At 56.3% G+C, this 57,671-nt stretch carries 44 protein-coding genes (2 of these 44 running past the window's edge); 22 read left to right on the forward strand and 22 right to left on the reverse strand.

All coding sequences use genetic code 11. The features are described 5' to 3' along the window. A protein-coding gene (locus tag CEE69_RS20810; RefSeq protein ID WP_099262540.1) for a PQQ-binding-like beta-propeller repeat protein crosses the window boundary here: on the reverse strand, positions 1-230 show its 5' portion. It extends 1,012 nt beyond the left edge of the window; only the first 230 of its 1,242 coding nucleotides appear in the window; its start codon is at positions 228-230; the stop codon falls past the left edge of the window. A gap of 131 nt (positions 231-361) precedes the next feature. Between CEE69_RS20810 and nagA the strand changes: the two genes are divergently transcribed. Further along, positions 362-1,567 (forward strand): N-acetylglucosamine-6-phosphate deacetylase, encoded by a 1,206-nt coding sequence (nagA, locus tag CEE69_RS20815; RefSeq protein WP_099262541.1) that lies wholly within the window; start codon positions 362-364, stop codon positions 1,565-1,567. 14 nt (positions 1,568-1,581) lie between these two features. Here the strand turns inward: nagA and CEE69_RS20820 are convergent, their stop codons facing one another. Further along, positions 1,582-2,295 carry a hypothetical protein gene (locus CEE69_RS20820; RefSeq protein WP_233215476.1) on the reverse strand — a complete coding sequence of 238 codons (714 nt, stop codon included), beginning with the start codon at positions 2,293-2,295 and terminating at the stop codon, positions 1,582-1,584. A 247-nt stretch (positions 2,296-2,542) separates the two neighbouring features. Here CEE69_RS20820 and CEE69_RS20825 point away from each other — a divergent pair, with 247 nt between their 5' ends. Continuing rightward, positions 2,543-3,724, forward strand: a complete 1,182-nt coding sequence (locus CEE69_RS20825; protein WP_099262602.1) for a DUF3500 domain-containing protein — start codon at positions 2,543-2,545, stop codon at positions 3,722-3,724. Between the two features lie 13 nt (positions 3,725-3,737). Here the strand turns inward: CEE69_RS20825 and CEE69_RS20830 are convergent, their stop codons facing one another. Next, on the reverse strand, positions 3,738-4,775 hold the full coding sequence (locus tag CEE69_RS20830; RefSeq protein ID WP_233215477.1) for an acyl-CoA desaturase: 1,038 nt from the start codon (positions 4,773-4,775) through the stop codon (positions 3,738-3,740). Positions 4,776-5,149: 374 nt separating this feature from the next. Between CEE69_RS20830 and CEE69_RS20835 the strand changes: the two genes are divergently transcribed. The 3 genes from CEE69_RS20835 to CEE69_RS20845 all read left to right on the forward strand — a co-directional run bounded on the left by CEE69_RS20835 (position 5,150) and on the right by CEE69_RS20845 (position 9,139). Beyond that, on the forward strand, positions 5,150-6,502 hold the full coding sequence (locus CEE69_RS20835; protein ID WP_099262543.1) for a THUMP domain-containing class I SAM-dependent RNA methyltransferase: 1,353 nt from the start codon (positions 5,150-5,152) through the stop codon (positions 6,500-6,502). 115 nt (positions 6,503-6,617) lie between these two features. Continuing rightward, positions 6,618-8,114 carry a hypothetical protein gene (locus CEE69_RS20840; RefSeq protein ID WP_233215478.1) on the forward strand — a complete coding sequence of 499 codons (1,497 nt, stop codon included), beginning with the start codon at positions 6,618-6,620 and terminating at the stop codon, positions 8,112-8,114. Continuing rightward, entirely contained in the window at positions 8,111-9,139 is a 1,029-nt protein-coding gene (locus CEE69_RS20845) for a hypothetical protein (protein ID WP_099262545.1), read from the forward strand. The genes CEE69_RS20840 and CEE69_RS20845 overlap by 4 nt, the downstream gene beginning before the upstream one ends. Positions 9,140-9,298: 159 nt before the next feature. Here the strand turns inward: CEE69_RS20845 and CEE69_RS20850 are convergent, their stop codons facing one another. From CEE69_RS20850 to CEE69_RS20905, 12 genes are all read right to left on the reverse strand, one after another. After that, positions 9,299-10,774: a TlpA disulfide reductase family protein gene (locus tag CEE69_RS20850; RefSeq protein WP_099262546.1), complete on the reverse strand. Its 1,476-nt coding sequence runs from the start codon at positions 10,772-10,774 to the stop codon at positions 9,299-9,301. Positions 10,775-10,954: 180 nt separating this feature from the next. Next, the gene (locus CEE69_RS20855) at positions 10,955-13,318 is read right to left on the reverse strand and encodes an SHD1 domain-containing protein (RefSeq protein WP_233215479.1); all 2,364 of its coding nucleotides are present in this window, start codon (positions 13,316-13,318) and stop codon (positions 10,955-10,957) included. 368 nt (positions 13,319-13,686) lie between these two features. Continuing rightward, positions 13,687-16,218 (reverse strand): DUF1592 domain-containing protein, encoded by a 2,532-nt coding sequence (locus CEE69_RS20860; protein ID WP_099262548.1) that lies wholly within the window; start codon positions 16,216-16,218, stop codon positions 13,687-13,689. A gap of 2 nt (positions 16,219-16,220) precedes the next feature. Continuing rightward, positions 16,221-17,516, reverse strand: a complete 1,296-nt coding sequence (locus CEE69_RS20865) for a DUF1552 domain-containing protein (protein WP_099262549.1) — start codon at positions 17,514-17,516, stop codon at positions 16,221-16,223. Positions 17,517-17,583: 67 nt separating this feature from the next. After that, entirely contained in the window at positions 17,584-18,747 is a 1,164-nt protein-coding gene (locus CEE69_RS20870) for a purple acid phosphatase family protein (RefSeq protein WP_099262550.1), read from the reverse strand. Positions 18,748-18,894: 147 nt separating this feature from the next. Then, positions 18,895-19,809, reverse strand: coding sequence for a hypothetical protein (locus CEE69_RS20875; protein ID WP_099262551.1), 915 nt, complete (start codon positions 19,807-19,809; stop codon positions 18,895-18,897). A 131-nt stretch (positions 19,810-19,940) separates the two neighbouring features. Continuing rightward, entirely contained in the window at positions 19,941-20,711 is a 771-nt protein-coding gene (locus CEE69_RS20880) for a rhomboid family intramembrane serine protease (RefSeq protein ID WP_099262552.1), read from the reverse strand. A gap of 6 nt (positions 20,712-20,717) precedes the next feature. Then, on the reverse strand, positions 20,718-21,287 hold the full coding sequence (locus CEE69_RS20885; RefSeq protein WP_099262553.1) for a peptide chain release factor-like protein: 570 nt from the start codon (positions 21,285-21,287) through the stop codon (positions 20,718-20,720). A gap of 99 nt (positions 21,288-21,386) precedes the next feature. Further along, positions 21,387-23,495, reverse strand: a complete 2,109-nt coding sequence (locus CEE69_RS20890) for a biotin/lipoyl-binding protein (RefSeq protein WP_099262554.1) — start codon at positions 23,493-23,495, stop codon at positions 21,387-21,389. After that, positions 23,492-24,535, reverse strand: coding sequence for an HlyD family secretion protein (locus CEE69_RS20895; protein WP_099262555.1), 1,044 nt, complete (start codon positions 24,533-24,535; stop codon positions 23,492-23,494). The genes CEE69_RS20890 and CEE69_RS20895 overlap by 4 nt, the downstream gene beginning before the upstream one ends. Next, a complete protein-coding gene (locus CEE69_RS20900) occupies positions 24,535-26,715 on the reverse strand; it encodes an HlyD family efflux transporter periplasmic adaptor subunit (protein WP_099262556.1) in 2,181 nt (726 codons plus the stop codon). The genes CEE69_RS20895 and CEE69_RS20900 overlap by 1 nt, the downstream gene beginning before the upstream one ends. 36 nt (positions 26,716-26,751) lie before the next feature. Continuing rightward, positions 26,752-27,969 (reverse strand): hypothetical protein, encoded by a 1,218-nt coding sequence (locus CEE69_RS20905; protein WP_099262603.1) that lies wholly within the window; start codon positions 27,967-27,969, stop codon positions 26,752-26,754. A 224-nt stretch (positions 27,970-28,193) separates the two neighbouring features. Here CEE69_RS20905 and CEE69_RS20910 point away from each other — a divergent pair, with 224 nt between their 5' ends. The 4 genes from CEE69_RS20910 to CEE69_RS20925 all read left to right on the forward strand — a co-directional run bounded on the left by CEE69_RS20910 (position 28,194) and on the right by CEE69_RS20925 (position 33,373). Then, positions 28,194-28,655 carry a flagellar hook assembly protein FlgD gene (locus CEE69_RS20910; RefSeq protein ID WP_099262557.1) on the forward strand — a complete coding sequence of 154 codons (462 nt, stop codon included), beginning with the start codon at positions 28,194-28,196 and terminating at the stop codon, positions 28,653-28,655. Positions 28,656-28,735: 80 nt separating this feature from the next. After that, on the forward strand, positions 28,736-31,171 hold the full coding sequence (locus tag CEE69_RS20915; protein WP_099262558.1) for a flagellar hook-basal body complex protein: 2,436 nt from the start codon (positions 28,736-28,738) through the stop codon (positions 31,169-31,171). Between the two features lie 145 nt (positions 31,172-31,316). Further along, complete coding sequence (locus CEE69_RS20920) at positions 31,317-32,213, forward strand: VanZ family protein (RefSeq protein ID WP_099262604.1); 897 nt, start codon at positions 31,317-31,319, stop codon at positions 32,211-32,213. Positions 32,214-32,320: 107 nt separating this feature from the next. Further along, positions 32,321-33,373, forward strand: coding sequence for a 3-deoxy-7-phosphoheptulonate synthase (locus tag CEE69_RS20925; protein ID WP_099262559.1), 1,053 nt, complete (start codon positions 32,321-32,323; stop codon positions 33,371-33,373). Between the two features lie 46 nt (positions 33,374-33,419). On the opposite strand, the gene CEE69_RS20930 is transcribed toward CEE69_RS20925, so the two are convergent. Continuing rightward, positions 33,420-34,118: a sensor histidine kinase gene (locus CEE69_RS20930; RefSeq protein WP_099262560.1), complete on the reverse strand. Its 699-nt coding sequence runs from the start codon at positions 34,116-34,118 to the stop codon at positions 33,420-33,422. After that, a complete protein-coding gene (locus CEE69_RS20935) occupies positions 34,115-34,489 on the reverse strand; it encodes an STAS domain-containing protein (protein WP_007324404.1) in 375 nt (124 codons plus the stop codon). The genes CEE69_RS20930 and CEE69_RS20935 overlap by 4 nt, the downstream gene beginning before the upstream one ends. Before the next feature lie 284 nt (positions 34,490-34,773). Here CEE69_RS20935 and CEE69_RS20940 point away from each other — a divergent pair, with 284 nt between their 5' ends. The 6 genes from CEE69_RS20940 (at position 34,774) to CEE69_RS20965 (ending at position 41,270) form a co-directional block, all read left to right on the forward strand. Further along, positions 34,774-36,066: a FliG C-terminal domain-containing protein gene (locus tag CEE69_RS20940; protein ID WP_099262561.1), complete on the forward strand. Its 1,293-nt coding sequence runs from the start codon at positions 34,774-34,776 to the stop codon at positions 36,064-36,066. 2 nt (positions 36,067-36,068) lie between these two features. After that, positions 36,069-36,944, forward strand: coding sequence for a FliH/SctL family protein (locus CEE69_RS20945; protein WP_099262562.1), 876 nt, complete (start codon positions 36,069-36,071; stop codon positions 36,942-36,944). After that, on the forward strand, positions 36,941-38,350 hold the full coding sequence (locus CEE69_RS20950; protein WP_099262563.1) for a FliI/YscN family ATPase: 1,410 nt from the start codon (positions 36,941-36,943) through the stop codon (positions 38,348-38,350). Before CEE69_RS20945 ends, CEE69_RS20950 begins: the two co-directional genes overlap by 4 nt. A 56-nt stretch (positions 38,351-38,406) precedes the next feature. Beyond that, positions 38,407-38,889, forward strand: a complete 483-nt coding sequence (gene fliJ, locus CEE69_RS20955; protein ID WP_099262564.1) for a flagellar export protein FliJ — start codon at positions 38,407-38,409, stop codon at positions 38,887-38,889. Next, a complete protein-coding gene (locus CEE69_RS20960) occupies positions 38,886-39,536 on the forward strand; it encodes a hypothetical protein (RefSeq protein ID WP_099262565.1) in 651 nt (216 codons plus the stop codon). The genes fliJ and CEE69_RS20960 overlap by 4 nt, the downstream gene beginning before the upstream one ends. A 105-nt stretch (positions 39,537-39,641) precedes the next feature. Then, on the forward strand, positions 39,642-41,270 hold the full coding sequence (locus CEE69_RS20965; RefSeq protein WP_233215483.1) for a flagellar hook-length control protein FliK: 1,629 nt from the start codon (positions 39,642-39,644) through the stop codon (positions 41,268-41,270). 228 nt (positions 41,271-41,498) lie between these two features. Here CEE69_RS20965 and CEE69_RS20970 read toward each other — a convergent pair whose 3' ends face one another. Continuing rightward, the gene (locus CEE69_RS20970) at positions 41,499-42,506 is read right to left on the reverse strand and encodes a DUF1573 domain-containing protein (protein WP_099262605.1); all 1,008 of its coding nucleotides are present in this window, start codon (positions 42,504-42,506) and stop codon (positions 41,499-41,501) included. Between the two features lie 331 nt (positions 42,507-42,837). Between CEE69_RS20970 and CEE69_RS20975 the strand changes: the two genes are divergently transcribed. Further along, on the forward strand, positions 42,838-44,706 hold the full coding sequence (locus CEE69_RS20975; protein ID WP_099262567.1) for a hypothetical protein: 1,869 nt from the start codon (positions 42,838-42,840) through the stop codon (positions 44,704-44,706). Here the strand turns inward: CEE69_RS20975 and CEE69_RS20980 are convergent. Further along, the gene (locus tag CEE69_RS20980; protein ID WP_099262568.1) at positions 44,696-46,171 is read right to left on the reverse strand and encodes a serine/threonine protein kinase; all 1,476 of its coding nucleotides are present in this window, start codon (positions 46,169-46,171) and stop codon (positions 44,696-44,698) included. The genes CEE69_RS20975 and CEE69_RS20980 overlap by 11 nt on opposite strands. 452 nt (positions 46,172-46,623) lie before the next feature. Here CEE69_RS20980 and CEE69_RS20985 point away from each other — a divergent pair, with 452 nt between their 5' ends. The 4 genes from CEE69_RS20985 (at position 46,624) to CEE69_RS21000 (ending at position 51,172) form a co-directional block, all read left to right on the forward strand. Beyond that, complete coding sequence (locus CEE69_RS20985; protein WP_099262569.1) at positions 46,624-47,079, forward strand: hypothetical protein; 456 nt, start codon at positions 46,624-46,626, stop codon at positions 47,077-47,079. 47 nt (positions 47,080-47,126) lie between these two features. After that, positions 47,127-48,221, forward strand: a complete 1,095-nt coding sequence (locus CEE69_RS20990; RefSeq protein WP_099262570.1) for a DUF1559 family PulG-like putative transporter — start codon at positions 47,127-47,129, stop codon at positions 48,219-48,221. Between the two features lie 244 nt (positions 48,222-48,465). After that, positions 48,466-50,196, forward strand: coding sequence for a LamG-like jellyroll fold domain-containing protein (locus tag CEE69_RS20995; protein ID WP_233215484.1), 1,731 nt, complete (start codon positions 48,466-48,468; stop codon positions 50,194-50,196). 91 nt (positions 50,197-50,287) lie between these two features. After that, positions 50,288-51,172: a DMT family transporter gene (locus tag CEE69_RS21000; protein ID WP_099262572.1), complete on the forward strand. Its 885-nt coding sequence runs from the start codon at positions 50,288-50,290 to the stop codon at positions 51,170-51,172. Positions 51,173-51,208: 36 nt separating this feature from the next. Here CEE69_RS21000 and CEE69_RS21005 read toward each other — a convergent pair whose 3' ends face one another. After that, entirely contained in the window at positions 51,209-52,225 is a 1,017-nt protein-coding gene (locus tag CEE69_RS21005; protein WP_390179992.1) for an alpha/beta hydrolase fold domain-containing protein, read from the reverse strand. Positions 52,226-52,424: 199 nt separating this feature from the next. Here CEE69_RS21005 and ribA point away from each other — a divergent pair, with 199 nt between their 5' ends. Next, positions 52,425-53,645, forward strand: coding sequence for a GTP cyclohydrolase II (ribA, locus tag CEE69_RS21010; protein ID WP_099262574.1), 1,221 nt, complete (start codon positions 52,425-52,427; stop codon positions 53,643-53,645). 35 nt (positions 53,646-53,680) lie between these two features. Then, a complete protein-coding gene (locus CEE69_RS21015) occupies positions 53,681-54,184 on the forward strand; it encodes a hypothetical protein (protein WP_158231053.1) in 504 nt (167 codons plus the stop codon). Here CEE69_RS21015 and CEE69_RS21020 read toward each other — a convergent pair. Both CEE69_RS21020 and CEE69_RS21025 read right to left on the reverse strand, forming a co-directional pair. Next, positions 54,097-55,164, reverse strand: a complete 1,068-nt coding sequence (locus CEE69_RS21020) for a hypothetical protein (RefSeq protein WP_099262576.1) — start codon at positions 55,162-55,164, stop codon at positions 54,097-54,099. The genes CEE69_RS21015 and CEE69_RS21020 overlap by 88 nt on opposite strands. A 41-nt stretch (positions 55,165-55,205) precedes the next feature. After that, positions 55,206-57,671, reverse strand: partial view of a hypothetical protein gene (locus tag CEE69_RS21025; protein ID WP_099262577.1) — the 3' portion only. Its footprint extends 792 nt past the window's final position; only the last 2,466 of its 3,258 coding nucleotides appear in the window; its start codon lies off the right edge, out of view — the gene reads right to left on this strand; it ends in the stop codon at positions 55,206-55,208.

Below are 57,671 nucleotides of genomic sequence, written 5' to 3' on the forward strand. Positions count from 1 at the left end.
GTGGTGATCGCCAAACCATCCGCGACCGTGACCGCTGACATCCCCACACCACCGGGTACTCGCCAAACAACCTCGGGGCCTTCTTCGGGAAACGCGTCGAGCAACGCAGTCTCGCTGGACGAGCCATCACGTTTTTCACCCAAAAACTGAGGCCAATCGGCGTGCGTCCAAGAACAACCAACAACCGTTGCCAGCAAGACGTGGAGACTTCGGTGAATCAAGGTTCGCATGCTGTGTCTCGGACGGAGCGATCAAAAGGAAATGCAGACCAACATGATAGCGCAATCGGTTACCTCGAGCACATCTCACTGGCGGTATACTTCTCGTCCCCACCGGCCGTCCTCCAACCCAACTGCAATTTGTGTCCCATCTTTGCTATCTCAACGGCACTGCGATCTTGCCCGACCGCTTGCTTCCCGATGCGGTCATCGTCTGCCGAGACGAACGAATCACGTACGTCGGAACCGCACGCTCTCGCGTTCCTGCTTCCGCGAAAATCATTGATGCAAAAGGCGGCTACATCTGCCCGGGCTTTGTCGACATTCACATTCATGGTGGCGGTGGTGCCGACGTGATGGATGGCAGCCCGGACGCGGTCCAAACGGTGTGCCAGTCCCATGCTCGCCACGGAACGACGACCATGTTCCCCACAACCAGCACCGGCACAGACGACCAGATTCACGCGATGCTGGCGGCGTGCGGCGAAGTCCGTGACACTTGGAACATCCAATCTGGCAGCAAGATCGCCGGCGTGCATCTTTATGGCCCCTACTTCGCGAAAGGCAAAACGGGGTGTCACGACGAGTCCGTGTGCCGGGCTCCCGAGGCGGCCGAATATCGCCGCTACTTCGAATCCGGCATCGTTGGCATCGCGACCTGCGCAGCGGAACTTCCCGGAGCAGCGGCGTTTTACCGACACGCGAACAAACGAGGTTGCCTGGTGACCTGTGGTCATTCCAATTCCAGCTGGGACGAGATGGAAGCCGCGTTCAAAAATGGCATACGACACGTCGATCACTTCTGGTGTGCGATGAGCAACGTGTCCTCGGTCCGCCAGCGACTCGGCGTACCAATGCAAGGCAGTATGTTGGAATACGTTCTGGCCAACCCCGAGATGAGCACCGAGGTCATCGCCGACGGCATGCATCTGGCACCCGAGCTACTGAGCTTTGCTTGGCGAATGAAAGGCAGCGAGCGTTTGTGCTTGGTCACCGATTGCAACCGAGCCCTCGACATGCCTCCAGGGAAATATCGATTTGGACCGGAAGCGGACGGTTCTTGGTTCACCAGCGACGGCCAAGTCGGCTGGGCGTCGCCCGGATCCTTGGCCAGTTCCGTGATGGGAATGGACCACATGGTCCGCACGATGCACAAGGTCGGAAACATTCCTCTGCAAGACGCCGTTCGCATGGCGTCGCTGACCCCGGCCGAACGAACCGGCATCGATCAACAAATCGGCAGCCTCACCGCTGGCAAACAAGCCGACATCGTCTTGTTGAGCAAGACATTGAAAGTGAAGCAGGTCCACATCAACGGCGAGCGTTTGCAAATCATGTCACGAAAATGAATTCGTCAAACGATTCACCGCCGGGACAAACGATAAGAAAATGCTCCCAACAAATCACCGGATTCCGCGGTGTGACATTCCATGCACTCGCCGCTTGCTCGAATGGCACCGAGTAAAAACATTTGAGTCGCAGTTTGCTTATCAATCAGTTCTGCTCCCGCTCGCAATCGTCCAATCGCATCAACTTCGAATTCCGTGAGCGAACGGGTTGGAACCTGATCGCTCTGCAATTGATGCATTCTGGGAAGCTCGCTCTCGTCATAGGCAACCGGCGGATCGAACTGTTGCAAGCTCACCAACTGCACGAAATCGAGTTTCCAAGAAGGGGCGTCGGTTGACACCCAATGTACCTCGGACAATTCCGACAGTTCAGGATGCTCGTCAATCTTCCTACGTGTCCCCAAAGAATCCCACAAACCATAGTTGGTTGCCGCTTGGTGATCACTGGAAACCGTTCCAGCGGCTATCTCGCCTTCGATGAATCGCACTGATCCGTCGTTCAGCAAGATGTGGGCACCACCACGGGAAATACCAAAACCTTCCGCATTGCGGAAACCCTCTGTATTCAACTGATGCAAATCATCCGGAGTGATCTCCAATGGCTGCTTGGAAGCTTCGTCCAGATCACTACGAGAGGCGGCTACCAGCAGTGATGCATCCAACTCTTGAACGTCACTTCGATCAGACAGGTCATCCGTGAAAGATTCGTTCCATGTTCGTCCACTCAACGGACCAATTGAGAAAAGAGACAACACACTGAGCAGGACGAGAAGCAACCGCATTTCGAAACCCTCTCTTGATCGAGGAATGGTTTGCAGAACTGTCGACGGGACGAATGCAGCCTCATCATAACCTCGATTGAAACCCAATTCACGAAGCATTCGCATATCGCGTTGTTACACAGTGTTTGGCCCTCCGATGTTCACGCGAAGTATAAAATCCAGAGACACAGTCACCTTGAATCCTCCATCGCATCTGAAAAACATGAATCGACCGTCACATCTCCCCCGTTGGGTCGCAGTCGCCACCGCATTGATTTTCTGCTCAAACGCTGTTTCGAGCCTCCATGCTCAGCGCCCCGGCGGACGACGGGGGGCTCCCACGGTCGACGAACCTTTCGTCGGCATCGTCACCTCGCAAGGCCCCCAGAAAGGTTTGTTCAAAATCGAGTCCACTGGTGTCTCCACCGAACCGGTTCGCATCGCAGCAGAAGCTTTCCTCGCGGGACTGACCGACCAGCAACGTGAGCGAACCGTCTTCCCGGTCGACGACACCGAATGGAGAAAATGGGACAACCGACACAGCCCCAAACGCCAAGGAATCGGCTTCGACGAGATGACCGAAGCGCAACGAACGCTTGCCTTCGAAATGCTTCAGCAAAGCCTCAGTGCCAAAGGGCTGAAGAAAACCAAAGACATCATGAAGCTGAACGGGACGCTCGGTGAACTTGCAAAACGCCCTCAGGAATACAACGAGTGGTTGTACTGGATCACGGTGATGGGAACGCCTTCCAAAACTGAACCCTGGGGATGGCAACTCGACGGGCACCACGTCGTCATCAACTACTTCGTCTTGGGTGACCAAGTCGTGATGAGCCCTGTCTTCATGGGATCAGAACCCGTCGAAGCCAAGCAAGGAAAATTCGCGGGAACGATCGTGATGCAAGACGAACAGGACAAGGGTCTGAATCTGATCCAGATGCTGACCGGCGACCAGCGTTCAGAAGCGATCATCATGAATCGCAAAGATGGCAACAACAATCTGACAGAAGCCTACAAGGACAACGTCAAACTGGACTACGCAGGTCTCATCGGATCAAAACTCGATGACTCTCAGAAACAAGCGTTGCTGCAATTGATCGAAGAGTACGTCGGCAACATGCGAGAAGGACACTCAAAGGTTCGCATGTCAGAAGTCGAAAAGCATCTCGACGAAACCTACTTTGCATGGATTGGCGGAACGACCGACCAAAGCGTTTACTACTACCGCGTCCACAGCCCAGTGATTTTGATCGAGTTCGACCACCAACGCCGCGTCGCTCCGTTTCACACTTCGAAACCGACGCGTGATCACATTCACACCGTCGTCCGAACACCCAACGGCAACGACTACGGCAAAGACATCTTGCGTCAACACTACGAATCGCATTCGCACTGAACGCGAGAATGGCTTAGCTTTCAGCTCCGCTTTTTCGCACGTGGCGAGGGCGGATGATGTGGGATGCCAAACCGAGAGCCCCGAACAATCGGATCACGTAGTAATTGGGATCGATTTCCCACCAGCGATGTTGAACCGATGCGCTGGCCGGATCCGCGTGATGGTTGTTGTGCCAGCCCTCTCCGGCGGTGAGCAAGCTGACAAACCAGTTGTTTCGGCTATCGTCGGTCGTTTGATAGTTTCGGTATCCGAACACATGGGTGATCGAATTGACCGACCACGTGATGTGCCAAACCCAAACGGTTCGTGCGATCACGCCCCACACGAACACGCTGGCTGCCATCCGGTAGGCCTCCGCGTTGTTGCCGTAGACGAGCATCGAAATCCCGACGGCCAACAAGGCGTACACAAACGCGTGTGCGAGATAGAACATTCCCGCGGGGCTGGGTAGTTTTTCGATCCATCGGTAATAAGGGTCCGACAGAATGTCTCGCGCGTACTTTTCATACATCGAAAACGTCGCCATGCGTGTCCGACTTTCGTGCACCAACCATCGCACGTGAGCCCACATGAAGCTGATGCGTGGCGAGTGTGGGTCTTCCGCGTGATCGGAATGACTGTGGTGCATGCGATGCCAAGCCACCCAGTGCGCCGGCGTTTCTTGGGCGGTGCACATGGCCAACGTCACCAGCGTTCGCTCGAACCACTTGGGCGATCGAAAACTGCGGTGCGACAACATGCGGTGGTAACCGATTGGAATCGCCATTTGCCCGAAGACAACCACACCAACGACAAACGCAGCAACCCCGACCCAAGAAAAGAAATAGGGCATCAAAACCAACAGCGTCAACAAGTGCAGGGTCACGAAAAAGATCGTGTAATCCCAACGGATCGAACGCTTGGTTGGATCGCTGTAGGAATGCTCCTGCGAAGCCTTGACGGTGGGAGCGGGAGATGCAGGTTGAGTTGGAGACTGCAAATTGACATTGGGACTTCTCTGTCCAGTCTTTCCAGACCCAGCTGGAATCGTTGCCGCCTCGGTGGTCATCATGATACCTGGGATGAGTTCGCGGCTAAGATGTTTGTTTCGATCAGAACCAGCCGTCTGCCCGATCGAGCCGCAGCATATCGTATCGAGGGTGGAAAGGAAGAACGATTCGCGTAGTCCCACAAACGCATCTCGGCAGGAGAACGCTTCGCGACGATGACACAAACTCTCCGGCTTCGGGTTTGTTGAAATGCTCGCGTCTCAATCGGCGACGATCGTGTCGGGATCCAACCACGAAACCAGCCACTTCCTTCAAACCGGCAAGTCCAAATCCGGAATGAATCGGCTATGGTGTCCCGTGTCGATGCAGCGAAACTGCGCATTTACTTTGACGACACAACCAGCCTGAGCCACCCTTCGTCCACGTCTGACCACTGATGGAAACCCAACCAAGCGAACCGATTGCATCCACCTCACCGTCCTTTGATCTGATTGTCCCCTGTGCGTTTGGATTGGAAGCCATCGTCAAACGGGAACTCAAAGGACTGGGCATCGACGCCAGCATCAGTGATTCCGGGCGGGTCTCTTTCCAAGGCTCGCACGAATCCATTTGCCGAGCCAATCTGTGGCTCCGCACAGCCGATCGAATTTTGATCCGTGTCGCTGAATTCCCCGCTGGTGATTTCGATGCGTTGTTCGACACGACTCGCGATATTCCGTGGGGAAACTTGCTTCCCGCGGACGCTGCCTTTCCCGTCACCGGACGTTCGATCAAATCGACGTTGACCAGCGTTCCGGCATGCCAACGCAGCGTTAAGAAAGCCATCGTCGAAGCGATGATGCGTGATCACAGAACCAGCGAACTGCCGGAAACAGGTCCACTCTACAAAGTCGACGTGGCGATCGTGAAGGACGTCGCGACGCTGACCATCGACACGACGGGCCGCAGCCTTCACCGCCGCGGATACCGAACGCACATCTCCGCGGCTCCTTTGAAAGAAACGTTGGCCTCGGCAATGGTTTTGCTGAGCTACTGGCGAAACGGTCGCCCCTTGATTGATCCGTTTTGCGGCAGCGGCACGATCCCGATCGAAGCCGCCCGGATTGGTCGCAACATGGCCCCAGGGCTGGAACGCGAATTTGCTTGCCAGGCTTGGCCTGATTTCTCAGCCGAACTTTGGTCGGACTCACGTGCCACCGCGGCTAGCCAAAGTCTTCCGCCGTTGGAAGAGAAAATTTTGGCCAGCGACATCGACGGTCGCGTCCTGACCGCCGCCCGAGACAACGCGATTCGCGCCGGCGTTCAAGACGACATTCACTTCCAAGCCATGCCGGTTCACGAGATCAGCAGCAAGAAAACGTTTGGCTGTGTAATTGCCAACCCGCCTTATGGCCAACGGATTGGTTCAGGCCAATCTTCACGTTTCGATGCCGAAGATCAAAGCGGCGATGGCCCTGAGGATTGGGAACTCGACGAACTGTACGAATCGTTGCCCGCCATCTTCGAGCGATTGCCGACTTGGTCGCGTTACATCTTGACCGCCTACTCCAATTTGGAGCATGCGATGGGGCGTGCCGCAGACCGTCGCAGGAAGCTTTACAATGGCCGAATCGAATGCACTTACTATCAGTACCAAGGTCCAAAACCCAGCCCGGCTGATAAACCCAACAAGACATCGCCGCCAGCAGAAACAGAAGCAAGCGAACAAACAACGCCAGCACCACCCGCGCCGGAACCACCCAAACCAAACCCCAAGTCACCTTGGCCTCAGTCACCACCCAAGTCTTGAACGCCGCTGCACGCATGATTCCCCACGGTGGTGAGCTCACAGGACCTGCCATACCGCAACTCGAAGAGTGAGAGACGTGATGTTCAGACGAACAAATCGATCGATACGAATCTGCGTGGAACACCGATTTGCAAAAGCGTCTTGCTTTGCCAAACCGATCTTGGCAACCACCGTTTGGATCGCCTCGGTGGTGTGCATTTCCGGCTTGGCGATGACGGCGGAAACCGACAAAATTTTCCGCGCCGGTGCGTTCGCGATCGACATCACTCCTGAGAAATTCCCGGTCAGCTCCTCGGGCAGCATGACTCACCGAGTGGCGAAACAAGCCCACGATCCGCTGCATGCTCGTTGCTTGGTGCTCGACAACGGCCAAACGAGCATCGCGTTGGTCACGTGCGACAGTTGCATGATTCCGAGAGAGATCTATGACTCGGCCAAGCAAATCGCGTCCGAAGCCACCGGTATCGCGACCGATCACATTCTTTGCTCAGCAACACACACTCACACTGCGGTCTCGGTCGGACACACGTTCCAAAGTTTGGTGGAAGAGGACTACATCCCATTTTTGGTGGAGCGAATCGCGGAAGGGATCATCCAAGCCCATTCGCAATTGGAACCAGCACGAATCGGATGGGCGGTGGGCAACAATCCCAACCAAGTTTTCAATCGCAGATGGTTTCTGCGTCCCGGCGTCGAAATTGACGACCCGTTCGATTCAGGAACGGATCGAGTGCGGATGAACCCGAGCGCAAACAGTCGCTCTCTGCTTCAACCTGCCGGACCGGTCGACCCGGAGGTTCCCGTCGTTGCCGTCCAAGCCCTCGATGGTCGGCCGATTGCGATGTGGGCAAACTACTCGCTGCACTACGTCGGTGGTGTTCCTCCCGAATCGCTCTCCGCGGATTACTTCGGCGAGTTCGCTCGCCAGTTCACAAAAATGATCCTGGCCAATCAGAGCAAGCCACCTTTTGTCGCGGCAATGACCAACGGTACGAGCGGTGACATCAACAACATCAACTTTTTTGAAGGCCGAACCAGCCAACCCCCGTTCGAGCAAATTCGATTGGTGGCCAACGACGTGGCGGCTTCCGCGGCGGTTGCCTACCAACGCGTCCAATTTGAAAACTGGGTGCCATTGGAGATGCGTGAGACCGAGATCGAACTTGGCGTTCGCCGTCCAGATACTGAAGAAGTTGCAAGAGCCAAGCAACTGCTCGCCGACGCCGGTGATGGCCCCAGGAATGATCGCCGCTTGATCTACGCGGGCGAAACATTGGATCTGGCCGAGTACCCGCCGACCGTGAAGGTGAAGCTGCAAGCGATTCGGATCGGAGGACTCGCCATCGTCAGCAGTCCCTGCGAAACGTTTGTGGAAACCGGACTGGCGATTAAGAAATCCAGCCCCTTCAAACCCACGTTCACGATTGAACTCGCCAACGGCTACAACGGTTACCTGCCCACGCCCGAGCAACATGCACTGGGCGGCTACGAAACCTGGCGGGCCAAATCGAGTTACCTATCGGTCGATGCCGAACCGAAAATCCGAGAAACACTTCTCCAACTGCTGGATGAACTGAACACGTCACGACCACAATCAACCGTCGCAAAATGAGCTCAAGAACCTGGTTGCCAAAGATCCCGCTGATCTGGGCGGTGATTGCTTGGGCCGGTGTCGCTCTGTCGTTGAACGCGTTGCCATTGGCTAAGTCCAGCGTCCACTGGATGATGCATCCCGAAACCGCAGATTCGCTGCAGTGGTGGGCATCTCAGGCCAACGCAGTCTTGTACTGCGTCACAGCAATTTTCTTTGCCTATGGTCCACCGGTCCGAGCAACGGTGGCCAGAACCATCGCACGACTATTCACGATCCTTTTTGTCATCGTCGTGTTTCCATTTGTCGCGAGTTCCATCCAACGATTTTGGCATGTCCGGCCCGATTCATGGGATCTGTTGCTTTGGCGACTGGACGATGATTGGAACGAAGGACGTGTCTTTGAATTCTTGGGCGACTCCATCGCGTGGCTGATCGCAATCGGTTCTTTGTGGCTGATCTCGGGATGGCGAAATGTTGCTCTGAAATCAAGAACCGCTGACGAAGACATCGCCCCCGAAAAGAACGCACGCCCCGTCACGATTCAACGTTTGATGGCGCTGACCGCGATGGCGGCCGGCTTCGCGGCCATCCTGCGTTGGTTGCAATGGTCCGCATCATCTCAGGACTTGGTTCGCATGGCTTCCGCCGTCGCGATCGCGTTGTCCATCGCCAGCGTCGGCACATTCACAATGCGTCCAGGTCAGCGCAATCGTTTCTGGGAATGGGCTCTCGGCGCGACGCTGATATTGCTGACTTGGGGAGTATGGTTCGCCTATCGATTCTTTGCCGATTGGTATATTGGCGCGAGGTTTCCAATCGCATCCGATCTCACCGATCGAATGCAGAGCATTATTCTTTCGCGATACCTGAAGACTGCCAATCTGAGAACCATTTCCTTCATTTGCCACGCATTGATCGCATGGGCTCTTTTCGCCGTGCTGGGTTATCGCTTGCAAAGAACGCTGCCCGATCACCCCAGTGTCGGCTCTAAGCAGTTCGGCAGGAATGATCGGGTAGAACCTCACGTAGGCGAGTCTCTCTGAGACTCGCAAATGACAGCGTCTCGGAGAGACGCCGCTACGTGATAAAGCCCAAGGACTCCTGCTCACGTGCTTAGCGAACCGACACCACGCTGATCCTCACGCCGCGTGCCGCGTTGGCCATTGCGGCAAACGCGATCACTCAACGGTCGTATTGCGCACTCAGGAAGCTTCTTCCAAAAGTTCTTTTATCTTCGCATGCAGTGCGTCCGCGTTGGCTTGGCCGCTGCCGACTTTGATCATCTGCACATTGCCTTCGCGATCGACCAACACAGCGTGAGGAATCCCGGTCACGCCATAGTTGGATTGCAACTCGGTTTCTTTGGGCGTGACGATGGTTGGATGCTTCATGTCCTTGGATTGCAAGAACTTCGCAATTGCCTCGCGTTCCTCTTCGGGCGTTGGATCATCCGATCCATTCACGGCCTTCCCGCTTTCTTCGTCCCACGTGTAGCCGTAGTAGCGAGTGATGCCCACCACTTCAAAACCTTGCTCACCAAACTCTTCCCGAAATTCGCGAAGATGGGGGAACGTCGCAATGCAGGGCCCACACCAAATCGCCCAGAAATCGTAGAGAACGACTTTGCCTTCCAAGTCTTCCACGCTGATGCCATCGGCGTTTGCCCACCCATCAATATCCAAAGAGGGAGCTGGCTGACCGATCATCTCCAATTGTTTTCGAGTCGACTCGATGCGGCTTTCCAAGGACTTGATTCGACGGAGAGTCAACTCGACGCCCCGGTTCTCTTCGAAAGGCGTCAACTTTGCAACCGCAGCTTCCATCCGCTCGATCGCCTCATCAGGATTGGCTCTCGCCAGACCGCTGATCACTGAGTACTCATTGCTTGCGTACTGCGCCATCAAGACCGTCGATTCAGGATAGGCTTCCAACGCTTCCTCAAAAGCGGATGCGACACGGTCTTGCCCATCGTCATCCTTGAACAGACGAGCTTGAGTGGTAAGCAGATTGATCAACTCCACATAAGTCTTCTCGGACCGATCCTCGGTCGCGTTGATGTCTTCCAACTTCGCAACCTGCTTTGCCAGCATTTCTCTCGCGGCGTCTTCGTCGTCACGAGCGAGCATCGATGCACGAACTTGGATCAGTCGAGAGAGAGGCGTTTGAGTTTCAATCGGATGCTCGGCTTCCAATGCCCGCACCTTGCCGATGGCATTGTCGGCCCACTCGGCAGCCAAATCAGGCTGCGTGGCATGAAGACCATACACACTGACTTGTCGAATCAGACTGGCGAGCCGCTGCGCGTCTGTGGGCGAATCCGTCCGAGCCAATTCAAATTCAACCGCAGCACCAAATTGTTCCATCGCCTTGTCGTATTGACGGGCACGAACGAACCCGATTGCGATCGTTTGATGCAGTGCCTTGAACTCCTCCGCGACAGCATCGGATTCCATCGCCGTTTGAAGAACCTCAGCTGCCTTCGCTGGCTTTCCTTCTTTCAGCAACTGAAGAATTTCGTCGGGCACGGCCAAAACTTCGGGCTCTACTTCCGCGACCTCTTCGGCAGGCGTGTCCGGAGCGTCGGTCGCTTCCTGCCCGTACGTCGCAGCGGGGAAGACAAACACGGGGCTCAACGGTGCTGACAGCAAACCGATGACGAGGAACATACGCAAACGCATCTGAGTTTTCCTTGATGGATGATCGGATCAAATCGTCCCGCCTATTGCTGATCCTAACCCATCCCGGATGCGAACGCGTGCATGCAGCTGACACGTAAAAGACTATCCGCCCACAACAGATGTCGATGGCGGATTCCGATCCGCTAGCCAGTTTTTCGTGAGCGGGTGGAAGGGCACTACCTACTGAACGGGCTGGTCGATGAAGCCGTTCGGTGTGAGCGACGTTGTGCCGAATCCGTTGTTCCACTTTGCCGCCATGACCTTGTCGGGAAGCTCAAAGTCTTGGAACAGGGAATAGTCTTCCCGCTCACATTTTTGAACTTCCGCTTGCAACGACTCGCCTTCGCGAACGGACAAGAAACCGGGAATTCCGCCCCGCCCTGTGCCCCACAACCTTTGCTGACCCAGCTTCACTGAGATGGACTGTATCCACGGTGTCGCCGAGATAGTCTGCGCTTCGATGCCGACGCCGGAACGGCCAAATCGAGCGTAGCGTGATTCGCTGTAAGTTCGCGTTTCCCTTTTCCCACGGTGGGCCGATGCTTCGATCACAATCTCCGCACTGGGATCTTGTTGCCATCCGGCGGCAGCGATCGCTCGCTCGATTCCAGTGCGGATTCGCGGATCACTGACCGCTGAATCAATCCTTACCCGCACGCCGGGACGCAAAACATACAACTCCTCTTCCGTGATGGTTGAGATCCGCTGAACAGCAGTTGAATTGACCGCATCGGTGACCCCGATGACCAACTCAATTCCGTCGACTCCCTGATGCTGACCAACCGCCAAAATTTTGTCGTCGATGACGTGCCGCGTCACTGGTTCCAGATCTTGGTAGCCTTCCGTCCAGATCAGCCAACCTCGTTCCAAGTCGAACAATTGGGTTCCCGTCGACAGCCACCGCTGATCGATGACCGAAGGATCCGTGCTGCCGGTTGCATAGCGAGATCGATACCCGCCCGTGATCTTTTGCGACTCTCCCGTTTGCAAATTCAACAGCAATTCACTGAAACTACCTCTCGCAGCAAGATGGTTTCCGTCTTGAGTGAAGCGGGCAGTGGAGTGCCTTTTCACATCGGCTGCCGGTTTGCCCGATTCCGTTTCGATGACGACTGCATGTGAAAACTGGTTGGTAACAAAGTGACGTCGATCGGGGCTGAAATGCATTTCCGATTCCTTCGACGGAATCACATACTCCGCCGTTTTGGTTGCCATGTTCCACATCGTGAGTGTGCCGCCATAGCCGATTAGAATTCGATCCTCACCGACAAACGAAGCGTTCATTTGGTCTCGGTAAGAATAAAACCGGACCTTGGGAACCGACCATTTCCATTCCGGCTTCGCGGTATCGGATCCCGGCTCCAATCGATACGTGCAAAAACGACTGGCCGATCCGCGGACATCCAATCCTTCAGCGGTGAGCAGTCTCCTTTGCGCAGCGGAGTAGCCGATGATGACTTCGCCTTCGAAGAAATTGGGCCCCGGCAACCGATCCTGCGAGATGAGGTTGACCCATTCCAGTGAAACCGGATGGCTGGCGTCGATCGTCTCCGGCGTAATCCCCACTGCTAGCCAGCCATCGGATCCATCCACCAAAATCGCGGCATCAATCTTGCCGCTCGTTTCCAACGGAACGCGGAAGTGACCGTTGCTCAGACTCGGTCGAGAATACGATGTCAGGCTGCTCGCTAGACTGCTGTCGGGCGCCGGTGCGTCGGTCCCAAATCCAATCCACGACGGCAGATCTTCAAAGTCCACACCGGAGACGTCAAACTCCACCTCGTCAGGACGCCGTGCAACGATCGCCCGCAGAGCCAATTGCTCTTCGATCTCAGCGGCCAACTTGGATCGTTCCAATCGGATTCGCTTGTCGCCTTGAAGCAGCAAGTAGACATGCGTTGCATCGTGCGTCAGGTAACGTGCTTTGACTTTGTGCTTGCCCGATATATCGGTCCAGTCCGCCCATGGTCCTTCGTTATTGGGATAACGCATGTCTTCATACTTGGCGTCCGCTTCGTATTTGTCTTTGGCACTGCCGTACTCATATTCCACCTTTGCTCCATCGGGTAACAAAGCTTTGACAGTTGCGGGGTACCAAGTCCTGTATTTCTTCAGCTCGATTTGATCCCCAACGCGTACCAATGCGGAATCAACAAATTCCTTTTCAGCTTTCGCAATCTTACCGAGTTGCTGTTGAAGGTTGGAAGCCAATTTGTCGATTGGCACTTCCACTGTCGATCCGTCTTCCTTCAGCAGTTTGACTTTCGTGGGAGTTCGCTCGAGCAACCGCGCAGGGATCAGGAACTTCCCCGAAGCATCCTTCCATATCATCCAGTTCCCCTCATTGTTGGGAAACCGCATGTCCGCCAGTTTGAAGACGCCTTCCCGTTCCCGGATGAACTTGTATCGAACGCGAGCTTGCCCTTTTTGATATTCCAGCACTTCCCCCGGAAGCCACTTTCCTAGGTGCTTCACCTCGATCTGATCGCCGGGACGGACGGGATCGATTGCCAACGCGGTTGCCGGGAACATCAACAGAAGCATCAACGGCCATCGAAGCCGACGGCAAATTTCTAGATGAAACATAAGATCGATCCAGGGGGATGGAGATCGCGGCGAGAGTCAAATCACGGTTCGTATCGCGGTGCGTTTGGAACTTTCAACGACTAGCCCGCGGGCGGTTGATTTAGTCGCATACCGAATGACAGCAGTTAGCCGACGGGCGTTCGACCTGATTGGCGTCAGATCAACCGCCGCGAACGCGGTACGGCTCGTTCAATCAACAGTCCGTTGATGTCGAGCGGAAGACGTCCGAACAGGAAAGGCACGTGCGTCTGAGTGCGTCCATTTTGACGGATGGCACCGGCAGAAAAAAGCATAGAACATGAACGAAACCACCGCTGAAACAAAACTCAGCGGGATCGGAACAGATTGCTGGTCAGTACCTCGGTCACCATCGTCCGCAGCCCACCACCATCCGCTTGGACGCGTTCCAGAATGTCGTCGATCTCATATTGATCGGCACGCTCCATGTGACGGCCCGTTGAGTAAGCCAGCAGCTTTTCGATCAAGCTTCGCGTGAACTGATTTTGTCTGCTTTCCAGTAACTTCTGTTTGAAGTCTGCGAAATTCGTGAACTCTTCGCCGGAAGGGAACTTGCCCGTCGCATCGATCTTGGCCGCTTTGCCTTGCCCCTTTGCCTTGGGATATTTGTCTCGCCAACGCCCGATTGGGTCAAACGTTTCCAGAGCATACCCGAGCGGATCAATGCTGCGATGACACACGGCACAGGTTTTGTCTTGACTGTGTTTTAACAACCTTTCCCGAATCGTCGTCGATCCACTGACATTGGCATCAATGCTCGGCACCTCATCCGGTGGTGGAGGCGGCGGAGTTCCGAGAATGTTCTCGAGCACCCAAACACCGCGAGTCACAGGCGACGTGTCGACACCATTCGCACTGACGGTCAACACACCGGCCATGCCCAACACCCCGCCGCGTTGGCGGTTCTCAGCCAGGCTGACACGTTGAAATCCATCGGCCAAACGCATCGTGTCCTTCTCAGGCAACCCGTAGAGCTTCGCCAGTTTCTTATCCACGAACGAATAGTCCGCGTCCAGCAGATCCGTCACCGGCCCGTTCTCATCCAACAGATGCCGAAAGAACAAACGCGTCTCCTGCTTCATCGACTCAGGAAGATTCTCTGCGTAGTAAGCGGGTACCGCCTTTCGCGGCGGTGGCAGATTCCCAATGTCACGAAGGTTCAGCCAACTATCGAGAAAACCGTTCACGAATTCGTTGGAGCGATCTGATTGAAGCATTCGCTCGATTTGCTTCTTCAAAACGTCTGACTCGGTCAGTCTGCCTGATTTGGCTTCCTCAAAGAGCTCTTCGTCCGGCGGTGCAGCCCACAAGGCATAAGAAAGACGCGATGCCAAGTCGAACGGCCGCAGCAACGTCTCGTCTTCCGGCGTGATCTCGCTGAGGTAGAGAAACGACGGCGAGCACAAAATCATCTTCAACGTATCGAGTGCAGCTTGTCGCGGGGTCGCGTCTTCCGACAACCGTTTCTTGTAGATCGACTCGATCCGATCGCGGTCCGCTTGTTCGAGCGTGCGGCGATAGGCACGTTGGCCAAACGCGAACAACTGGTCCAAAGCGTGATCTTCCTGGAACCCATCGTTTCCAAAGACGGCACGCTCCTCTTCGCTGCCGTTGGGCTCCTCCACCGGTCCACGCACCTTGATCTCACCAATGCGAATGTGCGGCAATTTCCCTTCGCGAAGAAGCGATGTTCGGCTGACACCGACTTTGGGATTCTTGAACTCGTCCTTGTACCGGCGATTGGTTTCGATCACAGAAGCCCGTGACTCGTACGGGCCGTTCGGAAATATGAATCGAGGTGTTTGTCCCGCTTCGAGCCAAACGCGAAACGACAACCATTCGGGCTGCTCGTCAGGAACGATGGCAGTTGCCAGAATTGGCTCGATCGCCTGCGGGTAATGAATGTGCCCCTTCGTGGCATCGCCGGGAACCACCGCGATTTGAAACGGTTCCGAGAAATCGATGCGGAAAATCTTGGGATCGTAGTGTGTGTCCCGATGCATCGCTTGGGCGTTCACCTCGATGTCATAAAGTCCCGACACGGGGACGCCCTCGAGGAAGTCTTCGATGTGTCCGTAGCCGCCTTGTCGTGTGTCGGTGTTGGGTTGCTCGTACAAACACAAGTATTCAAAATTGAAAACAGTTCGGTGTGCCCCCGACAATTCTTCGTACTGTTGAAAGTTGTCGGTGAAGTGCCACGACTTGGGTTCCGTTGAAGGTTTGCCAAGTCGCGTTTCCACCAATCGCGAGGCAGCTTGGAAATATTGGTCCAGCAAGAATCCCGACGTCACCAAGCTTTCACCAATCGTGTCGATGTGGTGACTCGTCTTTTCCTTCGGAAAGTCAGCGGTCAATCCCAACGTGTCGACACGACGCCCAAACAGCGCCGCCAAAGTCACCTCGTATTCACGGTTGGAAAGTCGACGCATCACGGTACGGCCAATGGAGCCTTCGAATTGACCGCGAGCTTCGGCAACGCTGTTTCGCAACTCTTGAAGCAAAGCCAAACGTTCCTCGTCGGTTGGTTGTTCGGAATCCTCCGGTGGCATCGTCTTCAGCGTTACCTGATCGATGATCTCATCCGTCGCGATCAGTTGCTGCTCGGACGAGATCGGAAGCTTGAACGACTCGAATTCTCGCTCGCCCTCCGCCGATGCGTTGTCGTGACATTCCAGGCAATACTTCCCTAGAAAGTCCGCGACCACCGATGAAGCGTCAACGTCTGTCGTCGAGTCAGTTTCATTCGCGAAGGATTCAGGCAAGTGCAACAGACACAGCACGACCAAGATCGCGAAACGCAAGTTTGACAAAAACGATCGACTCGGAAGTATCTGGCCCACGGTTATGAGAAGCTCCCGGTGCTGGTGCCAAACGATTCCGTTTGGACACCCATCTTCTGAGCAATATCAACATACAGATTGCACAAAGGAATCTTGTTGCGGTTGCCGGAGCCGACCTTTTTGAATTCACCACGCCCGTAGCCACCACCGGCTAAAACGATCGGCAAGTCTGTATTGGTGTGCGAACTGCCGTTGCCCATCCCACTACCGAAGAGCACGGCGGTCGAATCGAGCAAGGTCTGTTCGCCGTCCTGAATCGCTGACAAACGCGAGAGGAACTTTCCGAACTGTTCCAATTGATAGGTTTCCAGTGTGATCAAATGAGCGACCGTTTCCTCATCATTACCGTGATGCGAAAGACTGTGATAGGACTTGTCGATCCCCAGATTCTGGGGCAAGAAACTACCGCCGATTTCCAACGTGGCGATCCTGGTCGAGTCCGTCTGCAACGCAAGTGCAATCAACTCGTACAACATCGGCAGGTCGTCGACTGTATTGGTGTCCGCTGGTTTCTCGAACGGAGCATCCGGCTTCGGCTGATCCGCCCAACGCTTGCGAACTTCGAGTTGCTTTTCAACTTCGCGAATCGAGCTGAAATACTCGTCCAGCTTCGATCGGTCTTCTTGATTGACTCGTTTGGAAAGTGAACTCGCCTCTTCGGTGATCGAGTCAAGGATCGATGCTTGCAGGGAATTCTCATTGACCATTTGAGATCGCCGATTCTCCGATTCCGTCTTAAACAGACGGTCGAACAAATCGGCTGGACCAGTGATTGGCGGGACGCGGACGCCCGACTTGGTCCATGACATTTGGCAACCACCGTGGATGCCTCCTTCCGATCCAACCGTCAAAGATGCAAACCGAGTTTGCTTGCCAACCTCATCAGCAATGAATTGGTCAATCGTCACGTTGCCGTCGCGACGATTCTTCGATTCATGATGAAGCACGCCCGACAGAAACGTGTGCACCGCGAAGTGCCCGCCACGAATTCCGTGATCCAATCCGCGATAGACGTTGATGTGTTCGCGGTTCTCCGCCAATGGTTTCAGCAGCGTGGTTTCTTCGAATTCGCGACCGGGCGTTTCCGGGAAAAAGTGCTTTTGTTGGAAGCCGAGCAAGTTGCCAACCGCAACGAATCGACGAGCACCCGTCCCCGCACCGCGAGTCGACTGGACCGGTGAGTTGTGATCAACCGTGTCTGCCATCAAAGACGGCAAACCAGGCAACGCCAGCGACCCGGCGAGAGAACGAAGAACAAAGCGACGACGACCGGGATTCTTTGGTTTGGACATGCTCATATTCTACTCGTTACGGAAAGGCGATCTGTTTCGGTAGGGCGATCTGGTCAACCAGGAACGGGTCTGGCTACTTGCGAACGGGGCGTGTGAACTGGTCGCGAATGGTTCCGTCCAGCAGCAGACAAGTCCCATGCAATGCTACCTTGGTGAATTTCAAGACAAACACGTGGTGGCCCTGGTCAGCCATGCCGGGTGACTCCAAAAACCATCGGTCGGTTTTGGGAGTTCGCTGCGGCACACCCAAACCACCCTCACCGATGTAGACCACACCGGTTTCATCCGATTTGCCATCACGGATCGGCACGGTGCGTTTGATGTTGTGACCGTCTGCTTCGCAGACCAAGTCCACGTTGTATTTTTCAAACAGCGGAACCCAGCTCACCAAACCAGCCCCAGGTGTTTTGACCGCTGGATAAACCGGCCGATGGTACTGAGTGAGCAACCAACGATTGGAATCGCGAGACGCTTTGAGTTCCGCCTTCAACCATTGTGCTTGATCGCCAGCCGTGCTGGTTTCTGAATTCAAAGTCGTGAAGTGGACCTGGGGACTGAGATTGAGTCCGTAGTAATTCAAATCACCTTCAGGAAAACCAAACACTTCGTTGAACGGTTTGCCTTTGTCGTGATTGCCTCGAGCGGGAATGATTGGCAACAAACGGCCATCCGAAGCGGTCGTCAACTCGTGGTCGGATAGCCACATCGACCAAAGCTCCATCTTCTTTCCGGTGACGATGTAATCTCCACCATGGGCGAGTGCCAATATGTCATCAGACAAATCGTCGTTGTCGTATGAAGACTCGACCAACGCCGCGATCATCTTGTTGATTCGTCGACGTGCGTCTTGATCCGACCGCGAATCTCCCCCGTGCAAAATACTGAAGTCGCGGTCGGTCCCCGGTGCGGTCACAAAGTAGAAGACCGGTGACTCATTCGCGTCACTGACCATTTGCACCTCATAAGCCGTTCCGGGCTGCAGATCGGTCAAACGAGCATGGTGATAGTACGACTCGAACTCGCCGCCGGTGTAGCGTCCGGACTCAGCCAACTGTTCGGCCAAAGTCTCGCCACTGCCTTTGATTCGAAAACGAACCGAGTGCGAACGTCCCGCTTCCTTGGTGCTCCAAGAAATGGTGGCCCTGGTCGCCGGGTCCGCGGTCCAAACGACTCGCCACTGAGCCGGCTGTGTTCCTATCAAAGGAGCGTCAGCTTGCGCGGTGCCGCTGCCCAACATCAGACAACAAAGAATGCCGAGAATCAGCGAGCGCGTACGTTTCCTGGATCTCATCAGCGAGTCAATTCGATGGTGGGTGGGGTGCGTCAGATGCCATGTGGGATGGCAAACGCGGTGGGAGTTGGGGTGGGGTGGCGGGAGTCGAGGCTATTTTCGCTTCGCCGTCCAGTGGATCAAGATAACAAGTGGAACACCACCGTTTGCGATCCGGATCAGCGTCTCGGGCCAAGCCTCCAACCCGAGAGCGGTCATTCTACTCGCTGCGGTCACCAAACCCCAAACGACCATGTAAAACGTCGCGAATCGGGAGCGGAAAACCAGCAAAACCAAGGCGACAAGGATATCAGCAATTCCGATCGCAACCAACAGTTTCTCCGCGTTCGCTTGAGTGATTCCCGCCTCCGTCCACTGCATGTCAGACAACAAAATCAGGTCAATGAAAGGAGCATAACACTCGTAGGCCTTGTACCCGTGCGCCGCGAAGGTGAGCGAGGCGGCGACGGCCAATAGGATCACCGCGATTCGGGTCCGGGCTGAGGAAACGCACGCCGCAACGCCCATTCCGCCGCAAACAGCCAACGCCAACGGAGCGTGGTATCGGACCGCATGTTCAAAAAGCGACAATTCCGCGAAGACCGCTGCTCGCATCATGTGAGCTGCAGCGATCAACAGCATCCAAATCGCGATCCAAACCGCTGCCGCCCGATCCATCCAACCTGCGATACGAGTCCAAGAAGAATCGCTCGACGATTTTTGCAACAACAAACCATTCAGACACAAAATCCCGCCGGCGAACAAAGTCGTCAAAGCACCCATGTTGTCGATCGACTGGGCGATTGATTCCGGCCAATCACAATCGAAATACAGCCATCCATAAACATCGCTTTCAGTTTCCAACGAAGAAAACAGATAGCGAGCTCCCAAGCCAAAACACTGCACAACGACAACGACGCGCAAGCACACCGCCATCGCAAAGGGATGCGATGCTCGATCCGCCTCGGGTGCTTGCCCGAGGGAGGTGTCGTCAGTTGAGGTGGGTGGGGACGAGGTAGGAGTGTTCATGGGCGGAGCATGATACTCCAGGGAACGCAAACGTGTCGTGGTGGGCGTCGCCCTCGGATGCTTTCTCAGCTTTCAATTCATGTGATGCTGGTCATCACCAATTCGCCGCCGGCCAAAAAGTCTTGGCGGACTCAGAACCGCCGTTCTTTGATCGCTTCGTGTCCCAGCGGTGAGCGGCCGATCAGCAATGCAGCGGCGGCCCCGGCGACGAAACCTCCCGCGTGTGCCCACCAGGCGACTCCGCCTGCTTCTCCCCCGGCCAGTGAACCGAGACTGTTGACGAGCTGGATCACGAACCAGATTCCCAGGAACACAGGCCCCGGCAGAACAAAGGTCGGGAACACGAACATCAATGGAAGAACGGCCAACACTCGAGCGTGCGGGTACAGGAACGCGTACGCTCCCATCACACCCGCGATCGCTCCGCTGGCACCGAGCGTCGGTACGGGACTGCTCGGGTCGCTGAGCAAATGCGCGAGCCCAGCCAGAACCCCCGTTCCGATGTATAGCAATGCGTATCCAAAGTGCCCCAGCCGGTCCTCGACGTTGTCACCGAAGATATACAAGAACCACATGTTGCCCAGAAAATGCATCCAACCACCGTGCAAAAACATGCAAGTGATCAGCGTCGCCCAAGCTGGCACGGCGGGAGGACCGATCTCTTGACGGACTTCCACCACCTCCACTCCACGAGGCGTTTGCACGGCGACGGGTTGCTGCATAACCGGCGTCGTATCAGGATCGGTCAATCGCAACGGAACCATTGCGAATCCACTGACGATTCCTTGGCTTTGGTCGGAAGAGGTTTGCTGAGCCAAGAAAGCGAGCGCACACAAACCGATCACCAAGTAGTTGACGACCGGCGTCGTGCGGCTGGGAATGTCATCGCGAATCGGGATCATGTTGTTTCACCGCAAGGGTGGTCGTGAGTGATGCTGCCTGACTTGATTAACCAATCGAAACGCCGGGGGATGCGACCGGACAAGGTTCACCAGTTTGCTGGTCGATGTCTTCCAGTGAGCGGAAATCAAACTCGGCTGACCGCCCGCGTACCACAGGTCGTTGAGCACCAAGGTCAGCACGGCCGGTTTCGCGACATTCTCGTCATTGAGCTTCATCGGTGAACCGCGATAGCGTGCACGCAATTCCAGTTCCACTTCCGAAAAGTTGTCGGCTTTCACATCCACGCCAGGTTCCGCCGGCGAGCGTGATCGAAGCGTGACCGCCAGCAGAAACCGCATTCGAACGAGCGCCGTCGATCGGTTGCGAGCCTGCTGTCGCTGCTCGGTCGCCTCCGCCGTGATCGCGCCGATCTCGGGGACCCCCGTATCAAATGTCAGAAACGCTCCCGAGGCGGTTCGATTTCGATGTTGCCCGCCCGGGCCGCTGCGAGATTGGGTCCGCAATTGGCAGCGTTTTTCCAATTCTTCGACCGGCCAAAAACAGGGGTGAACGCCATCCGACATCGGAAGCGACATCCTCTCGTCAACTGACGGCCACGAAGGCCCGAACTCCGGTGATGAATTGGAAGAATCAGACACGTTGAAGACGGCAAAGGAATCGGGACGGCGAGAGGCTCAGATGCCCATCAACCGTTCGATGGAATGCTTTGCATCTTTCCACAATGGTTGCGGAGGCAACCGAAGCACCGCTTGGCAACTGGCTCCGTCCCAGCGTAGCAACACGTCGAGTTCCCGATCAGTGGTCGAGGGATTCGCCCGCAACCCGGCCTCATGGGGCTCCAACGCGTTCCCGATCGGAAAATCACACACGGCTTCGTAAGCCGATTCTTCTTCTACCTTGGGAGAAGCGGTGGCCTCACTTGCCAATTCCATGGGCGACACAACGCGAACAGTCGTTTCAACCTTTCTGCCAGGCATCGACGAAGACGTCAGGCGTACCGGCGAATCTTTCGCAATGCGATCTCGATCCGAGGCGTTGATTTCTAAGACAACTTCCAACCGAGCATCGGAAGCGATCCGGCACCATGGAATTCGGTCTTCGGTCGTTTGCCCGACGGTCGGCCGGAGCGTGAACGGGTCATCCATACGCCAATCGCGAAGGCTGGATTCGGGCGTTGCGGAGTTTGATGAGGCTAGCACCAAACCCGACTTCGGGCTGAACAAACTCAAAGCATCGACCCGATTCTGCAACTGCGTCTGACTCGATGACAACGATGCGGACGCCGCTTCCAAGGTTTGCCAGTCTCTGGAGGAGATCCCTGTCCGCAGCGAAGCCAATCGCATCGCATGCACACGTTCTTGGATCACCGAGTGTTGGCCCCGTGTTTTCTCGAGCTTCAACTGCAACGCCGGATCGGAGACCTCCGCCAACGGTTGCCCCATCTCAACTCGGTCGCCAACGCGAACGTGGACCGATTGAATGACTCCGCCTCGGGGCAAATAAACCAACACGGCATCTCGAACCCGAACGGTCCCCGTGATGTGTCGATATCGGGGAAAGGGAACCATCAAGATGGACACGACCGCGATGCAAAAGCAGATCGCCAGCCCAACGCGTCGCCCGCCAGGGACTCCCGTCCAAGTACCACTTCCCCGAATCATTCGGAACAAATTTCGAATGCCACCGATTGCGTAGCGAACGACAGCGAAAGCAACGACGACGATGGCGATTCGCCACAATCCCCACCCGACTGCCCACTGCAATATAAATGTGGCGATCGCAATGCTGATTGATATTCGATACAGCTTGGACGCGATGTGATAGCCGGCTAACGACCAAACTCGTTTGCCATATCGATGCCAACGTCTCACTGGCGAGACAAGGAGCGACCGAAGACCACGTCGTGCTTCTTCTCGCAAGTTTGGTGAGTCGAGCAGATCACTCAGAATGAAATAGCCGTCGTATCGCATCAGCGGATTGGCGTTGAACAAAACAGTGCTGACCCCGCAAACCAGAACGACATTCATCGCCGTCATGCGGACTTCGTGAGAAGGTGCCAACCACCAAACCCACAACGCCACCATCGCGATGATCCACTCCACCCAAATCCCGGCCGCCATCACCGCACCGCGTCGTGCCGCGTTGGGTTGTCGCCACACATCGGTGACGTCGACGTAGGGACACGGCATGAAGCACAACCACCACACACCGATCACACCGCAGCGCGAACCAAGTCGCCGACAAAGAACGGCATGCCCGAGTTCGTGAGCGGTCTTGGTGAGTACAAATGTGGCTGCGATCGTCAGTGGCTGCAGAGATGCCAAGTAGGTTTGCAGCGAAGGCACTGACCCCGCCCATTGCTGCCAGCGCACCATCCAAAACAGCAGCGACACCAAGCCAGCGATGCTGAACAAGGCCACCGCCAGCGGCGAAAAAACCAGCCCGCTGATCGGGACCAAACGACGGGCCACCGGATCGATCGACGCCAGCGGAATACGAAAGGACAGTGGTGAATGCCACCAACGAGACCGAGCGGTTGATGCTTCCACATCAGTTCGTTTGAGCCACCCGGCCGCTTTGGCTTGGTGCCAGAACATCGAATCGGACGGCGACGGTGCACCGGATTCTTGGGATTTCGAACCCTGCAGCGTTTGCCAAATGCGTTTGGTCGTGCGAGCGAAGCGTCCACCGATGTCATCGACCACGACCAATCCGCGACCATCGGGCAACGGCAAGGCGTGCAAGTCCTGACGGAGGGCCGATGCATCGTGAGATGAATTCATCGCACGTTCCCGCCATACGGTCGAGATCGCTCGCGATCCATTCGCCAAGCCATTTCGTCACGAGAGCGATAGATACGCATGGTGACTTGGGCACCGGGTAACAACTGCCAATGCTGGTCGACGCTGTGTCCCGACCCCGGAACAATCGCGGTCCGCGGCGGCACCGAACCGTCATGGGTTTGTCTTCGATTTTGAACTTCGGCGTGCAAACGAAAGCGATTGCCGGGCAAGCGAGTCGGATCCACCGAAGTGATTTTCCCCGCCAACATCTTCGCGGTCCCATCGGCTTCGTTCCCCCAGTGCACGCTGACATCCAGACCAACGCAGGTCGCCGGCGAAAGCTCATCCGCATCCACCAACGCGTGCAACGTCAACTCACCCGCGGAGGCAACGGTCACCCAAGGTTGGCCTTTCGCGATCCATTCACCGGCCTCACGATGCACCGTCAAAACGACGCCATCGATGGGGCTGACGCAATTCAATTGAGCCAACTCATCATCGATCAACGCGAGATCGGCGGCAGCAAGCTGAGTGTCAATCTCGGCTTGGCGAATTTGCTTTTTCGTTCGAGCGACTTCCAAACGAGCACGTTCCACCGCCAATCGCATTCGCCGCAATTGATTCGACGAGACCGCACCGTTGAACTTTTGATCGGTCGCATTGCTGGCTTCCAATTCCGCCTCCGCTTCGGCGAGCGAAGTCTCCGCGAATTGCATTTCGAGATCGTCGCTGGTGATCAGCTTGGCGGATTCATACTGCAGCGAAGCGGCCCGACGTCGAATGACCAAAGACTGCGAATCCAATCGTCCAAGCACATCCTTTTGACGAATAAATTGATTGGGGCGCACGCTCAGTTCCGCCACCGCACCGCTTTGCAGCGCCGGCACGTCGACTTGTTGACGGAAATCAACCACGACATCACGAACTTCGACCACGTTGGTTTTCACCTGGCCTTGTTCAACCGGATCGGCAGCGTGGACTGGTGTCGAGGCACAGAGTCCAGCGATCAGGCAAACGATTGTTTTGACGGCATGTCGCATCAGAAATAGCCTCCCCATTGGACCTGGCACCAATGCACCACGTCCTGGACCAAGAACCATCCCACCGGAGTGTGCCCGCAATGAAGCGTGACTCGAGCGGGCATTTCAGCGAGTGGTTGATCACCAAGTGTGGGCGGTTGTTCCAATCCCAATCGCATCACCACCGACGGAGTTCCATCGGTGGGATCCGGGACGATCGGACCAAAACGCTCCGCGGTCGCGGACAGATTCATTTCGCTGGACCAAGCCGTGCCGACGTCGGCGGTTAAAGCCTCGGATTGCAGAGCCTCGTCGACGGTTTGCAATCGGGTTTGCGGCACACGTGCATCAACGACCCAATCGGTGTCTTCGGCGATCACGTTCAACACCGCGTCCCCACGGCGCAACGGCCGATTGGCCAACCGTTCCTGCAATCGCCACGCGTCGACACGTCCATCGCGAAGAGCCCTGAGGATCAACCGGTCCTTGGACTCGCGAATGATTGTCAGCTGCCGTTGGATCGACTCGATTTCTTCTTCGACTTCGCGTCCGTCGTGAATCGGTTCCGAATTGGATTGGGCGGAAGGCCGCGACATCAATGTTTGATTGACCTGCTCTTGCTGTCGCATCAGCACGGCTTGACGGCCCAGCAAACTGGTTTCTTGCTCTTGCAAATCAGTGGACAGAAGCGTCGCCAAGACGTCACCGCGCTTCACCAATTGGCCGTGATCAACGTGCAACGAATCGACGACCGCATCACTGGAGGCGTGATACGTGTCCAACTCGACCGGCCGGATGACTCCCGTGACCGGCACCAAACTCGGCATTGGCAAACACATGAGAATAGCGATGGATAGCATCGCAGCGAATCCTGTCACCGCTTTCCGCAGGCGAGATCGCACGAGCCGAGAGTTTTTGCCACTCGAGCCGAAGCTTGACGATCGAACGGCATCGGTCGGCATCGAATCCGGTTCCACCAACAGACGTGCGAACCATTTCCCAGCTGGCAGGCATTCGATGCGGCGTGCAGCGGTCCACGCCGAAGCTCCGCCGACAAGCAAACGATTCAGCGTGCCCCAATAGATTTCTTCCGCCAGATACTCCGTTTCATTCGATGCAAATCCAACAAGCCGCCACTGCGAATCTGGATGCGAGGCAACCACCCACGATGGTTCGTTGGGCGATGAAGATGCATTCGATGACGATTCAGCGTTTTCAACGAGCGTTTCGTCCGAATCGGACTGCGCCGAAGAGTTTTGACAATCAGCGAACCAAAGTCCGTGTTGTGTTTGGAGGCGAAGCTTTGTCGCCCGGCAGATCGCTTTCGCGGATCCGCTGTGTCGATCGATGCGGTCGACGTGACTGACCGCAACGATTTGCGGCTGAGCCGTATCAACCCGGCACAGTGCAACTCGCGGCAGTCGCAATAGCTCTGCCGCGGAATCGACCCAAGCTGCTTGGATGGTTCGCGTTGACGTCATTCGATGCAAACATTGGACGGCTTCGTCGACCCGTCCCGTCGCATCGAGCAATTGGCTGAGTTTCTTCAGCCGGCGTATGCGCAGGAATTCGCCGGCGAGATCCGACATTTGAGCGAGGAACCGAAGAGCACCACGTTGGCTCGCCGCTGTCCCTCCCTCATCCAAAAAGACTTCGATCAAACCTTCTGGGATTGCCGACGACGGATCAATCCGAATCGGAACAATCGCCGCGGGGTAGGGCAGAGGATTGGCGGGGACGTCGACTTGGTCCGCGCCCGGCGTGGGTGGCACAACGACCGGAGCACCTCCCGTCGCAACTTCAGCAAGCAGACACTGGTGAACCTGTTCGGCTTCATCCACCAAAGCAAGATCGGTCACTCGACCGAGACGATGCTCGACCGCGTAGTCATTGACCGTTGAGTCTTCTTCAACGGGACGAGTCCAAATGACCACGCCGTGACCGGCCATCGCTCGCAGCAGGCGATCGGCCAGAAACCGAAAGTAGTCGGCCTTCTTTCGCGGTTCGTGCGAAGCCGCAGCGACCTCGCGAACAATGTGAGTGATCTCGTGTCGCGCCTGGTCGACCAGCGAATGAGGCGACTGATTAGCTGGTCCGGAAGACGAGGTTCCGCGCGCGGACGAACCGATTCCAGCGGATCCATTCGCAGCGGAGCCACTGGGTGCAAAGACAAACGGTTCGCTGGACGCGGTCGATGTCATCAATTTCCCGTGAGAAACATGTTTCCAGCCGACGGATCAACGCCAACGGTTGCCACCAAACGATCCGCTGCTTTCGCCTTGAGGAGTCGACACCGAATAGCGACCACTGGATTTGACCGATGGCGGCATCCAACGAGGCTTCGACGCATCAGCGTTTAAATTGCTTGGGTTGGCTCGTGCGATCGGAGCGCTGTTGCCGGTGGGAATCGATTCCACTGGCGAACGATCTTCTTCGCGATTGAGTTGGCGGACATACCACGACGACGACGAACCATTCGATTCGGCCGACGAATTGTTGGCGGATGCCAGTTGGCCACGTTGCATCGTGCCGGCCGCTGCCAACGCGGTGGCGGGAGCGACTCGCGAAGTTGCCGCTGAGTCCATTGGTCCGGTGGCACTCGCCAAAGCGATTTCGCCTCCGGCCGAACCAGGTTGACTGCCGCGAGGAGTGCGTTTGGCAAACTGAGCGACTGGTCCGCTGCCGGCTTCGACCCAAGCCAACCAGAATTCCTGGAGCTCGGCCAGCGAATCGTAGCCGTAGTGTTTCTGAACGTTGTGGGTCCACGATCCACGCTGCATGTATTCGCCCAAGAAATCAATGAACGTTTCGGGGCCTTGTTGCTCGATCAAAAATCGGCACACGGAGTAACCTTGGGCGTACATCGGCAACACGTCCGAAGGGTACTCGGTCAACAGGAACAACTGGTTCATTGCGATGCCGCGACGCGTGGAGAGGAACTCACGCAGCTTGGCTTCGTGTTTGGCTTTTTCGGAATCATGTTCGACGGTCGTGCAGATACCTTCGTCGGCCCAACGCGGCAAAGGTCGACCAAAGTGGGTCGCCAAAACCGTGTGAGTGACTTCGTGCGGCAACACGCTGTCGAGGATGCGTTCGGGAGTTCCAACGACTTCCATTTGAAAGTCGCGAACGGGAGCCGGGTTGTATGTGGTCACACCTTGAGCAGGCAAATTGCCAGCCACAACGCGAACGGGGCAGGGGGTTGGCCACGGAGGCAAAGGTTGGCCGGTCCAGTAGCTCGCCAGGTCGTCGCGGTACTTTTCCGCGGCATCACCAACGGATTTTGCTAGCTGCTGTGAAGGGGCTTCGACGATGAAGTTGCGGGTTCGATAGTTGGCCGCGTCGGCTTGCGTTGCCAAGCAAGCCAACATTGCCAAACAAACCAAGACGTTGCCCAATGGCATCTGGACATCGAGACGTGCAGATACGAATTGGCGGATGTTTTTGGCTTCCATGCCGAAGGACTCCGTTCCGGTGGCTGAGCGTCGAAGGGGCGGACCTCGAATCATTCTTGGTCGCGTTCGGACGAGTTTAGGTGAAGCACTCCGTTCGCCGATAGGTAGAAATGGCCGAGCCCCAAAGAAATGGACTCGCGTCAGAATCCCCGAAATTGCTATGCAAACGATCTCCGCCGCGTTGTTTTCGCGTGAGCGGATCTTCCCATCTTGGAAACGCGAATATGTCCGCTGCTAGTCAAATAACCGGTGCCTCCGCCGCCTCCAGTTTCTCGTCGAGCGAACAGGCTTCCCAAATCAGCGACAGCGCCAACGAGGGGTACAACTCGCTGGACGTCGACAGTTTTCTGCAATTGCTGATCAATGAATTGCAGAACCAGGATCCTTTGGACCCGGTCGACAACGCCCAAATGGTCCAGCAAATCGCACAGATTCGTGAAATCGGCGCGACCGACGAACTGACCAACACGTTGAGCGACCTTTCCAATAGCCAACAACTGGTGACCGCCAGCGGTTTGATCGGGCGCACCGTAACGGGATTGGCGGACGATCAGTCCAACACGACGGGTGTGGTCGACAAGATCACCGTTGAAACAAATGACGATAACCAGACACGTTCGGTCAAAGTTCACGTGGGTCAGAAGACGATGGAGATAGAGAATATCCGTCAAATTCAAACTGAGTAAAGTTTGCCGATTAGTTCGGCCGATCTACAGGTTTGAGTTTGCGTTGTATGACCTACTGAAAACCGTGGAGATGTTCGCCGATGGGACTTCAATCAGCCCTGACGACTGCCCTGACCGGACTGAGTGCTGCCGAAACACAGATCGATGTGATCGGCAACAACCTGGCGAACTCGCAAACGGTCGGTTTCAAATCATCCGATGCGGTCTTCGCAACACAGTTCCTTCAAACGTTGTCGCTCGGAGCCGGTCCTTCGGCCAACAACGGTGGTACCAACCCCCGGCAAATCGGTCTGGGTGTTCAGGTCGCGGAAATCGCTGCCAACCACAACCAGGGCACGATTGAAATCAGCAGCAGTAGCAGTGACCTCGCGATTCAGGGCGATGGATTTTTCCAGGTCGAAGCTGCCGACGGCGAAAAGCTGTACACGCGAAACGGTATTTTCAAACTCAACAGTGACGCGGAACTCGTCAACGCAACCGGCCAACGACTGCTCGGTTACGGCATCGATGAACAGTTCCGTTTGCAAACCGATTCGCTGGTCCCGTTGTCCGTTCCCTTGGGAACCAAAACCGTTGCCAAAGCGACCGAGAATGTTACGTTCGAAGGCACACTGACCCCCGAAGGCGATGTCGCCTCCGCGGGACAAGTGATCGAAAGTCTTCACCTGGGCGACAGCCAGGTCCCACGTCCAGACGCCAGCGGTATCTCCGTTGAGACGTCGCCCATCGCCGACCACACGACCGTCTCCGGCACCGTTGGCGCGGGTTCGCTCACGGCGGGAACGTACCAGTACAAATTCGCTTTGGTCGACGCCAGCGGCAATGAAACAAAGCCAAGCGCCGCACGTTCATTCACAGTCGGAACCAACGGCAATGTGGACCTGAGCAACCTGCCACAAGACCCGTTGGGCGGCGACTTCCCAACGGTCAACATCTATCGCACCGGCCCCAACGGAACCGAGTTTGAATTCCTCGCTTCGGCGACTGCTGGCGGCACGTTCAACGATGATGGCTCGACGGCGTTGTCGGGAACAGCGATCGACGAAGACACGCTGACGGGCAACTACACCTACATGGTGACTTACTACAGCGCGGGCGACCCAGAAAGTCGTCCAAGTTCGTACTTGGGTCCCAAGAGCGTTGTCGATGGCCGCATCACGTTGAGCGATTTTCCAACGCCTCCAACGCCTCCATCCGGCGGTGGGTTCCCCGCCTATGACTCGGTTCGCATCTATCGAAACCTTGCCGGTGACCAAAACAACTTCTACTTGGTCGGTGAAGTTGCTCCCGGTGAAACCTTCACCGATGCGCAAACGGACGCAGAGATTTCTGATCTATCCGATCCCAGCAATCAGTTGCTGGACATGGACGGTCCCGCGGTGAACTCGAACACATTGTTGACCGATGTGCTTCGCCGTGATGGATTAACCTACGAACAGATCTTCAGCGAAGGAACGTTGAGCTACACCGGTCGAAAAGGCGGTTCGAACCTGGGCACGAAGGAACTGGAAATCACTTCAACCAGCACGATGCAAGACTTGCTGGACTTCGTCGCGGACGCCTCCGGCATTCAAACGTTGCAGATCGACGCCGCGAACCCGATTCCTCGATCGGAAAACAACATCGAAGGCGAGTCGGGCGATTTGACGGCGGGTGCTTACATCCAAGACGGAAAGATTCGACTGGTTTCCAACAACGGCGAAGCCAACGCGGTCGACATCGAGCTGTCTGCTTTCCGATTGACTGACGAACTGGGCCAAATCAGCACGCCCAACTTGGCATTCGGCGTGCAACAAGAAGCGATTGGCCAAAGTGCTTCGAGTGACTTCGTGGTTTATGACTCGCTCGGTGTGCCAATCAACGTCCGCGTTTCTGCGACGCTGGAAAGCCGCACCGACCAAGCCACGGTCTATCGGTGGTATGCGGACAGTCCTGACAACTCGGTGACCGGCAGCACGGACATCACGGTCGGTACAGGCTTGATTCAGTTCGACGGAAACGGCAACTTCGTGACCGCGACCGAAGAAACGATCTCGATCAACCGCCAAGGCGTGCCCAGCGTTTCGCCATTGCAATTTGAAATGGACTTCTCGCTCGTTTCCGGTTTGGCAACGGAAGAAGCCACGCTTGCTGCGACGCAGCAGGACGGTAGCGAACCAGGGGTTCTGAACAGCTTCGCAGTGGGTGATGACGGAACCATTCGCGGTGTGTTCAGCAACGGTATTTCGCGAGACTTGGGCCAGCTTCAATTGGCACGTTTTGCCAACCCCGCCGGTTTGGAAGCTCGTGGTTTGAACCTTTACGCCGAAGGCGTGAACACCGGTTTGCCCGTCATCGGTCAACCCGGCGAGAACGGCATCGGCACGGTAATCGGTGGTGCCCTGGAATTATCCAACACGGACATCGGCAAGGACTTGGTCGAACTGGTCCTCGCCAGCACTCAGTACCGGGGCAACAGCCGAGTGATCACGACCACGCAGCAGCTCATCGACGAGCTGCTCAACCTGCGACGATAGTGATCGAAAGCCGGCAACCATCGTGACTCAAAGCCGATCTTCTCGCTTGATTTGGCTGGCGCTACCTGGATGCTTCTTGGTCGCTTTGGTTGGATTACTGGTCCCCATTCCGTTCTCAGGACGCATGGCCGGATCGATCGGCAACATGGTTCACGCCCCACTTTTCGCGGGGCTGACATTGTTGACTTTGGTCTTGTTGCAATCGATGCGGCCGCGAACGTTTGGTACGACTGCCTGGGCAATCAGGCTGGCGTTCATCGCGGCGACCTTGTTTGTCGCGGGCACCCTTGTCGAGATGCTGCAAGGCATGATTGGTCGGTCCGCTTCGGTTCACGATGCGATCGCCAACGGACTCGGAATCCTAGCCGCGACGGCATGGTTTGCCGCCAGCGGATTGGAATCATCAGTGGGACGACGCGCACTGCAACTGCTCGGTGCAATCTTCATTGGACTGACATGGTGGGGCCCCTTCACAATCATTCGCGACTGTTTGAAAGTCGATTCGGACTTCCCTCGCATTGCCTCTTTTGAAACCCCCATCGAAATCACTCGCTGGCATTTCAATCGCGGCCGGCGAGGGCGCACCAAGTCCAACGTGACCGACGGCGAATTCGCTTTGAAATGGACTCCCAAGGATGCCCCGCATCCCGCGATGACGCTGCTGGAAGTTGCTTCGGATTGGTCCGAAGTGGAAACGCTGGAACTCGATATCGTGCTGAATTCCAAACAGCCACCCGCGGACCTCGTCCAGCCGGAACAGCCCGACCGAACGTGGGAATTGATCGTCAAAGTCATCGACGAAGACCATGAGGACTACCACGAAGACGTCGCCAAACACTACGTGACGCTCCGATCGGGCGAACCTCAACACGTTGTTTTCCCTCGTCAATCCATTATCAACGGACCGAAAGATCGCGAGCTGGACATGACCCGCATCAAGATGGTCAGTGTGTTGATCTACCAACCTGGCCCGGACGTCGAATTGGTCGTGGATCACGTGCACGCGACCTTGAAACAGCCCGACGCCGAACAGAAACAATGAACCGCCGCTCACGGCGCCGACGCTGAATCGATGGCTCGTTCCAATCTTTTCGAATTGAACTACGATAGGTTTTCCCCACACATTCCTTTTGAACCCACTGCAAGCTCATGATCCGCACCGATGATCTTCGTATCGGCGCCATCAAAAACCTGATGTCACCCAGTGATTTGTTGTCGGAAATCCCGGCCAGCGACGAAATCTCGCAAACCGTTGCTGACGGGCGTGCAGCGATTCAAAACGTGCTTCAAAAGAAGGACGATCGTTTGCTGGTCGTCGTCGGACCGTGCTCGATCCATGATCCAGACTCCGCCCGCCAGTACGCCGAAAAGTTGGCTGTGGAGCAGAAGAAGCACGCCGAGGATCTTCTGATCGTCATGCGGGTCTACTTCGAAAAACCCCGCACCACCGTGGGTTGGAAGGGTCTGATCAACGACCCGAAACTGGATGACAGCTTCGAAATCAACCACGGATTGCGAACTGCACGGCGTCTGCTCAGCGACATCAACGCGATGGGTTTGCCGACCGGAACCGAGTTCCTGGACCTGATCAGCCCTCAATACGTGGCCGATCTGGTGGGCTGGGGAGCCATCGGTGCTCGCACGACCGAGAGCCAGGGTCACCGCGAATTGGCGTCGGGGCTGTCTTGCCCGGTCGGATTCAAAAACGGAACCAGCGGCAACGTTCAGATCGCGGTGGATGCAATCTGCTCCGCCCGCCGTCCACACCACTTTTTGTCGGTCACGAAAGAAGGCACCTCGGCCATCTTCGCCACAACCGGCAACCCAGACTGCCACATCATTTTGCGAGGTGGCAAGTACACCAACTACGACGCCGCCAGCATCGACATGGCATCGGGCTTGCTCGAAAAAGCCGACCTGCCACCGCGAATCATGATCGATTGCAGCCACGCGAACAGTCGCAAGATCTTCAAGCGTCAATCGTATGTTTGTCGCGACATTTGTGCTCAGGTATCCGATGGAGATCAGCGCATCATGGGTGTAATGATCGAGAGCAACCTGCTTGAAGGCAACCAAAAGCTCAGTGCCTCACCGTTGGTGCAAGGTCTCAGCGTCACCGACGCTTGCATCGGTTGGGAAACCACCGAGCAACTCTTCAGCGACCTCAGCGAATCCGTCTCCGCCCGCCGCAAAGTCGGCTGAGAACAGTCGATCGCCATCGGATGCGGGTCGTATCACGCGAAGCGAGCTACGGCGATTGAGACACGATCACTCGGGTACCGGAACCCTCGGTCCCGGTGATCTGAAATTGCAATCCTGCGGCTCGAGCCCGCTCGCGCATCAGCGTGATCCCGTGCGACGATTTTGAAACGGATTGCAGGTCCAAACCTTTTCCGTTGTCTTGAATCGCAACCGTCCAGCCTGATTCACTCGCATCCCAAGCCACGATCAACTCGCTGGCTTTTGCATGTCGAACGACGTTGCGGACCGCTTCGCAAACGATTCGGTAGACAGCGATTGTCTGCGATTCATTCCAGGCGAACTGGGCACTGGCGTCCAGATGTTTCCACTGGACGGACAATGATGGGGACTCGTCAGCGATCAGAACCACCGAGTCCAAGAACGCTTTCGCGGCCACCAGCGGCCCATTCGAAAGATCGTTGGGCAGCGCCGCCCCGCTCATGATTTGACGAGCAATTTCGCGAGCTTGGTCGATCCATTTCGCGGGCTGTTCGAGCTTTGTTTTCAGCTCGGGGTGTTGCCGCTGAAGCGACGCGAGTGAACCTGCGGCGGCGAAAAGATAGGGCAGCAACTCATCATGCAAATCGCCAGCGATCGATTGGCGTTCGGCCTCGAGCATCCGCATCCACTGCGAATCAGACCGCTCCGGCTTGGAATCTGACGGCGCCGAGAACGAACCTGGAGTGGAATCGTCGGCGGAGGTCATTTCTTGCCGCCGAACCAGCCCTTCTTGTCAAAGCTGGCCACGGCAACCTCTTGATCGCCTTGGATGTCGATCAATTTGCCCAGATTCACGATGCGGAAGACTTCCATCACCAATGGTGACACGTTGCAGAACTTCAGCGCGACGCCTTGGGCTTTGCAGCTTTTGTTCAGCAAGATCAGTTTGTTGATCATCGCCGACGACATGAACGCCAGGCCGGAGAAGTCGATCAACATTTTTTTGTGGATTGCCTGCGGCACAATTTCTTGCATTTCGCGGCCCACAACCTCGATCCGTTGTGCGTCGCGAAGGGCATTGTCGGTGAATCCAACGATCAATACTTCACCCTGCATTTGCTCGGTGATGGCTGACATGTGAGTTTGCTCAGAACGACAGGAGGAAATACAGGAAGCGTTGGGCAACGAATGCCACCCACATGGAGTTTGGTTCACCGCCAACACCCGCAACGTGCGTCCCATGCGAATCGATTCGATGGGCGGGGTTGGTCGACGGGTGCAAGTTTAGCGGGCTGGGGGGATCGAGACAATTCGGGCTTCACTTGGGAGCCCGTGTTTCACTATGACCGAACTGGGCAGGATCGCATCCGTCGCTCGCGTATTTTCTGCCCCCGTTTTTCACCCGAATTCCAGGTGTCCTCGTGGCTGCCGCTTCTCCTCGCTCTGACGATGACGCACGACGCGCCGCTTCGTTGCGACGTGTGGCAATCGTTCTAAAAAATTTACCACGACCGGTCGCCGCGAAATTATTGGGCGAATTGCCGGTCGAATCACAGCAACGATTGCAATACGAAGTCGCCTCGCTCGACGAAGTCGATCCCCTGGAACACAAACGAGCCCTGGAATCCTTCGCGGGCTCGATGCGGCAAAGCCAACCAGTTGGGTCCAACCGCGGAAATGCGGGCAATCCTGTCGACGAGATCGTATTCAGCCGAACCGCATCGGATCGGAACAACCAAGCACCCACTCGGTCACCGGTCGAAAACCACTCGGCGGGAGGCACCTACGCGGCACCGGCACCATCAGCGAACCAGTCGTTTGACTTCATGGACGCGTTGTCCAACGACGACGTCCGAGGTTTGTTGCAGAGCGAACACCCACAAACGATCGCGGTCGTGATGGCATCGATCGATCCGAGAAAAGCCGCGGCGATTCTGCCGCAATTCCCACCGCGAGAACGCCAAGACATCCTCAGCCGAATCGGACGACTGCAAGAGTTCCCCGACTCGATGATCGAGGATTTGGCGAGCACCTTCCGATCGAAAGCCGAAGCCTTGATCGCTCGTTCGCGAGCCAATCCGCTTCAAGATCTGATCAACGCCTACGCTCCTTCCGAAGGTTGGGATCCCGCACAAGCGGCGCGTCACGTTCCCACGGAAGCCGCTGCCGTGTCGCCTCGCTTGAAAGCGATCCTTTCTGAGATGACACCCGCGCAGGAATCGGCACCACCGAACACCGCGAATCATTCGGCTCGGCCGTTGGACGCCAATCCTTCGGCACACCCTGCGACAACGCCGGTCGGCCCCACCGCGGTCAATCAAGCTGATCCAAATCCATCCGCGCATACGCTGCGAGTCCACCACCCAGGCGAAACATCCAACGAACCGAACGACGCCTCGCAGTCTGCCAATACCGTGCCTGCTACATCGGGCCTTTCAACGGACGATGTTCATCAGCGACTCATCAAGATGAAACCACGATTGTTGTGTGAAGCACTCGGACGAGTTCCCACTCGCACCGCCATGTTGTGCTTGTGTGGACTGCCTAACAAAACGGCCGACTCCGCGATCAGCATGCTGCCGCGACAACAAGCCAACCAAGTTCGATCTCAACTTGCCAGCGTCGGATCCATGGAACTGCGTGAAATTGACGAAGCCAAAGAAGCGGTCCTCATTGCTTCAGCGGAACCATCCACCACAGCGATGGCGGCGTAGCGATGGCTTCGATACTCAAACACAACGCCGATCCCAAGAGCGGTGCTGATACGGCAGCTCGTCCTGATCTGTCAAATCTGACTCCCGCCGATGCACAGCCGACGACTCGTGCCGGTGTCTCCACTCGTGTCCCCGCAGATCAAGTCGATCGAGCGCAGGCGGCTGACTCGGATATCGTTGGCAAACAGCCCGGCGGCATATCGGGTTTGGCCGGATTCAACCTCAACGACTTGGCAGAAAAAGGGCGGGAAGAACTTCGCCAGGCTCGCGAGCAAGTCGCGAAAATCTTGGCTGAAGCCGAGAAACAAGCTGCTGAAATGAAGCAGGCCGCGGAAGCTCGTGGCTATGAGGACGGAGTAAAAAAAGCGTCCGAAGACATCGAAAAGAAAATCACACAACTCGCAGAAACCAAAACGAAGTCGCAGCTTCAAGCATTGCAAAATGCCAGCACGAAGATGCACGCTCAGTACGACCAGTGGATGCAGCAGTACGCGGAAGTGCTGACCGAAACCGCGATCGCGGCGACCGAACGGATGGTGCGAGCCAACCTGAACGAATCGCCCGTCCCAGCGTCTCTCGCCGAGGCGGGATATAGCGACAGCCCGCATCAACAACACCTCTTGGTCCGTTGGGCCAGCGAAGCGTTGCACAGCACACGATCGGCGGGACGCTTGGTCTTGGCCGTTCACCCGGACATGCTGGCGGAACTTGGTCAACGGTTTGATGAGCTGTTGGCGAGTCCCGATCTGCCAGAAGAGTCTTGCGTGATCCCCGATGAAACACTTCCCGTCGGCGAAGTGGTCGTGCGACAAGAAGGCGGTGAAATCCGCGCCGGACTGCAAGCTCAGCTGGAACGACTGCGGGAGGAAATCCTATGAACCTGCCCGCGGTTCCTCAGCTCCATCCGCCGCGTCTGCCTGATCCGGAGACGATTCGCCAATCACTCGGCTCGTTGGTCCTCTCGCAGATTCGTGGACGCGTTGCTTCCGTGACTGGCGATGCGGTGACCGTTCAAGGCATGACCGCTCCCCTCGGTGCAATTTGCGAATTGATGCCGCCGGACGCCAAGCCAACTCTCGCGCGAGTCATCGGCTTTGATGACACGCGGCCCATCCTCGCACCGATGGAAGCCATCTCAGCACTCGCGGCCGGAGACCGAGTTCGCTTGGTTTCGCGATCGCTCACGTTGCGTGTCGGCGATTCTCTCTGCGGACGAGTCATCGATGCCTTCGGGCGTCCGATCGATGGCAAACCACTCAGCGAAGATCTCGTTCGAGTCAGCGCGTCTCGGTCCGCACCCGATTCGCTGGATCGACCACCGATTGATGAGCCGCTTCAAACCGGAGTTCGAGCTATCGATGCGATGCTGACTTGTGGCGTCGGTCAACGGCTGGGAATCTTCGCCGGTTCGGGTGTTGGCAAAAGCACCTTGCTCGGCATGTTGACACGTGGAACGACCGCCGACCGAATCGTGATCGCAATGGTCGGCGAACGAGGACGTGAAGTTCAGGAATTCATGCAGCGGGCCCTCGGTGCCGCGGGACTGAAACGCAGCGTCGTCGTCGTGGCGACCAGCGACAAACCCGCCGCCCAAAGACTTTCCGCGGCTTGGACCGCGACCGCGATCGCCGAGCAATTTCGTGACGAAGGGCACCGCGTGCTGCTTTTGGTCGACAGCGTCACACGCTTTGCCATGGCGCAGCGAGAACTCGGACTGGCCGCCGGCGAACCACCGACCACCCGAGGCTATCCGCCCAGCGTCTTCAACATGTTGCCGCAGTTGGTCGAACGTGCTGGCCGAACCACCAAAGGTTCGATCACAGCGTTCTACACCGTCTTGGTCGAAGGCGATGACAACAACGAACCCATTTCTGACACCGTCCGAGGTTTGCTGGACGGGCACATCGTCCTGAATCGGAAACTCGCCCACCGCGGTCACTACCCGCCGATCGATATTCCAGAAAGCATCAGCCGGGTCGCCAACCATTTGGTGACTCCGGAGATCTATCAATCCACCCTGGGAATTCGCGAGCACATGGTCCAGTTCCAATCCAGCGAAGACCTGATTTCCATCGGAGCCTATCGCGCCGGCAGCGACCCTCGCGTGGACACCGCCATCGCGATGCGAGACCCGATCAATGATCTGTTGCGACAAGATGCGACCGACATCACGCCCATCGCCGAATCCCAGGCACGGGTTCTGAAACTGCACCAAGCCGCGTCCGCCGCGCTCGCTCAACTGAACCAACCACCAGCTGCAGCACCCGCTCCCAACCCAGCCTGATTGCCGATCACGCTTCGCCCAATCCATTCCCTCGAAACTCCACTCCCTGATTCAGTATGCCGCCGTTCCGCTTCCGATTTGATTCTCTGATGGACTTGCGAGGTCGCGAGCGAGATGAGGCGGGCGCCGAGGTGGGAAAGGCTCTCGAGGCCATTCAGCGGATCAACGAGCAGATCCAAGACATCGACTCGCAACGAGAAATGATTCGTTCAGCGAAGAACCAAACCTTGCAACAAGCCAGCGTGTCCGTTGACCAAATGTTGCACCAGGGACGCTATGACGTTCAGCTGCACGCCGACCAAATTTCGCTTCAGCAAACCCTCGGGCAACTGAACCAAGAACTGGAGAAACGCCGCGAGAGATTGGTGAACGCCGAAGCGGAAGTGAAGCGTCTCGAGCGATTGCGTGAAACCCAATTGGCCGAACATCGGTCACTCGAAGCCAAACAAGAACAAGCCGAAGCCGATGACCTGACCTCCGCTCGCCTCCTGTTGCGACGACGTGCGATGGCAGCTCAATCCAAGGAGACTCGACGATGAGATTCTTGATGCGATCCGTTGCGATGATCAGCACCGCAACCTGTTTCACAATGATAATTCTGTTGGGCTACTTCGCGTCGCGAGGAACGCTCAACGTTGCGACGTTGACCAAGGTCATCGCGCTCTTCAATGGAATCGATATCACCGGCAACCAACTCCGGCAAATCATGCAGGAAGGTGAAGATCGCGAACAACCTGACTTCGACGAGATCCTCGATGCTCGCAGACGGGACGGTTTGGATAGCGACATTAAAATGCGAAGCCAAAAAGAAGCCGCGAACGACATCGCTCTTCAAATGGCCGAATTGAAATTGCAACGCGAACGGTTTGATGAACGCCGAACATCGTTTGATCGCAGTTTGGAAGAAATTCGCAAAGGAGCTCAAGACGAAGGACTGCAGGAAGTCCAACGCACACTCCAGGCACTTGAGGCAGAACAGGCAAAAGAGCAGCTTTTGCGCATGTACGATGACGAAGAAATCGGTGACGTTGTCAGTATCATTCAAGCCATGCCCATCGATAAACGAAAAGATATCTTGGCAGAGTTTGCGACGCCGGAAGAAATGGACAAGCTCTACGAGATCCTACGCCGAATCGGCGAGGGCATGCCGACGACCGGACTCATCGACGAAGCTCGCGGTGGGTGATTGAGGTCAAGGTATTCCCACCAGGATCCCGATGATCACGGTGGGGGGACCGCGATGACGACGACAAAACCAGTCCAATCAAGGACAGAGACCTCGGTCTCGACATTGAGCACCAACAAGCGAGCGGAAAATGCGTTCGCCGCGTTGGGCAATTCTGCAACCGCTCGCGTCAACGGTCTGAGCGAACCGACATCGGGATTGGGCGATCCGTTCGCCGAGATCTTCGCAAGGATCGCAACAACTGAAACCGCAGTTGCTTCAGAATCATCCCCGGCAACGGATGAGTCGCTGACCACCGAAACCGATGATCGCGACGACTCGAGTGACGACGACCTCGAAACCCGAGATGACGCCGCTGCCGCCGCAGCGGTGACCACGTCCAATCATCAGGTGGAAGAAACACAGGTCACGGAATCTGCCGAGAAAGCCGTCGCAACGTCCAACGAAGAAAACGAATCGTCGGATCGCTCCGATGACGTGGCGTGGACGCAGAAGGCAGAGTCATCCGAAGACAGCGACGCCGTCAACGCCGAACAAACGGCTGACGGAGAGGAAACGCTGGTCCTCCCCGATGGCGAACAGCAACAGGAAGAAGTCGACGTCGACACGGAGGGCATCGTTTCCGAAGAAGTTTCGGTCTCGGTGAACAGCAATTCGGAACGACGTTCGGACGAACAAACGGCGGATGCTTCGGCAGAAGAAACAACGCTGAAGACGGATCAGACCGACAGGCTCGAAGAAACCTCGGCCAAGGAGTCCGGAACGACCGAGACGGAAGAGGGCTCTTTCGAGCAACAGTCGAACGATCAACCATCGCAAGATTCACGACGCACCGAACGTCGTCGCTATTCTCGCGAAGACAATGGCTATGTGCAGGGTGGTGCCGCGGCTTCCACGAATGCCAGTTCCGGTGAAAACGGAATCGAAATTGATCCGTCGCTGGCCGCTTCGGGTGCTGAGGCAGATGTCGACGAAGCACAGCTGAACCAACTGGCCGAGCAAGCCGCCTCAAAGACATCCACGCCCACCGCCGCGGTGGCAGCGGTGAGTGCGACGACCGCGGCTGCAACATCCGCGTCACGATCCGCATCCAGTGGAACGACCGCAGTTGGATCAACCAGTTCCGCGGCATCGACGACGGCGAACAACAACGATCCAACGAATCCGATCAACACCTCGACCCCAGCGGCGGAGAAGGCGGAAAGCAAAGTCAAAGCTGGCCTGCAAGCGTCGGGCACGGACCAAACATCGGCCGTCGCGCGAGCCAAAATGGTCCAGCGAGTCAGCCGTGGATTTCAAACCCTGGGGCCCAACGGCGGCCACATCCGCATGCGTCTGTCGCCAGTGGAATTGGGGTCCGTTCAATTGGAAGTTCACATCCAAGAGAACAACCTTCGCGGCCGAATGGTGACCGAATCCGAAGCCGCCAGCCAACTGCTGCGGGAACACCTGCCGCAACTGCGATCACAACTTGAGTCGCAAGGCATGCGTTTGGAATCGATCGAGATCACCACCGATCCAAACGGTGCGTCCGAGTTCGACCAAACCCAGAACTCGTTCGGTGGCCAAGACCATTCCGACCGCAACACGGGCATGGATCGAGAACGCTATCGCAATCGCGGCAACACCAACGGCTCGCGTCCTCGTGAGACCAGTGCGGACACACCAGTCATCCAAGCGACACCGGCCGCATCTTGGATGACGCCAGCAACCGGTGTCGACCTCAAGGTCTGACCGCGGCACTTCGGCAGTCGGGATCATCGAGAGGTCGACAGCGGCAAGCTTTTGTTCCGCAATCGCCACCGCTCGCGACGGTGCTTGATTCATTGCGACTCCAAGACGGCAATCACTTGGTTGCGGCTGCAACCTGGCAATCAGTCGACCTCGCGTTCGTTCAGCGCATGAAAAAAGCCGGCGGTCGAACACTCAACCGTCGGCTTCATTCGTTTTGTTCGCAGCGTCTTACTGGGCTTGAGCGACTTGCTCAGCCGCGATATTCGCTGTCACGATTGCTTTCGCGGTCACGGCATTTTCACCGCGTGTGCGAATCACCATCGGAACGCGTTGATTTCCGCGTGCGGTGTCGGCGGTCAATGTCAGGTCGACCATGTGGATCATTCGCTCGTCTTCGCTGGCCGAGAAGTCCACTTTCCAACCTTCGCAATCGATCGACTCAATCGCGAAAGGTTTGCGACCGCGGATAGCCAAACGTTGCGAAACGCTGTCGCCTTGCTTGATCGTTCCAACGGCGATGGATTGAGGAGCGATCGACAGGGCGGATTCCACCGTGCCAACGACTCGCAGAGGCACATTTGGCATGCTGCGATCGTTCGTTTGAATGATCACTTCGTCTTGGAAGTAGCCTTCGGGAGCATCTTCGCGAACTTCAACCGACAACTCGTAGTTGGCTTTGCCAGCACCACGTTCGGTTTGCTTGAACGATGGCACCAACCAAGGTGTATTCGATCGGACGTCAAGAACCTGCCAGTCGCTTCGACCTGCGTAAAACAGTTTGGTCGCACCCGTTTTGGGTTCGCCTTGGTTGATCGTTCCCAATTCGATTGCCCCGGGGTGGAAGACCATGTCGCTGCGGATGTATCCATCCACTCGCAATTGGATTTCGCTGTAGAAGGGTTTGTCGATCACGACGGTCAACGTCGCGCCCTTTTTTCCCCGAAAGGTGGGTGTATTGAAACGAGCGAGGATCGATCCGGACTGACCAGGTGCGATCGTCGCGGTTTCGATGATCGCGGTGGTGCAACCACAGCTTTCGCGCACCGATCGGATATGCAGATCCGATGTGAACGTGTTGACCACGGGGAAGCGAAATTCCGTTTTTGACGCGACCGCGACGGTCCCGAAGTCATGTGTCTTCACAGGGAATACAGTCTGGGTCCAATCCGCTCTCGCAGACGAACCAATGGCCGAACCCAACAAGACACAAACTACCAACAACACTCGACTGTTCATTCGATCCCCTCCTGAGGGGAGCAGCAAAGGAAACACGTTCACGTGAAAGGCTCGTCCATCATGCCCATCCATCGGCACAGGCTCCGAGGTTGACCATTTGCTAGCAACAACGCGAGGGTCGGGTGCGTCCACAATCGATCAACGATCTGCGTTGAATCGTACCGGGAAGCCTCAAATGGACAAGCTCGATTGGGGGGAGAAATCAAGGTTTCACGGGATTTTCGGCGAATCGATGAAGAATTGTTCAATCAAATTGACGTTGTTCCCGAGGGCTTTCATTTCGTAGCGTCTGGCCGGTCGATTGTCTCCCGCCTCCGATGCTAGGTTCGTCATGTCCTCGCCACGTCTCCTCCTCCCGCTCTCGTTCACGGAATGGTTTGCGCAACCATCCTCGCTGACACGTTCGGGATTGGCCGTCGCTTTGCTGGCTACCGGATTCACCAGCCTCGGGTGCCATCGTTCGCGATTGTTCTCGCCGCTCAACGGTCGGTCCAGTCTCGAAAAGCACGCCAATCAGGGCCCGAGCGACATATTCATCTCAGGTGAAGACGCGACGCCGGAGACGCTGCTCGAGGAAGTTCCGCAACGATTGGCGACCGCGAAAACCCCGATCACTCGAAAAGAAACGGGATCCGCACCCGCGGCCAATTCCAGCACCCCAACGTCCACTCCCGCTCAAGCGGCCGCCCCTCTACCAGGTTCGGACGACCTCTCATCAACAGCACTCAGCGCCGCGACTCGCCAAGTCAGCTACGTCAGCGACTCGCCGGCGATGGCAAATGCCACGCGATCCCCCAAAGCCAACCAAGCCACCGAGCGAACAAGCCAGCAGGCCCCCGCGTCGCCGGACACTTACGCGGGAGTCGACATCAGCATGATCCAGGACGCGTTGAAAAATCACCCTCCTGAGGTTCAACGCGAAGCCATCCGCCGACTGATGGCGATGTCTTACAAGAAAGCCAAACCGACCAGCCAACCTGCCGGCATCGACGGCATTTTGAAAGCGTCACTGGACACATTGCCCGCGTTGCCGGACGAAGTGGTGGATCGTGGACTGACGCCGCAACGAATCGCCGCGGAATATCATCCCAAGACTCCCGCCGACGTGGCTTCCGAAGCATTCGCGGCAACCGAATCGGATCCGGCCACACCATCGGTCGAACCGGTCGCCAACAACGTGGCCCAGTCCGCTCAGCCGATCTCCGAATTCAACTTCACCGACCAAGTTCTCGAAGACGTTTTCGCGGACGAGTCGTTCAACATGAACGATGCCGACCAATCGCCGGCACAACCAGTTGAACCCGCCTCTTGGAACTTCTCGGACAAGATCGCTGAAACGCCGGATTCAACACTCTCGTTGTCGGACCAAGCCGCTGCCGCGACCAAGAACGACAACAGTGCCACCAGCGTCCAACAAGTCTCGGCCACCCAGTCGTCGGACAAGCCAGCATCGACCGATGTCGCTGCAGCTGTGAACATCGAATCATTGAGCGACACCGAACTTTATGACGCTCTGCTGCAACGACTCGGACAAGCCGAACCGAACGAATCCGAAGCACAAAAACAACGCCGCCAAATCATCAAGCGTCACTTGATGGTTCTGTCGGGCGACCCGGATCGCGCGGTCGACAAACTCGAAGGATTGACCACGCAAGAACAAGAGTACTTGCGTCACCAACTGCTCGGACTTTGGACGATCATCGATCCGAACGGGCACCCCGTTCCTTCGAGACGATTCAGCACCGCACTTCCACAGATTCGTCAAGCGACCGAGTTCCTCGCAGCCGCCACGGATTCGCTCGATGTTCGCGCGTTGGAATTCTGCACCGAGATCGAAGCGTACGGGCAAGTCAAACCGTTTCCGAAACGCCAGTTTGATCCCGGCCAACAAGTCATCTTGTACTGCGAAATTGAAAACTTCGTGGCCAAACGAGTCAGCGAAGGTGGCAAGGATGGCTTCGAAACCATGTTGCAGGGCAGCTACGATTTGCTCGATGAATCAGGACGCCGCGTTGCCAGCCAATCGTTGCCAGTCGACAAACAAATGTCGAAGAACAAATTGCGTGACTACTTCATCGCTTATCAAATGTATTTGCCTGAGTCTCTCGAAGCGGGCAACTATCGATTGCGTTTGACAATGGAAGACGTTCACGGCAAGAAGTACGGCCAAAACGAACTCGCCTTCCAAATCAAACGTTAGAGCGGTTTCGACGCCACGCCGTCCAGGCTCCCGCCACGAGCATGCAACCTTGGGCAAAGAACGCGGGCGCGATCACCAGGAAAACCAAGGTCGTTGCCAGCACACGCCCTTCGTAGATTTTCAACGTGGTCCCACTGGTGAACAAGTTGGTCGCCTGAATCCCTGACCAAACTAAAGAGACCAAGCCCATGAACGCCAGCCAGCGGTAATGCTTGGTCCCGCGAACCATCAGTGATCCGGCGTGAGCTCCCAGCAAGTGGAATGGAACGACAACCAGCACCACAAAGAAGATGAACTCCGGCAGGGTTTCAGCGAGTTGCGGCTCATTCGAATGACGCTGCCAAACCAACAAACCGCCGATCGCCGCCCACGCCCAAATCAAGAAATTGATCGCGATGATTGCCCATCCGAAGATCCTCTCAAGCGGTCCGTGATAAAGCTCATAGCCGAATCGTTCGAGGATACCGGGGCACTTTGCTTCGACTGGTCGTCCTTCTAGCATTCGTTGCAAGTCAGCTTCGAACGCAGCGGCGGATTCATAACGTGAATCGGGATCGCGTCTCAGGCACTTCAAACAGATCGCTTGCATCGCGTCGGAAAGCTCCGGTCGATGCTTCTGCGGACCGTCAATCTGCGAATGATGCAGCATCAGGACAGCTTCGGCAAAGCTATCGGGCGCCAGAGGTGTGGTCCCCGTGAGCATCTGATACAGCATCACGCCGAGTGAATAGACGTCACTCTTCGGCGTGATCCGTCGATTCCCAAACATGGCTTGTTCGGGCGCAATGTAGCGAGGCGTCCCCGCGATCCGCGTGGTCGTCGCTACGGTTGATTCCGTATTGGCACACAGTCCGAAGTCAAGCACCACGGGCTTTCTCAATTCGCCGCTGGGGGACTGCTGCATCAAAATGTTCTGCGGCTTCAGGTCGCGATGAATGATTCCCGCTTCATGGCCATACTGCACCGCGTTGGCAATTTGGATCATCCATTGGGCAGCTTCCACCTCGGGCATCGGCGACGACTGATTCGCCAACCAGTCACCCAAGTGCTGCCCGATCAAGTAAGGCATCACGTAGTAGTGCAGATCATCCTGCTCACCACTGTCGTAGATCGAAATGATCCCAGGATGATCGAGCCGTGCGGCCGATTGAGCTTCGTCCTGAAATCGCCGAATCGCAGCGACGTCTCGAACGATTTCTGGTCGAGCGATCTTGATAGCGACATTGCGTTTCAGCTTTTCATCACGAGCCAGATACACAATTCCAAAACCACCTCGACCGATTTCTCGGACGAGTTCATATCCGCCGACGTGCCCGCGCAGATGTTGAGCCGACCATATCTGCGGTGACTCAATCGCTCCCAACAAATGCGATGACTGCGACGACGACACCGTTGCTTTGGAATCCACGTCGGTGTCGTCTCGTGTGATCGAGTCGCCTTGCTTTGGTTCGGTACCGTTGTCCATGCCGAATTTTCAAAAGCCTTCTTCGGTTGGTTGATCCGCTGAACCGCACAACGTTCGCGACAAATCCACCTCCATGAATGTGGTGGCAACGCATTCGGCGAATCGCGAAACCATTGCTGCATCGACAATCCGTCAAGCAACGTGAACAAGGACGCGTGCGTTTCGGGTGTGCGGTGGTGTGAACAAAACAATCCTAGAACACACCCCCCAAGGCATCGAGCCCCCACACCCAGGCGGTCGGGCTGAACAGAGAACCGCGGTCGATGAACCGTGGGCATTGCCCAAACAGCTCACTTTTACAGGCGCATTGACGTCATCTGGAACATGACGCTTGGGTTCGGCAGACATTCACCGAACCCATACAAGCACACCACCGGGTCTTCATATTGAGCACGTATAAGTTGCGGCTCTTTCAAACCTTGAGTGCTTTCCTATTTCCAGAGCCCGACTGAATGAAACCCTTTGCTGCGTTGCTGATTTTGACAGCGTCCCTCCTCGTCACCGGCTGCGATTCAGAACCGCTTCTTCATCCAATCAGTGGCCAAATCACACTCGACGGGAAGCCTTACGAACGTCTGATCGTCTATGTCCGCCCGGTCGACGAAGAAGTCAACCAATACAACCTCGGCGTCGGCGAAACCGATGCCACCGGAAAACTGTTCCTTCGCTCGACCGCCGGCGAAGGCCTCGCTACCGGAAAGTATCGAGTCAGTTTTTCTTGCATCGTCAGTGGCAAAGGCGAAACCATCGGGTCCAGCGATGAAAAGGCGGATGACGACCGCCGTCTGATCACAAAAGACATTGTCCCGCCCGCTTACGGCGATGGAGGCGAATCCACTCTCGAGTTTGAAGTCGTCTCCGGAAGCGACAACCGAATCGAATTCGATATCCCAGCCAAACAGTCCTGAAGAATCTTTCTCCGCAACTACGCAATTTTCCATTCGAGACCAATCTGATGAAACGACACAACTTTCGCCAACGACATGGCTTCACCCTCGTAGAATTGCTGGTGGTCATCGCGATCATCGGTGTTCTGGTCGGCTTGCTGCTCCCTGCTGTCCAAGCGGCTCGCGAAGCTGCACGACGAATGCAGTGCAGCAACAATCTCAAGCAACTTGGCTTGGCAACACACAACTTTGCCTCCGCGTACAGCGAAGACTTGCCAATGCTTGGCGAAGCTCAGGAAGGTGGTCACTGGAGCGCATTCATTATGCCTTACTGTGAACAGTCCAACCTCTTCGAATCGCTCACGTTTGGTTCGACCAACTGGGCGGCAGGCACCGCGCTCAGCAACGCCGACATCTCATCCGCGAATCCACGGGATCGACAAGTCGCCGCTTGCGAAGCGATGATCAGCGTCATGCGATGTCCTTCCTCCGTCGCCCCTTCAGCTATCTTTGACGCGTCGGTGTATTCGCCACCGTGGTTCGTTGCCGCCCGTACGCCAGCCAACTACTTGGCCGTTGTGACTGGCATCCAACCCAATGACTGGAAACCTTCATGGGGATGGGGTCGCGACAACCAACCAACGTGGGGCGATAGCCAAACGACGAAGCACCACTCCGAGTTGGATGGAATGATTCAAACCCGTCATCCCGATCGTGCTCGGATTGCCCAAGGCGGCATGGGTGGAGCCACCAAGTTTCGCGACGTGATCGATGGATTGTCCAACACCCTGATGTTCGGCGAAGCGATCCCCGATCCACAACTGGCCACCATCGCATCAACCGCTGAAAACGCCAACTCCGGCCGGAAAGATCACTGGGCAATTGGTGGCGACGATTTCGACAACTGGGAAGGTACCGACTGGTCGGAAATGGGCGGTTCAACCGCTGTGCCAATCAACTATGCCAAACCTGTCGACATCCCAACCGCAGATGACTCGCCCGAGTGGGGAGCCTACGAAGTCAGCTTCGGCAGCCAACACACCGGCGGTGCTCAGTTCTGTGCCGGCGACGGATCGGTCCGATTCCTTACCGAATCAATCGACATGACCATCTTCTCCGCTTTGGGCACCCGGGATGGCGGCGAAGTGGTGGAACAACCCTGATCCATCACGACACCTGTTTTCCATGAATTGTTTTCCTTCTTTGAGATACCCAATGCGTTCGATCCCACGACGGGCCTTCCGTCCTGTCATCTGTTTCCTTCTTGCTTTCACGACATGCTCAACAGCCTTTGGACACGATGGCCCCGACCCTCGGGCGCATTGGGTTTTTGGATCACCCTTCTTTCAAAATGGAAAACTAAAGAGCCAACTGGGTCCCAGCCTGACCGGTCAAGGATCTCCAACGTTGGAAGATTCTGATGGGCTCAATGCCATTCGTTTGGACGGAGTGCGTTCCTACTTCGTCGCAGACCAACCCTGGACTGATCTTCAGACCAGACTTCCCAGTGAAGCGATCACCATCGCCGCTTGGGTTTCGCTGGATCAAATGACTCAATACGGAGGCATCGTCTCGGCTCTTCAAGACAATGGTGACTTAGAACAAGGTTGGGTTCTTGGTTACAACGACAAAACATTCACGTTTGGACTCTCCAGCCAGGATGCTGACGACGGGAATGGAATGATGACCTACTTGGAAGGAAACACCGAAGCGGTTCCTGGCAAATGGTTCCACGTCGCGGGTGTTTACGATGGTGAAACCATGCAGCTATGGGTCAATGGCAAGCTGGATGCGGAAACCGATGTCCAAGGCGGACCAATTTTGTATCCGAAGCAAACCGATTTAGCGGTCGGTGCCTACTTGGACAAAAACGAATCCTATCCCATGTGTGGACGACTCGCCAAAATCGCTGTTTACGACTTAGCAGCCAAACCAGCATGGATTGAACACGACTTCAAACATCAAGAAGCATGGGCAGAGCTTCCTCCAACCGCGAAAAAGAAAGCCCCGTTGGACTTCTTGGTCGCTCCGTTTCTGCAGTACGCCACCACCGACAGCATTCGAGTGGTTTGCGAAACCAATTCCGAGTGCGAAGTCACGGTGCGTTTCGGAGAAACCGCGGAATTCGACCGTGAGAGCATTGCCGGTTCCGACGACAAAACTATCCACTCGGCGTTGTTGGATGGCCTGACCCCCGAAACCGGGCACTACTATCAAGTCACCGCGACCGACATCGAAACCAAAGCTTCGGTCGAAAGCGGAGTGCTATCGTTCCAAACCGCTTCTCTGCCTGAAACTCCGTACGCTTTTGCTGTCATTTCTGATACGCAGGGCAACCCTGCCGTCAGCGGAAAAGTCGGTGAATTGGCATGGGGACTTCGACCAAACTTCTTGGTGGTCCCCGGCGACCTTGTCAGCACTGGCACGATCAAGAATGAATGGGTCTATCAGTTTTTCTCCAGCATGAACCCGCTGATCTCTCGAGTCCCGTTCTATCCTGTCCTGGGCAACCACGAACGGAATGCGGATCACTACTACCGGTACATGGACCTTCCCGCACCCGAATACTACTACTCGTTTCGATATGGGAATGCAGCGTTCTTCATGCTCGATTCCAACAAGGAAATGGGTCCGGACAGCGAACAGTATCAGTGGCTCGAAAAACAGCTCTCCGCACTCGAATCCGAAAAGAAGGATGGCGAAGTGGTTTGGACGTTTGTCAGCTTTCACCATCCCGCGTATTCATCCGACGAAAACGACTACGGAGACCTGTGGAAAGGCAAGAGCAATTGGGGCGACTTGAGAATTCGCCCAATGACCAAATTGTTCGATCGCTTTGGTGTGGACATTGTCTGGAATGGACACATCCACTCTTACGAACGAACCTGGAAGATGCACAACGAGAAACCTCAGAACGACCGAGGCACGATCTACATGATCACCGGTGGCGGCGGTGGCGGTCTTGAACAAGCCGGCCCCATCCGACCTCCGTTCCAGCAAACCGTTCGTCGCGGACACCACTTCGTTTACGTCGCGGTCAATGGCAACGAATTGCAACTGAAGTCGTATGACCTGGAAGGCCAACTGTTTGATACGGTTTCGGTGAAGAAGCAGACTGAAACGTCCTCGACCAAGTGATCTCTTCCTGACGAAAGCAACGGCAGATCGGCGACGACGATGACAGGGGTTCAACTATCGCATTGGAGGAGCAGGCGGTATTGTTTCCGCCATGCACCTTTTACTTCCTTTGCTGGCCAGCGTTCTGTTTGTCTGCGGGCTGATCTTTGTCAAACGAGTCAGCCGATCCGCCGCGCGTCCTGATGGCGTCGGTCAAGTCACGCTTTTGTTCTGCGTGAACATGGGCTCGTCCGCGTTGATGTCGCTGCTGTGGCTCTTCGACGGACCGGAAACTTACTGGCTGAACTTTTGGCAACCGGCGATCGTTGCGTTGTTGTTCATGATGGGCTTGCTGCTGACTTTCACGGCGGTGGAAGTCGGCGATGTCTCGATCGCGACACCGGTCTTCGGCGTGAAGGTTGTTTTCGTCACCTGCTTGCTCGCGTTTTCGTCGGCCAACGGTGTTCCAAGCTCCATCTGGGGAGCCGCTATTTTGGCCGCAACCGGAATCGCATTGATTCAGTGGACTGGCCAACATCATCCTCGCCGAATCGGACTGACGATCGCGTTGGCACTCGGAGCGGCGTGTTGCTACGCGACGTTTGACTTGTTGGTGCAACGCTGGTCGCCGGATTGGGGATCGACTCGGTTCCTGCCCGCCGTGTTCGTCATCGTCGCGGCACTTTCGCTGCTGGCACTGCCATGGATTCGATGGCGGCCCGTCGTCTCCAACAACAATTGGAAGTTGCTCGTTCCCGCGATCATCCTGCTCGCCTGCCAAGCGTTCTGCATCACGATCGCAGTCTCAGTATTTGGCGACGCCGCGCGACTGAATGTCGTCTACTCACTTCGCGGTTTGTGGGGCGTTCTGCTCGCTTACACCGCGGCAAGAATTTGGGGCGGGGACGAAGCCGACCTCAGCGGCAAACTTCTGCTGATGCGATTGTCGGGCGCCGGGTTGCTGACGTTGGCGGTTGCCTTGGCTGTGTTGGCGTGATCGCCAAACCAGACGATGAACATCCCGAACCGCTGACTACGGATCCAAAAGCTGTTTGACAAAGAAGTCCTGGATATGTTGTTTTGTCGTCGGATGAAACAGCGTCATCATGTGCCCTTGGTTCTCGATCACGGTCAACGAAACCGCCACGCCGGCGTCGACCAGAGCCGCAGCGAACTTCTCGCTGTTCTCGATCGGAACCAACAGATCCTTTTCACCATGGATCAACTGCATCGGAGGATCGCCAGGTGAAACATGGGCGGTCGGCGAGGCTCCCAAGTAATTGTCAGGCACTTCCCGCGGCGTTCCACCCAGAAAGTAACTCAGCCCAGCGTTGTCATCAGGTACGATCCGAAAGTCACACGGGGGCCCACCCGCGCACACCGCGGCGATGGGAGGCAACAGGTCCCAACGAGGATCATCTTGCGGCCACTCACTGGCCAACATTTGCGTCGTTCGATCTTCGTTGCCCATCACTCCGATCAACGCCGACAAGTGACCTCCCGCGGAGTAGCCGAACATCCCAACACGATTGAGATTGATCTTCCAATCATCGGAGTGCTTGACCAGCTGCAACAGAGCTTGCCGAACGTCATCAACCTGCCGCGGAAATTGATGCTGTGGTGCCAAGCGGTAGTTCATGTTGACGACGACGAAGCCCAGTTGAGCCAGCCGATCGCAATACGTTCGGAGAGTCCACTTGTCCCCGATCGCCCAACCACCGCCATGAATCATCAGCACCGCGGGTCGAGGCGAACCTTCCACGACAATGTCACCCGCATCGTTCGTCGTGACGGTGTGCTGGTCCGAAATCGGCACGTGCAAATCAAACAATCCCGCACTGCCGTCGGAATCGCTGTAGCGGAGATCGAGAAACTGCCGCACCTCGATGGACTGAACCGAGTCTTTGGCGGTGGCGGCTTCGTCTTTGGCGGTGGCGGCTTCCTTCGGCTGAACCGCATTTCCACCATCCGCGGACCAAGCCAACGTTGACGCGAAAACGAACCCGCAGGCGACGACGCCACCCAATCGAGCCACCAGAGTTCCGGGCATTGGAGCCTTCCGCCGAACCGCCATTGGCAAGAACTTCAGCGGCGTCAAACGACTGATTGAAAAAGGTTTCTGCGTCATATTTGGGTCCGTAGGCGAGGTTTCCACAACACGTATAATACGGGCAGGTCCATCGCCGAGTCATTGCAAATTCGCCGCATCGGCTTCCACCATTCCCCATCGCCGACCTGATCTACCCAATATGTCATCCTCGATTGAGTTGAACACGATCCCCGAAGCCGTCGAAGCCATTGCGCGAGGCGAAGTCATCATCGTGATCGACGCGGAAGACCGTGAAAACGAAGGTGACTTCATTTGCGCCGGCGAAAAAGCGACCCCCGAACTGATCAATTTCATTTTGGGCGGGCGCGGACAGTTGTGCGTCTCGGTCCTGCCAGAAGTCTGCAAACGCCTGGAATTGACCCCCGTTGTGCCGCAAAACAACGCTCCGCTGCAGACCGCTTTCATGACGCCGATCGACATTGCGACGGCAAAAACTGGCATCACCGCCGCGGAACGAAGCGAAACGATCCGCCGATTGACGGATTCCGAGGCCACCGAAGAGGATTTCGTGCGTCCCGGACACGTGTACCCGTTGCTCGCCAAAGAAGGCGGCGTGCTGCGTCGCGCCGGGCACACCGAAGCAGCAATCGACCTGTCACGCATGGCGGGCCTGGCTCCGGTTGGCGTTCTGTGCGAAGTGCTGAACGAGAGCGGCGACCGTGCCTCGCGTGACGATTTGGCTCGACTCGCGAAACAGCACGACCTGAAGATCATCAGCATCGAACACCTGATCGCTCATCGGCGAGTCAGCGAGAAACTCGTCAGCCGTGCGGCGACTTCCGAACTGCCGACACGTTATGGAGACTTCGAGGTCATCGTTTACGGGGTCAACTACGAAGCTCAAGAACCGATCGCACTCGTGTTTGGTGACCTGACCGCTCCTGGCACGCCGCCGCTGGTTCGAATGCACAGCAGTTGCTTCACCGGCGACTTGATTCAGTCGCTGCGATGCGACTGCGGCGATCAACTTCACATGGCACTGGACATGATCAGCCGCGAAGAACGTGGCGCTTTGATCTACCTGCCGCAAGAAGGTCGTGGGATCGGATTGGCTCAAAAAATTCGAGCCTACGCTCTGCAAGACAAAGGAATGGATACGGTCGAAGCCAACCACGCACTGGGCTTCAAAGCCGACATGCGTGACTACGGCGTGGGCCTTCAGATCCTGAAAGACCTCGGTTTGTCAGAAGTTCGCTTGCTCACGAACAACCCCAAGAAAACGAAAGCGTTCAACCTTCGTGGCTTTGACTTGAAAGTCGTTGACCAAGTTCCAATCGTTCCGCCAACGAACGAGCACAACGTTCGTTACCTGGAAACCAAACGCGAAAAGATGGGTCACCAGTTGCCTCCGTTGTCGTGAGCCCGATCGCAGAAAATCCGGCGCATCCAGATTCAATGCTGCCGCTGCGATGCGTCGTGCTGCATCACCGCGTCCCAAGTCTTTCCGCACAAGATCCATCGGCCGGCGGCACGGTCTCACGCGGGGACCATTTCGACTGGATGTTTGAAGTTCCCGGTGATGGCGAACTGTGGACGTTTGCAACGCCCGTCATTGACTTGGAGCCCACGGAACAAATTCCGATGAAGCGATTGCCCGACCATCGTCGACGGTACTTGGATTACGAAGGCCCAATTTCCAACAACCGAGGCAGTGTCACTCGGATCGCATGCGGAACTCATCGAGCGTTTCCCGCCACTTCGTCATGCGATGCGAATCAAAATGGCTTCCGCACGACGGTCGAGCTGGAACCAATCGCTGAATCAATTGCTTGGAAAAGCGTTCGACAATTCCAACTCCATTTCCAGCATGATCACTGGTACTGCGACAGCGAATCGTCCGATCGAGTTCGCAAGATAGCGGGTGTCGCTTGGGATGGCTTTCTGACCATCCAACGTTGACCGGAAGCTTTCGTCCCTGATGCCCGAGAATCAGCTCGACGCTGTTCAAAGCTTCGGTTGGTCGCCACGGATTCTTGATCAGAGCTCTGTTCGAGGCTTTCAGTCACGGCTGCCGACTTTCCATCCGTCGCCTTGTTTTGCGGGTCTGAGTTTTCTTGCTCTGGTTCGCTTGATGGTTGCGATTGTTTTCGGAACGACACGAATCGGTGCAATGGACCGCGTGGCGAGTAGTAATCCTGAGCCAACTGGCCCGCTTGGCCAGACAATCGCAAACGTCCGGCCGTCAGGTTCACCAGTTCGATGATCAGCGGTGCGAACGCGTAGTGCGGATCTTCTTGCGGAATGTGCACGAGCGCGATCGGCCCGTCTTCGGTGAAGTCCCAGCGAATATCAAGATCGCCCAGCGCAGCTTCGCGACTGATACGGCGAACAAACGGTTCAAGCGGCAGCGGCAATGCGCCGGCTTTCAGGTCCGACAAGTGAATGGCGAGCAGGTTGGGCTCTTCCGTCATCTCAACTGACAAGCGGCATGACACGACCGTGTCCCAACGCGATGACTGATACCGAACCGCCGCGAGAATTTGTCCGTCTTCGATCGCAATGGCTGGTTCGCGAACCCCACGTTTCGACAAACGGTCAAAACGTTCTGGCAGTTGATCAGACAACCACGCATTGATTTCATCTTCGCTGAAGGACGCGTTCCAAGAACCACGCCGCAACAAATCCGATTGCAGTTGCTGCACGTCATGTTGCAATTGATTTCTTGCAACCTGCATCGCTTGATCAGATTGATTGAATGCCCGCTTATAAAACTCAGGCACCTGGCGGGATTGCCAAACGGCCCAATAGCTCGCCGCCCCACCGACGATCAATGCGACGCCGAGAACCGCCGCCACGAATCGCCCCCAAAAACGAAGGGACGATCGACTGCTTTTTTCAGCGTTCGCAGGTTCTGATCGATGCGATTGCGAATGGGACATAAGCCAAACCTCGGGAAGGCGTTCGACTGATCAAGTGGGACTCAAAATCTTAGCGGCTGTGGTAACCAGTTGCGAATTCTGCCGGTTACGCCTGGTCTTTGCATGGGCGAATCCACCACCGGTTGTGAATTCGTTGCGGTGTCGGGCGGCCGATTCGGATCCGGCGTTGGTGCCAATGCATTGGTGGGCATTGGCGAATTCGATGTCAAACCCGCGGTGTTGATGGCGGCCAAGGGTGCCCCCAATTCGTGCGCCCCAACTGCGACGGAGGTGACCGCAACGGTGCTGGAACCACCTCGTCCAAAGACGGGCTCAACCAACGATCGGTTCACCTCGGCGCGTCTTGGATCCACCGATCGTCGTTTTGCGAATTGCAACAACTGCTTCGCCCAGAATTGATTCAGCAACTGTGCCGCCGCCTTGATGTCGTTCCGCTGAAGACCCTGCACGGCCAAGTAAGCCAAACTTTGAATCTCAGCTCGTTCGGCTCGGCTGGCAAACCAATCGGACACAAAAACGTCGTCCACCCAAATGATTCCGTCTGACAAATTGTCGATCGTGACTCGCAAGTCGCGTGTGTTTTCCACGTCGATGTTCAACCACTCCAGGACCACGGTTGAGTCCTGCCATTTCCCATCCACGGGCACTTCCACCTCACGCCAATGACGGCAGGGCTGTCCATCAAGGGAACCTTCCAACGCAACTCGCAACGTCAAAGTTTTAGAAGGTTCCGCAGCGGCCCCGTCTCGAAGAGAAGCGGCAGGCCGATTTTGATTGGATTGAGTCCACGCTGGGCCGCGTGACATGGGATTGCCGATTGGTTCCGTCGTTCCATCGGGCTTTGAGAGTTCTTTGGTGGGTTCGCGTAAACCTCTTAGAGCCATCGAGATCGCGACGCGTCCGGCATCGGGAGTGGCAATGTTTTTGCTGATCAACCAAGCCTGTGTTCCCGAGGAGTCGCGTGCAGCGAGTCGTACACTCTGCTCGCCTCGAAAAGCCGATCGCGGATCCAGTTTGACCGCATCGGCGGGATGCTGAGCGTGCATCCAACTGGGTATCCCCAATCGTGCGTTCGCATCCGGAAGACTCTTTTGCTCGAAGCCACCGTTGCTGAGCAATGACTCGGGTGCTTTAAGAACGGAAGGCGGTGTCGCTGCTTTTGGTGATCGCAACAAAGTCGTGCTGGCTTGGATCACCCGACCAGGATTCCAACGATCGATCGAAGATCTAGTAGGTGCAGTCTGCGTCTCGTCGACATCTGTCGCAGTGTTCAATCCACAAGGCAATCGATCCAGTTCGCTCAGCAAGCCAACATGCTCGACAATCATCGTGACTTGTTCGGTGATTCTCGGAATCATCGCGGCGGGATCAGACACGTATCCGGTCCAAGCGAGCTTTCGAGGCAAAGGTGTTTCGCTCTGGCAGATAACCATCTGACGCGGAGGCAATTTCAATCGGGCTCCCAAAGCAGTTTGCTCGGGCTTCGTGAGCATCAATTGACTGGCGTCTTTCCCCGGTTCCGTCTTCCAATTCGTTGATTCCGTTGTCGTCAGCGTGACGCTCATTGGCCACGGCGCACGGTTGATCAAAACCAAACAGTGGCTGGTCGGATGCACCGACACGGTCACCAATCCATCGATCGATTGGTGTTTGCCAGCGGAAGCTTCCGACACGACGGTCGCAAGTTGGTCACTCCAGTGTTTCCACGCGTAGCAAGCGGCGGTTCCGCTTGGTGTGTCGAGCATTTCGACGTCTGCCAACACAAACTGAGTGACTGGCGGTGAGTTTGGCCGACTGACCGAACGAGAAACTTCGTCCCACCAACCGATCCATTGGTCGTCCATCTCTTCCGCCATGACGGCATCAAGCTTCGCAGCAGATGGTGGTGCAGAATCGACGCCGGAGCTTTGGTATCCCAACCAAACACCTTCGAACGGACCAAAACCCCGACTGTCAACGACTTGGAAATGCGTGTTCAAACGCGGCGGTGGTTGCCGGCGATGGTCTCGGACGAGCCAAACTTGTCCGGTCATTCGATTCGGTTGCGAGCGACGAATCTCAGCGAGCGTTTGTTGCAGAGTGGGCAAACCAGCCTCATTTGCATCCTCAGCCGAAGGCGATTCCGCGATCGCATCTTCAACCAGCATCAGATGCTGATCGTTCAAGTCAGCAATGATTGGAAGCAACGCGTCGGTCCCATGATGGTGACCGCATTGTCGGCACTGGATCGTGTCCGATTGCCAACGCACGACAAACCCGATGGCCAGTCCGTCGCCCCAAAATTGGTTCCAGGTATCCACCAACTCGTCCACCGGCGCACCGCATGGCAAACGCGGTGGTTCCAGCCAAACTTGGCCTTCCGCCTGAATCATTTGCTCGGCTGCCAAGCGAACCAGCAACGCATCGTCGATCGGATCAAGGCCGCTAGCCGTTGCATCGGAATCGCCGCCGGGTGAGGGTTTCGCGATTGGCAGCACGATTGCATCCACCCCGTTGTCGCGAATGGA

It is taken from the genome of Rhodopirellula bahusiensis (assembly GCF_002727185.1).
GTDB lineage: Bacteria > Planctomycetota > Planctomycetia > Pirellulales > Pirellulaceae > Rhodopirellula > Rhodopirellula bahusiensis.

Coding starts and splice junctions, on each gene's coding strand:
- CEE69_RS20945 (WP_099262562.1), top strand. CDS start 36,069: ATGGCTTCGATACTCAAACACAACGCCGATCCCAAGAGCGGTGCTGAT.
- CEE69_RS21015 (WP_158231053.1), top strand. CDS start 53,681: ATGCTGCCGCTGCGATGCGTCGTGCTGCATCACCGCGTCCCAAGTCTT.
- CEE69_RS20970 (WP_099262605.1), bottom strand. CDS start 42,506: ATGAACAGTCGAGTGTTGTTGGTAGTTTGTGTCTTGTTGGGTTCGGCC.
- CEE69_RS20875 (WP_099262551.1), bottom strand. CDS start 19,809: ATGAACACTCCTACCTCGTCCCCACCCACCTCAACTGACGACACCTCC.
- CEE69_RS20865 (WP_099262549.1), bottom strand. CDS start 17,516: ATGAGCATGTCCAAACCAAAGAATCCCGGTCGTCGTCGCTTTGTTCTT.
- CEE69_RS20980 (WP_099262568.1), bottom strand. CDS start 46,171: ATGGACAACGGTACCGAACCAAAGCAAGGCGACTCGATCACACGAGAC.
- CEE69_RS20885 (WP_099262553.1), bottom strand. CDS start 21,287: ATGTCGCTTCCGATGTCGGATGGCGTTCACCCCTGTTTTTGGCCGGTC.
- CEE69_RS20935 (WP_007324404.1), bottom strand. CDS start 34,489: ATGTCAGCCATCACCGAGCAAATGCAGGGTGAAGTATTGATCGTTGGA.
- CEE69_RS20915 (WP_099262558.1), top strand. CDS start 28,736: ATGGGACTTCAATCAGCCCTGACGACTGCCCTGACCGGACTGAGTGCT.
- CEE69_RS20855 (WP_233215479.1), bottom strand. CDS start 13,318: ATGCTTCTGTTGATGTTCCCGGCAACCGCGTTGGCAATCGATCCCGTC.
- CEE69_RS20910 (WP_099262557.1), top strand. CDS start 28,194: ATGTCCGCTGCTAGTCAAATAACCGGTGCCTCCGCCGCCTCCAGTTTC.
- CEE69_RS20870 (WP_099262550.1), bottom strand. CDS start 18,747: ATGTTGGGCAGCGGCACCGCGCAAGCTGACGCTCCTTTGATAGGAACA.
- CEE69_RS20975 (WP_099262567.1), top strand. CDS start 42,838: ATGTCCTCGCCACGTCTCCTCCTCCCGCTCTCGTTCACGGAATGGTTT.
- CEE69_RS20960 (WP_099262565.1), top strand. CDS start 38,886: ATGAGATTCTTGATGCGATCCGTTGCGATGATCAGCACCGCAACCTGT.
- CEE69_RS20925 (WP_099262559.1), top strand. CDS start 32,321: ATGATCCGCACCGATGATCTTCGTATCGGCGCCATCAAAAACCTGATG.
- CEE69_RS20880 (WP_099262552.1), bottom strand. CDS start 20,711: ATGATCCCGATTCGCGATGACATTCCCAGCCGCACGACGCCGGTCGTC.
- CEE69_RS20895 (WP_099262555.1), bottom strand. CDS start 24,535: ATGCGACATGCCGTCAAAACAATCGTTTGCCTGATCGCTGGACTCTGT.
- CEE69_RS21005 (WP_390179992.1), bottom strand. CDS start 52,225: ATGCCCGGAACTCTGGTGGCTCGATTGGGTGGCGTCGTCGCCTGCGGG.
- CEE69_RS20920 (WP_099262604.1), top strand. CDS start 31,317: ATGGTTCACGCCCCACTTTTCGCGGGGCTGACATTGTTGACTTTGGTC.
- CEE69_RS20830 (WP_233215477.1), bottom strand. CDS start 4,775: ATGATGACCACCGAGGCGGCAACGATTCCAGCTGGGTCTGGAAAGACT.
- CEE69_RS20850 (WP_099262546.1), bottom strand. CDS start 10,774: ATGCGTTTGCGTATGTTCCTCGTCATCGGTTTGCTGTCAGCACCGTTG.
- CEE69_RS20890 (WP_099262554.1), bottom strand. CDS start 23,495: ATGAATTCATCTCACGATGCATCGGCCCTCCGTCAGGACTTGCACGCC.
- CEE69_RS20900 (WP_099262556.1), bottom strand. CDS start 26,715: ATGACATCGACCGCGTCCAGCGAACCGTTTGTCTTTGCACCCAGTGGC.
- CEE69_RS20990 (WP_099262570.1), top strand. CDS start 47,127: ATGAAACGACACAACTTTCGCCAACGACATGGCTTCACCCTCGTAGAA.
- CEE69_RS21000 (WP_099262572.1), top strand. CDS start 50,288: ATGCACCTTTTACTTCCTTTGCTGGCCAGCGTTCTGTTTGTCTGCGGG.
- CEE69_RS20905 (WP_099262603.1), bottom strand. CDS start 27,969: ATGGAAGCCAAAAACATCCGCCAATTCGTATCTGCACGTCTCGATGTC.
- CEE69_RS20985 (WP_099262569.1), top strand. CDS start 46,624: ATGAAACCCTTTGCTGCGTTGCTGATTTTGACAGCGTCCCTCCTCGTC.
- ribA (WP_099262574.1), top strand. CDS start 52,425: ATGTCATCCTCGATTGAGTTGAACACGATCCCCGAAGCCGTCGAAGCC.
- CEE69_RS20845 (WP_099262545.1), top strand. CDS start 8,111: ATGAGCTCAAGAACCTGGTTGCCAAAGATCCCGCTGATCTGGGCGGTG.
- CEE69_RS20950 (WP_099262563.1), top strand. CDS start 36,941: ATGAACCTGCCCGCGGTTCCTCAGCTCCATCCGCCGCGTCTGCCTGAT.
- CEE69_RS21020 (WP_099262576.1), bottom strand. CDS start 55,164: ATGTCCCATTCGCAATCGCATCGATCAGAACCTGCGAACGCTGAAAAA.
- CEE69_RS20930 (WP_099262560.1), bottom strand. CDS start 34,118: ATGACCTCCGCCGACGATTCCACTCCAGGTTCGTTCTCGGCGCCGTCA.
- fliJ (WP_099262564.1), top strand. CDS start 38,407: ATGCCGCCGTTCCGCTTCCGATTTGATTCTCTGATGGACTTGCGAGGT.
- CEE69_RS20835 (WP_099262543.1), top strand. CDS start 5,150: ATGGAAACCCAACCAAGCGAACCGATTGCATCCACCTCACCGTCCTTT.